A 45,077-nucleotide genomic window follows, 5' to 3' on the forward strand; every position below is an offset into this window, starting at 1 on the left:
GCCATCCCAGGGAGCAGCTCAGCTGTATTCCTCCAAGGTAATTGACGGCACAACAGGCAAGCTTCGTGAAATGTATTCGTCTGGTGCAAATCATACCGATGATCTGGTGGTTGATATTGCGGGTCATGAGTCGGAAGACGTTATGCAGCGGATGATCTCTCACGGGGTGCTCGTTCCTGATATTGAAGGTAAGATCGAGCCGGAGCGCAGCATTACGAAGGGCGACTGGTATACGTATTTGGCACGGGCTCTCGATCCGCATGTGCAGATGAGCAGTTATTATTCAAGCAATTCAGCGAAGCTGTTTGCTGATATTGATATGGACAGTCCATACTATTTCATTCTCAACCGACTGATCGAGCAGGGATGGGTTGAAGCAGACCCAGAGATAACCTTTGCCCCAAACCATTCGATCACAAGAGGTCAGTTGTCTGAAATGATTATCAGCATGCTTCAATACGACATGCTGGCTAAGTTCTATCAGCAGGGTACCGATTTGCCGAGTGTGGCAGATGCTGCACAGATTGATAATAAAGGTGCTGCTTCCTTGGCAATCAGACTAGGCATCCTTCCTCTTATTGAAGGCAGATTCCTTCCGGATCGTCCCGTGACCGTGTCCGAGGCAGCTGAGGTGATCAACCGGCTTGCTGAGCTCCAGGATAAACTGGATTATTTTACGAGTGATAAATGGGCGTATCGTTATTATTAAATTTTTTAATACGGCAAGGAACTAAATGGAGACAAAGTGAATATGTATAAGAATAGGCTTCCCTGATAAGGGAAGCTTTTTTCGAGTCTCATCGACAAAACTAGAACATGGAGCAGAAGCTTGTTTATGCTACAATATTTCTGCCGGACATGAGTTGATTACCGGAAGGGAGGCAGGATGATCAATGAGAAAACGCAGATTTGGATTATTTATTGTCATGTTGCTAGGTATCGTGCTAATAGGAGCCATTCCCCGGTCAGTTCATTTTCATACGCTATACGCCGCATCTAATGAAAACGCAATCACATCCGAAGAATTACATGAGGTACTCACGAGTGCCATGGTAAGCAGGACAGATCAATTTCAATTTACCTATAAGGGTAAAGTAAAAGTCTTAAAAGCTACATTACAGGAAGCCATAGAGAAGGCGATGCGAAGTGATTCTTACATTCAGTACACACTCAAGAGCTACGCCTATCATTACAAGGGCACGAACGCTTCAGCAGAAGTAAGCATCGAGTTTAAATATAGGGAATCCTTAGAGCAGACGGCTTATGTCAATTCCCGAGTGGATCAAATACTTACTGACATCATTAAGCCAGGCATGAACGATCATGAGAAGGTGGAGGCGATTCACAACTATGTCGTTTTGAATCTGGCTTATGATGAAGCCATGCAAAAATATACAGCTTACGATGGACTTGCGACGGGAAGCACGGTGTGTCAAGGCTACTCGCTTCTTACTTATCGGATGCTTACCGAAGCAGGCATTACGAATCGAATCATTGAAGGGCAGGCTGGTGGTCAGCTGCACGCTTGGAACCTGCTGCTCTTGGACGGAGTCTGGTATCACATGGACACGACCTGGGACGATCCAACGCCGGATCAACCGGGCAAAGTCAGTTATAACTACTATTTGCTGACGGATGAAGAGATGGGGCAGGATCATACGTGGGAGGCGCAGTATCCTACCGCTGTAACGCCTTATCGCGAAGCCATTCATGTACTGATGCTTCAGAATGACGATAAATATCCTGCTTATAAGCATCTCTATGAAACGCTGAATTACGGTCTGTACAATGAGGACGAGATCATTCAAACATCAGCAGAGCTGAGAGAACGGGTTCAATCCAAAATAGACGAGGGCGCCCATTCTGTTATATTCCGTTATGATGGGCAAGAGAATGAATTGTTTCGAGAACTTAAGGAGCTGTACAGCCTCGGAATTAAGTCCATCTCCTATTATGTATCTGATTTTGAGGATACCGGTGATCTAAAGGTCAAGGTAAACTGGAAGCAGTAAGAAGCGATTGCGAGCAAGATGATCATCCCTTTTTCCAACGGGAAAGCTTGATCTGACAATAATTGAACACCCAATAGAAAAAAGCCTAATCCTGCTGCAGCAGCAGGATTAGGCTTTCTTCGATAGATTAAGAGGTAATTAGGATGGATCTGTACTAAAATCGCACTCCTTCAGCGGGATCACCTTTGTTTTATGCTTCCACTTATACCCGAGCCAAATCGCGAGGAATAATGGAATCGTAAAGTATGTGGCTACGAAGTCGATCCAGGTTACATCGCTAAGATCAAGGGTAAGTGCCTGACCAAGAATAACGATCATACAGAGCACAAAGGCAAAGAGTGGACCAAACGGGAACCATTTTGCTCTGAAAGGCAAGTCCTTTAGATCTCTTCCTTGAGCGACATAGGCTTTTCTGAAACGATAATGGCTGATGGAAATACCGAGCCAAGTTATAAATCCGCACATTCCAGATGCGTTAAGCAGCCAGGTATATACCACACCATCGCCAAACATGGAAGCCAGGAAGGCCAGCATGCCGATGACTGCAGTGAGCAGCAGGGAATACACAGGAATTCCTCGTTTGTTCAGCTTTGCAAAAATACGCGGCGCTTTGCCGTCCTTCGCCAGTGCGTACAGCACACGGCTTGAAGCAAACATCCCTGAATTACCCGCAGATAGTACAGAAGTCAGGATAACCGCGTTCATCACAGAAGCGGCAAAGGCGAACCCTGCTTTTTCAAATACGAGCGTAAACGGGCTGACGCTGATCGTTTCCAGATCCGAGTTCAACAGGTTGGGATCGGAATAAGGAATGATGAGACCAATAACCAGAATCGTCAGGATATAGAAGATCAGAATCCGCCAGAAAATTTGCCGAATGGCACGCGGTACGCTCTTACGCGGATTTTCACTCTCACCGGCAGCGACCCCGACAAGCTCCGTTCCCTGGAAAGAGAATCCGGCTGCCATGAATACACCGAGTAGCGCAAAGAATCCGCCGTGCAGTGGGGCATCCCCTACGGTAAAGTTCTCAAAGCCGGTCGCTTCTCCGCCCAGGATACCGAAGATCATCATGACACCGACAATGAGGAATACGATGACAAGTACAATTTTGATAAGTGCAAACCAGTATTCGGATTCTCCGTAACCTTTAACGGACAAGACATTAAGTCCGATAAGCAAGAGCAGGAACACCAGGCTCCACAATGCTGAGTTGCTGTCCGGGAACCAATATTTCAAAATAATCGTTGCTGCTGACAGTTCAGCTGCAATTGTAATCGCCCAGTTGTACCAGAAATTCCACCCAAGGGCAAACCCAAGAGAAGGATCTACGAATCTTGTAGCATAAGTGCTGAATGAACCGGAGTCTGGCATGAAGGTAGCAAGCTCTCCAAGGCTGGTCATTAGGAAGTAAACCATGATGCCAACCGCAGCATAAGCGATGAGTGCGCCGCCTGGGCCAGAGTTCGCAATCGCGCCCCCGCTGGCGAGGAACAATCCTGTACCGATTGAGCCGCCGAGGGCGATCATTGTCATATGTCTTGTTTTAAGCCCTTTTTTCAAGCCAGGGCCTGTCGTTTCTTGATGCTGCATTTTTTTAATACACTCCTTCTATTTGGTCTTACGTATGCATCTATTCCATAAATCTCAAGGTATTATGAAATGGATTCGTATGCCGGGAAAGAATAAAAAAAGACCGCTGGTTTGTATACCCGCGGTCCCTATTTTTAACTTCCGCACCATACTTTAAACGTTAAGATAGCTCAACATAGCTGTACGCTATGACAGTTCTGCTCCTTTCGGATCTAGCAGCCCCAACCTGGAGTACGTTTCATAGAGCAGTACTCAAACAGATTTCGGCGGGTACGCCTTTCAACACGGAATCCAAACGGCAGCTCTTATGCCTCTTCCGGTTTACTGATCGTAACCGCGACCTCTACCTCACCTGTGTATGATGAGGTGTATCTTATATTCAATTTGCTGTAAAACAGACTTCAGTATAAAGCAAGAGCTGCTTAGAAGGCAATGGTATAATCTTCCTTATTATGTGAGGATTTGATGAAGATTAATCCCGCTTGCGTCCCGCCATTTGCTGCCAGACTGTGCCGGCTGCCTGCTCTCCGGATTCAATCCTTTCCAGCGCCATTTTTGCCTGGAGGCTGACCTCAAATTCCGGATCATCTGCTGCAATTTCAAGCACTTCTCTCGCATCCTCTGTACCTACTTCATATAAGAAGCGGGCTGCACGCCAGCGAACAAGCTTGCTGCTGTCCTTAAGCGCAGTCATCATGACTGGCGTGGCTGCCGGATCCCCGATATCGGACAATGTATCACCTGCAGTCCGTCGTACGGCAGGTGATTTATCCTGCATTGCTTCATATAATAGCTCCTGAGCCTCCGGTGTCTTCAGATCACCCAAGTAGACAACTGCCAGACGGCGTGTTTGCATCTTCTCATCCTTCAGGGCCGTATGAATCAGGTCTATACGCTCTGGCGTAGGCTCCATCTGATCAAGCGCGGCATAACGAACGCGCCAGTCGTCATTTTGCAGTGCTGTCCGAATCTCCTCGTCCGTTAAATCTCTGCGCTGCTCAACAAACTCCTCTTGCTTGGTGCCGTGAGCGATGGCTTGCTCAATTACTTTTTGAAGTCGTTCCGGAGGAAAGGCTGCTTCGAGCTCCTGCTCAACCTCGCGGGCAATATCAGCTAATTCGCCGTAACGAACACCATAGTCCGTCAGCTTGCGTTCCTTGATCAGCGTCGCGGAGGCAACCTCAGTCACCGCCTTTACAAACCGGTCAGACAGAGAGATACGTTCCTCTTGTGCGCCTGCTTTGACTCGGATTTGCATGGGGACTCCACGGAAGAATTGAACGAATACCTGAGCTTCGCCGAAGTGTTCCCCGTCGGCCGCATCTGCCTCAGCCCATTGCAGCTGCGCACCTTCCTGGCCCAGCTTCTCCTGGACTTCACCAAGGATGGCAGACCAGTCAGCATTGCCTTTGCGATCCAGTGCAACAAAGCCGGCAGTATGGAACACACTTTTGACCCCTGGAATATGAAGCATCTGGCGGATAAAGGCAGGAGCAGAACGCTCGTTATCTAATGTATAGGTTCGGCGAATGCCTGCTTCAAGCTGTTCGTCGAGATGCAGCATCATCGTATTTGGACTCGGTGTAGGTTCAATGGATGTAATTTTCATAATAGATCGTCGACCTCCGTTCATGTTCTTTGTTTATTGTAGCCAAATATTTCATTCCTATTTTGTATGAAATTTTAAGTGTACAATATTATTGTAACGGATTAAACCGCTGGGTTCATCATTTTGGCGGCTCTTTCTTTGTTTATTGGGAATTTCGGCGTTATTTATGCTATAATATGTTGCCATACGGGTAGAAAAAGGCTTTCACCCCAGTCCGTCATAGCTAGTTGTGCGAGGATGTAGTATCAAGGCTTGGAATAAACGGATGCAAGATGCTGATGCAGGCCAATGATGAACAATTTAATTTATATATAAAGGATGGTATGTTGAATGATCAGTACAAGCGGCATAACGCTCCGCTACGGTAAACGTGCATTGTTTGAAGATGTGAACATCAAGTTTACCCCAGGGAACTGCTACGGCCTTATCGGGGCTAACGGAGCAGGGAAATCAACGTTTTTGAAAATTTTGTCCGGTGAAATTGAAGCAAACCAAGGTGAAGTGCACATGACACCAGGCGAGCGGATGGCTGTTCTGAAGCAGAACCATTACGCTTACGATGAGTATCCGGTCCTTGAGACGGTTATTATGGGTCACACTCGTTTGTATGAAATTATGAAGGAAAAAGATGCGCTTTACGCCAAATCCGATTTTACCGAAGAGGATGGTCTGCGTGCAGGTGAGCTTGAAGGTGAGTTCGCGGAGCTGAACGGCTGGGACGCAGAACCGGATGCGGCAGCGCTATTGATTGGTCTCGGAATTTCTCGTGACATGCACGAGCAAAAAATGGCCGACCTGAGCGGTAATGAGAAGGTACGTGTTCTCTTGGCGCAAGCTTTGTTCGGTAACCCGAACAATTTGCTACTCGATGAGCCTACCAACTATCTGGATCTGGAATCCATCCAATGGCTGGAGAACTTCCTGATGGATTATGAAGGTACTGTTATCGTGGTATCCCATGACCGTCACTTCCTGAACAAAGTATGTACGCATATTGCGGACATTGATTTTGGCAAAATTCAGCTGTATGTAGGTAACTATGATTTCTGGTATGAGTCCAGTCAGCTTGCGCTTGCCCTGCAGCGTGATGCGAACAAGAAAAAAGAAGAGAAGATGAAAGAACTGCAAGCGTTCATTCAGCGTTTCTCTGCGAATGCATCGAAGTCCAAGCAGGCAACTTCCCGTAAGAAGCAGCTCGAAAAAATTCAGCTGGATGATATTCGTCCATCAAATCGTAAATATCCATTCATTAACTTCAAGCCTGAGCGTGAAGCAGGTAAGCAGCTTCTGACCATTGATCGTCTGAGCAAATCTGTTGAGGGCGAGCAAGTTCTTAACGATCTCAGCATCGTGGTGAACAAGGGTGACAAGATTGCCTTTGTTGGACCTAATGGATTGCCGAAATCAACCCTGTTTGAAGTGCTGATGGGTGAGACGGAAGCTGACGCCGGTGAATATACTTGGGGTGTAACGACATCACAGGCATATTTCCCGAAAGACAACTCCAAGTATTTTGAGGGTGTAGATATGAACCTGGTTGAGTGGCTGCGCCAATATTCCAAGGATCAGGAAGAAACCTTCCTGCGTGGATTCCTTGGACGCATGCTGTTCTCTGGAGAAGAAGCACTCAAGAAAGCAAGCGTGCTGTCCGGTGGAGAAAAAGTCCGCTGTATGCTTGCCAAAATGATGCTGAACGGTGCGAATGTGCTTATTCTGGATGAGCCTACGAACCACTTGGATCTCGAATCCATCACGGCACTGAACAATGGTCTGATTGATACGGATGCAACGATTCTGTTCACATCCCATGACCATCAGTTCATTCAAACGATCGCGAACCGTATCATTGAAATTACACCAACAGGTGTTATTGATCGTCAAATGAGCTATGATGAATACCTTGAGAATGATGAAGTGAAGCAGCTGCGTGCTAAAATGTATCCAGTAGAAGCTTAGGAACATATCCATATAAAAAGTCCGTATTCCATGGATTGAATGGTTTAACTCATTCATCCGGAATACGGACTTTTTACGTTTTGCCAGCGGCAGTTGAATAATTGGAGGATAGCCAATATTAGGACCCGCCAGTACGGCGACGTTGATTGTTCGGCTTTTTGTTGTTTTGGCTGACTAACTTTTTCGTTCCATTATTTTGGAAGCCGCCGCGATTCCCGTTGTTTTGCTCTTTTTTCTGGGCGAGCTTTTGCTTGACTGCATCCGCTAGACTGATTTTACGAGGCTCGTTATTTTCGCTCATGAGATACATACCTCCTCTTTAGTGATGACTACCCGGTTGAAATGTAGAGTATACATACTTAACAATTCACTACCCGGTTGAAATGTTGAGTATACATACTTAACAATTCACTACCCGGTTGAAATGTAGAGTATACATACTTAACAATTCACTACCCGGTTGAAATGTTGAGTATACATACTTAACATTTCAACCTAATTCTATCCGTTTTTAAATCTCCAAACAAGGGCAAGAATAGATTAGAGTGAAATGTGAAAAAGCAGAATGTTTTGCGCTTATGCAAAAAAGTTTGTTAGGACTCATAGCAATGCCGCCAAGCAACACTGTTTCGTCTTGTCTACAGCAATGTGACCCGGCAACATTGTTTCTATAGACCCACACGGTGCCCATTTGGTAACATGGTAAAACGATTGTTCAAGCTGCACGTGTATATGAAATATATTTGTGTGCTTCAAAAAAAGGAGTGTCGTTTCGGTTGAATGCTTATGAAGATATTAAAAAAGGGGAGCGCGGGGCATGGATCAGCATCGCTGCCTACCTCGTTCTGTCAGCCTTTAAGCTTATTTGTGGATTTGCGTTTAATTCAAGTGCTCTAAAAGCAGACGGCTTTAATAATCTCACAGACATCGTTGCTTCGATAGCTGTACTTATTGGGCTGAGGATTTCACGGAAGCCGCCGGATTCGGATCATGCGTACGGCCATTTCCGTGCGGAAACGGTGGCAGCACTGATGGCTTCATTTATTATGGCCATGGTCGGGATTCAGGTGCTCATTGATGCGGGAACTTCACTTTTTGAAGGAACGAAGGAGATCCCTGATATTTGGTCAGCTCTCGTTGCAGGAGTGGCTGCCGTAGTTATGATTGGAGTTTATTTGTATAATCGCAAATTAGCCCGCCAGATCAGAAGTCAGGCGTTAATGGCTGCAGCCAAAGATAATCTCTCTGATGCATTCGTCAGTGTGGGGGCTGCTATTGGTATCATTGGAGCCCAGTTCGGTTTGCCTTGGATGGATACCGTTGCTGCATTTATTGTAGGTCTTCTCATTTGTAAGACAGCCTGGGATATCTTTAGAGAATCGACGCATAGTCTAACAGACGGTTTTGATGAGGATCAGCTGCATGATTTGCGAACTACGGTCGCCAAAACGCCTGGGGTGCAGGGCATCAAGGATGTCAAAGCAAGGCTGTACGGCAGTCATGTTATGGTCGATGTGGTAGTTGAGGTGGCAAGGGATCTAAGTATTGTCGAAGGGCATCACATCAGTGATACGATTGAAGAAAATATGCGGAGACATCACAATATTATGCATGTGCATGTGCATGTGGAGCCGGAAGAAACGCGGATCTAGCTGAATAGCGACGAATCAAAAACATAAAAAAGGTGTCCCTCTCGTTAACAATTGTACGATAGAGACACCTTTTGTCATATCATTTATTTTACTGCGTTACATTCCTGTATTGACCCATGCAATACCTTTCCAAGTATAAATCTCCACCCAAGTTTCACCTGTAGTCTGGTTTACGACTTCATTACCGGTAACAGATACGAATTGAGGGCTGAGAGCACCTGTTGCTTTACCGTTAGGAGCATCATAGAAGTAAGTAATTTTTGTAATCTCCAGTGGCTTAAGCGGGATATCGATTCCATCTCCAGGCTCTACAATCGGTTCTCCATAAACGACGTCGGACACGGATCCGTCTGTTGTAGATGTTCCATCAACGCTTACAGAAATCGGAGTCGGGGACTCAGTTTCTGTAGTTGGGGTAACTTCCTGTGCGCTGGCTGCTGCCGCCATGGAAGCTGTTACAAGAAGTGCTGCGGTAATACTGATCATTTTTTTCATTTTGATCTCCTCCTAGTGTTGTTATGTAGTTCTTACATGCTTTATCAATAACCAAGCAAATAAGGATATGAAACACAAATTATAACAATTATTTCTTTATTTATCCAAGGTCTATGTGCCTGGTTTCTAAATTGATGGTTTTGGACTAATTTCCCCGGGAAAATAGCACAAAAAAACCTTACCTGACAAAAGTGTGTAATACGGTTTAAGCAATCCAACCATCCTACACTTTTGTCACCGTAAGGTTTTTTGTGTCAATCGTTCGATGCTGCTCTAGCAGCATAATATCATTTTACATTTAGGCTTCCTTGGCTGCGTTATCGCGATCGGCTTCTTCCTGTGAAGAGAGAGATAACGAACAATACCAAGAATACGAAGAACAATACTTTGGCAATGGATGCAGCTGCTTCAACAATACCGAAGAATCCGAAGATACCGGCTACAACTGCTACGATTAGAAAAATTAGTGACCATTTCAACATGGTAATCATCCTTTCCGTTTTGGTCGGAGGTGCGTTTCGCTTAGGGCTTGGCGTCACCTCGTTCGTAGTTGTCATTAACCCAGAAGAATTATGACGAAACAAAAAGGGGGACTAGAAGATATTGTCTCAAAATTCCCTACAAATAATACTCGGGAAAACGGAATTTTACCGCCTTGCTGTTTGTTTCGACAAAGGGGAGGCAGGGTAACTATGAAATAACAAAACAACAAAACAAATTTGCGAAAGCGAGGTCATTCAATATGATAGAAGTAAGTGTTCTCATTATAGCGATAGCATTTGCCGTGCTTGTCGTCTTCCTCATTAAAACATTAAAGACAGTTCAGGTGTCCCTTGATAATGTATCAAAAACGCTTCAAGAGGTTCGAGGAACAATCGACGAACTGGGATATGAAGTGAAACAGACTGTTAGACACGCCAACGATATTACAGCTGACGTTGAACATAAGATGAAGCAGATTGATCCGGTTGTGACATCGGTCAAAAACCTGGGAGAGATTTTGGCAGAGGTTACTGCTGCGGCGAAGCAAGTATCCACGACGCTCATGAACAAATTCCAGAAGAAAAAAGAAGGATCGGTGGATACATCGGTAAGCAGAGCAGGAGATTCCAGCTACACGAAGTCTCTGCCTGCGCCTGGCATGACAACACCGACTTTAGCACACCATGACAACAATTCTTCACCCAAGTGGATGAATTATGTAGATATTGCAGCAGACACATGGAGCAGATTCCGCAAATAAGAAGCCGATAGAAACATGGAGAAGTAGAAAGGGTGAGGCGAATGTTACGTATGCTCGTATTGATGCTTGCTTTAACAGCTCCTCTTTCCGTTCAACCCGTGGCAACGCAAGGGCAGTCCGTAGTAAGTGCTGCAGTACAGCCTGCAGCAGAGCGGACTACCTTGCAATCAGACCAGAAGGCTACTTTTGATACAGTGAATGACATCTCTTTATATGACACAGCTGAAGATCTCGTTGATCAATGCGGGCAGCCAGTGAATATTGAGCATAATCGACTGCTTGGCAGCAAGGAATATATTTACGATGATATGCTGGTGGGTATAAATAATGGCATTGTTCACTATGTTCAAGTGGACAACAAAGCCGGCTATTTAAAGGTGAACAATGAATATATGGAGATGACTCCAAGCAGTATCAGAGCTACTCTAGGAGAGCCTGATTTCGTAGCGCAAGATGGAGAGGTGTATGTTAGAGACCATCATGCTGTGAAAGTGTATATGGATCCCGATAGCGGCAAATTACAGCATGTGGAGTTTTTTGACGAATATTCTTTTTAAATGAATTAATTTCTGATATTAGCTGTTTCAATGTAGAGAATGAGGGTTAATATTCAATATGTGAAAATCTCAAAGGAGCGTGGATACCATGAGTACTACCAATGCAAAGAGCTATGCTAAAGTGGTTGAGAATGGAATTCAAGCGGTTGAGGCGGTAAGAGAGCTTCGTGAAGCTGGATATACTACAGATCAAATATTCGTCTTGGCGCATGACCCAGATCGAACGGATCGTATTGCGGATAAAGCCAATGCCAAAGAGATCGGAATTAAGGAGGAAGGGATGTTTGATTCCCTGGCCAATCTGTTCCGTTCACGAGGGGACGAGCTTCGAGCGAAGATCGTTACGATGGGTTATACCGAAGCAGAAGCTGATTACTATGAGAAAGAACTGGATAAAGGAAAAGTACTCGTTATTGCTAGACGGGGTGAATGATATTTTGAAATTGAATATATGGAAATAACATATTTCTATAGCCAAGGAATGGGACTAAAAAGTCCCATTCCTTCTGTGCGTTCAATAGGGAAATCTATGAAAAATTGGTGAAGAAGCTGAAAATAACAACCTTATAAGGAGTGCGTTATTTTATAATAAGAGGGATGCCATCAGGGGTGTAAGCCTATTAACTTTTATTGGGACTGCTCTGAGTTATGAATCGGTGTATAATCATTGTTAGTGGAATTTGCAGCACTAATAGTGCATTTGGCTTCTGATAGAAGGAGAGAGCTATGAAAATATTAATTGTTGATGATAATCCTACCAATGTCATTATTATTCGTGAAATCTTAAAGAAAGAAAATTATCGAGATATTATCACGGCAAGCTCCGCTTTTGAAATGTTTGATGTGCTTGGCATTAAGCTGGGCGCCGATGTCAGTGCAGATGAGCCTGAGGCGTCTGATATAGACCTTATTCTGCTGGATATGATGATGCCGGAGATGGATGGAATTGAGGCCTGTGGTGTCGTTCAGAACTATCCGCACCTCAAAGATATTCCTATTATTATGGTGACAGCTGTAGGGGATTCCAAGAAACTGGCAGAAGCGCTTGATGTCGGTGCAATGGACTATGTGACCAAGCCTATTAATAAAGTTGAGCTGATGGCTCGTATTCGTCTCGCCCTTCGGTTGAAGCAGGAGAAGGATTGGAGAAAAGAAAGAGATAAGCGTATTCAAGACGAGCTCAAACTGGCGGGCTTGGTACAAAATGCGGTGTTAAGCCCGGCTATAAAGGATCCTCATTTTCACGTTCATGCCTTATACCAGCCTTCTGCAGAACTGGCTGGGGATTTATACGCTTGGTATCCGCTTGGCAAAGGAAGATACGGCGTGATCCTGCTTGATATGATGGGGCATGGCATTTCTTCTTCTTTATTCTGCATGTTTATCGCATCCGTATTAAAGGATGCAGTTACTACTTATGTTCAGCCTGACCGGGTTGTCCAAGAGCTGAATCGTAGATTCAATCAGCTGTACCTGGAGGAACAGCTGGTTCAATACTATTTTACAGCCATTTATCTTGTGGTAGACACAAATGAAAAGCGTATTGATTATGTAAATGCCGGCCATCCGCCTGCCCTGCTGTTTGAGGATGATGGAACCGTGCATGCACTTGATGTGGTTACACATCCGGTAGGACTGTTTGAACAAATGGATGCGAAGATAGAAACGATATATTACAAAGGCGATAGTCATATCGCGATGTTTACAGACGGATTGCTGGAAGTATATGAAGGTGAGACAGAAGAGCAGCTCACTTATCTGATGCAGAATTTTTCTGGAGATCATACTTGGAATGAGACGGAAATGCGCCGGATTTTTCTGAATGGCAGCGCTCCGAAGGAACATGAAGATGATATTTGCTTGGTATGGATTACTTTAAAAGGAGAATGACAGTATGAAGATACGCACTCGACTGCTTATAGGCTTCAGTGCATTAATGGCAATATTACTTGTTCTAACCATTGTCAGTTTTAACACAACCAGCTCCATGCGAACGGAAATCGATGAACTGTACAATGACCGTTATATGAAGACCCGATATACTTCTGGAGTGCGTGCAGATGTAAATAATATGGCTACCCAGATTGCGACAGCCATAACGAATCCGAATTCGAACTCAACAGAAGTGCTCACTCAAAGGATCGAGGAACTTAAGTCAAATGCTGTGACACAGCTTGGAGAGGTTTCCGAGCGAGCCACTGAGGCTGAAGAACGCCGTCTGGTTGACCAGGTTGTCGTCAATCTAAGAGAATATACGAGCTATACGGATCGTCTTCTGGCTTTGCTGGAATCAGGAGAATATGCGGCGGCTACCAACCTTCGGACAAACACGGGAACGGTTGCCCAGCAAGAAGTATTGGATATATTAACCGAGCTCAACAATTACCAGGATCTATTAATTGATGATCAGATCCAGGAGGCTAATAACGAGATGAACCGGTCTATCCAGTGGCTTACTGTGCTGCTGGTTACCGGCTTGCTTGTCGCCTTAGGGGTTATATTATGGGTGATTCCAAGTATAACCAAGGGCCTGAATACAGTTTCAATGATGATCCAGAGCTTCGGCAAGGGAAGATTTCGGACAATCAAGCGGATCCAGGTCAAGTCCAAGGACGAAATTGGACAGATTGCGCATGTGTTTAAAGATATAGCCAAAGATTTAGAAGAGAAACAGCGGATTGAACAGGATTACCTGAGAGCTCAAGAGGATCAGAGCTGGTTAAATGCCAATATGGCCCGAATTACGGAAATGCTGCGCGGTATTAATTCAACTCATGAAGTGGCACAGCTGTTCATTAATGAATTTGCACCTATTTTGACGGCAAAATACGGAGCTGTATACCTTCATGACGAGAATAAGCATCCTGAGGAGCTCAGACGCTACGGAGCGTATGCTTTTGACGACAGCAATACAGAATGCAGCCGCTCTTTTAAGATAGGGGAAGGCTTAATTGGTCAGTGCGCGCTTGATAAAAAAGTGATTGAACTGACTGAAGCACCGGAGGGGTATTTGTCCATTGGATCGAGTCTTGGCTCTGCCAAGCCGGCCAGCATATTGATCCAGCCTGTACTATTCGAAGATGAAGTACTAGGTGTAGTCGAAATTGCTTCCTTTGAAGCTTTCTCAAGTCTGCAAAAGGCTTTGTTTGATCAGCTCGTTAACAATATGGGTATCATTATTAACAATATTAATAGACGTATGCGTGTGGAAGAGCTGCTTCGTGAGTCTCAGACATTGACAGAGGAACTTCAAGTGCAATCTGAAGAACTGCAGACCCAGCAGGAGGAGCTTCGTCGTTCGAATGAGAACCTCGGTGAGCAGGCAGAGGAGCTTAAGCGCTCTGAAGAGCTCCTTCAACGCCAGCAGGAAGAGCTGGAGCATTTCAACACCGAATTGCTTGCGAAGACGAGAGCTCTCGAAGAGCAAGTACAGCAGGTGGAAGAGAAAAATGAACAGATTGAAGAGACGAAGCGGCAGCTGGAGCAGCAAGCCATGCAGCTCTCGATCACTTCCAAATATAAATCCGAGTTCTTGGCGAATATGTCTCATGAGCTTCGGACTCCGCTGAACAGCTTGCTTATTCTGTCGCAGCTTCTCACGGAGAACAAAGAAGGGAATCTATCGGATAAACAGAAGGAATATGCACAAACCATCTATATGTCCGGTGCGGACCTCTTGAAGATGATCGATGAAATTCTGGACCTGTCAAAAGTCGAGTCTGGAAAGATGGATATTAATCATGAAAAAGTCAGCCTGCAGGATCTGCGCAATTTCGTTCAGCAGAACTTTGCACCGGTTGCACTTAGCAAGGATTTGAAGCTGGCATTTGAAGTCAAAGATGAGCTGCCAGAGAGCTTCATAACGGATGGACATCGGGTGAAGCAAGTACTGCGGAACCTCTTATCCAATGCGTTCAAATTTACTTCAGAGGGCTCGATTACGGTCAGCATGAGACAAGCGGACGATTCAGAGCTGCCTCATTATATTGATATGGATGTACCTTTCCTGGCTATTTCAGTGAATGATACAGGCATTGGCATCGCTCCGGACAAAAAAGATCTGATCTTTGAAGCCTTCCAGCAGGTGGATGGAACGACCAGCCGCAAATATGGAGGGACCGGTCTTGGACTGTCCATCAGTCGTGAGCTGGCTCGTCTCCTTGGCGGGGAGATTATGCTGGATTCTACAGAAGGCAAGGGCAGCACATTTACTCTGTATCTCCCTCTGCTTACAGATGCTAAGCTGGGAGAGCAGCGGGAGCTTCCGGTTGAACAAGGCGAGGCTGCAGCTGCACAAGAATCCAGAGGTCGTTACCTGCCGCAAGGAAGATCCGTGCTGAATGCTGTGCAGAGTGAGGCCATATCACAGATCGCATCCTCAACGACAGTAATTAATAACATCAAGGATGATCGGGATACGATTAAAGAAGGCGATCGGGTGATGCTGATCATTGAGGATGATCCGAAATTTGCGAATATTCTGATGGATATGACGCGTGCCCGCGGATTTAAGGCGTTGGTTGCTCTGCAGGGTGATGTAGGACTGGATACAGCGAAGGAGTATATCCCCGATGCAATTATTCTTGATATTCAGCTTCCGGTCATGGATGGATGGGCTGTGCTTAACGAACTCAAGGCGAACTTGTCGACCCGTCATATCCCGGTACATGTCATTTCGGTTATTGATGACATCAAGCAAGGCTTGATGATGGGGGCTATCGCTTATCTGAAGAAACCGTCTACTCGAGAAGCGCTGGATAACGCTTTTTCACACATTGAATCCTATATTGATAAATCATTGAAGCGACTACTCATTGTAGAAGATGATGCCATTCAGAGAAATGCCATTATAGAGCTTATAGATCATGATGATGTAGCAATAACTGCGGTGTCTACAGGTAGAGAAGCGCTGGATGAACTAAGGAATGTGAAGTATGACTGTATGGTTCTTGACCTAATGCTCACCGATATGACGGGATTTGAACTTCTTGATCAAGTAAGGGATAATGCAAGCCTGAATGATCTTCCGATTATTATTTATACAGGCAAGGAGCTCGACAGCAAAGAGGAACTGGAGCTTCGCAAGTATGCGGAATCCATCATTATTAAGGACGTCAAATCGCCAGAACGTTTGCTGGATGAGACAACCTTGTTCCTGCATCGGGTAGAAGCCAATCTTCCTGAAGATAAGAGACAGATTCTGCAAAATCTGTACAACAAGGAAACTTTATTTGAAGGTAAACGAATATTGCTCGTAGATGACGATATCCGAAATGTATTTGCTCTATCCAGCGTTCTTGAAGGGTATCGAATGGAAGTCACATTTGCCGAGAATGGCAGAGAAGCACTTGAAATTCTCGAGCGTGATCAAGGATATGATCTGGTGTTGATGGACATGATGATGCCGGAGATGGATGGTTACGAGGCAATGAGAAGAATTAGAGAAATGCCTGAATTTGATAAGCTGCCGATTATTGCCCTTACAGCCAAAGCGATGAAGGATGATCGCAGCAAATGTATAGAAGCGGGTGCTTCTGATTATGTGAAAAAACCGATTCAAACCGATCAATTATTATCTCTAATGAGGGTTTGGCTGTATTCATAATCTGTATTCGTGGGTAAGTATGTTAGAATACACCCAATTTGATCGAAATTTAGTAAGGAAGTGGGAAGGTAATGACATCCTGGGATGAAACACACAGAGAAGTTTCGGCGGACGACAAGCCGATCATTAAGGAACGCGAGCAAATTGAAATTGAATTGTTAATGGAAGGAATACACAGCTATTATGGATATGACTTCCGAAATTATGCACTCCCTTCCCTGACACGGAGAATTCTTCATCATGTGAATGCGGAGCGTTTGAAATCTATATCGGAGCTGCAGCATCAGGTGCTCCACAACCGGGAAGCATTCAAACGTTTAGTGCAAAGCTTGTCTATTCCTGTAACTGAAATGTTTCGTGATCCCAGTTTGTTCAAGACGTTCCGCGAGAAAGTAATACCCGTATTAAGGACGTATCCTTATATCCGAATATGGCACGCTGGCTGTTCGACGGAGGAGGAAGTCTATTCGATGGCTATCTTGCTGCATGAGGAGGGGTTATATGAGAAATCCCGTATTTATGCAACAGATATGAATGAGCGTTCTCTCCAGCAGGCTAAAGAAGGGGTGTACGGCATAGAGAAAATGAAGCTGTATACCAAAAATTATTTGGAGGCCGGCGGTACCGGTGTCTTTTCGGAATATTACACGGCACGCTACAATTCGGTCATGTTCCATCCTTTTTTGAGACGGAATATCATTTTTGCAGAGCATAACCTGGCGACGGATCGTTCTTTTAACGAATTTAACGTTATATTCTGTAGAAATGTCATGATCTATTTCAATGATGAGCTGCGTAATCATGTTCATGGCCTGTTCCATGAGAGTCTGAGCCATTTTGGAATTTTAGTATTAGGAGCGAAGGAATCTATCCACTTTTCAGGCTATAGTGATGATTATGAATCGATGGACCGGGTTGAAAAAATATATCGCAAGGTGAAATAAACGCGGGGGGTTAGGTTGTTATGGTCATGGGGGCTCAAGAACCGATTCATATTCTGCTTGTAGATGACCGCCCTGAGAATTTGCTTGCGCTTGAAGCGGTGCTTGAGAGTGAGCATTATGTTCTCGTAAAGGCGACTTCGGGGGAAGAAGCACTGAGGAGTCTTCTTAAGCATGAATTTGCCGTCATCGTTCTCGATGTCCAGATGCCTGGGCTTGACGGAATAGAGACCGCAAAGTTGATTAAAGCAAGAGACAAAACCAAGGATATTCCCATTATTTTTATATCGGCTAACAGCAAAGAGGCAGAGCATCTATTCGCCGGATATTCAGCGGGTGCGATCGATTATATGGTTAAACCGTTTATTCCACAGATTCTAAAGTCCAAGATTGAAGGATTTGTAGAGATGTATCTGTCGAACAAGCGGCTCAAGACCCAATCCATGCTGCTTCAGCAAAAGACGATGGAGCTGGAGCGGATTAATAAGGAATTGATTGAAGCGAAAGAGGCTGCTGAGATTGCTGCACATGCCAAGACCGAATTTCTGGCTATCATGAGTCATGAGATTCGAACGCCGATGAATGGGGTTATCGGTATGATTGATCTCCTGATGGAGACCGATCTCGCGGAAGAACAACAGGAATACACCCAAATTATTAGAAGCAGTGCAGATGCATTGGTAAGCATCATCAACGATATTTTGGACTTTACCAAAATGGAGTCTGGCAAAATGGAGCTGGAACGACAGCCATTTGACTTATCCAGCTGTATTCAGGAAGTGCTCAATTTGTTCCAGGTTGATGCGTCCAAGAAAAATCTCGAGCTTGTTTATTTCATCGATGAGAAGATACCGCCTGTTCTTTACGGAGATATGACCAGACTTCGCCAAGTTCTGATTAATTTAATCAGCAATGCAGTGAAGTTTACAGAACAAGGAGGAGTGTATATCATCTCTTCGCTTAAACAGGTCGAGAATGGGGTCTATACTCTGGAGTTCACCGTGAAGGATACGGGAATTGGAATTCCGGAGGAGAAGGTGCATCATTTGTTCCAGCCGTTCTCTCAATTGGATTCCTCTATGACTCGAAAATACGGAGGAACAGGCTTAGGCCTGGCTATATGCAAAAACCTGGTTGAGATGATGAATGGTCATATTTACATTGATACAACTGAGGAACGGGGAGCATCCTTTGTATTCACCGTGGAAATGACGCCTTATGATCATCATGGCAAAGAGGAAGAGTGCCGAGAACTTCAAGCGCGTAATCACGCAGAGAAGGATTCCTCGGCAAATGTGCTGGTCGTTGATGATCATCCGATCAATCAAAAGCTGATGGTAAGTATGCTCGGCAAGCTGGGCTTGTCCTCTGATATTGCTGAAGACGGTCAGCAGGCATTAGATATGATACAGAAGTATAAGTATGATCTGATATTTATGGATCTGCAGATGCCTGTGATGGATGGACTCGAAAGTACACGTCGCATTCGTAAAGAGTTGAATGGAATTCATTATCCAACGATTGTTGCGATGACTGCAAATGTGATGGATGGAGTTCAGCAGCGATGTCTTGCTGCCGGAATGGATGATTATATAAGCAAGCCTGTCAAAATGGGCAGTGTAAAACAGAAACTGGCTCAACTCCAAAGGGTCGGAAATGGCGTGTAAACTCTTTTACTTGAATCAATTTCACGATCCCTTTTTAATGATTCATGAGATTGATTCGCTTCTGAAATATTTTCCAAGCACAGATTTGTTTCACTAGATAAATAGGTGGTTAATCATTATAGAAATAATTTTTGGGAGAGAGATGTCTAATGAATACAAATAAAAATGACAAGTTTAAAGCAGAGACAGAAGTCAATAATAGCACTTGTACAGTTTATTTGAGCGGAGAGCTGGACCTCTCCGTTGCTCCAGACTTCAGAAGTACGATGGAGCCCCTTGTGGCAAATACAAATCAAAGCTTGATTGTGAATCTGAAAGATCTGAAATACATTGATAGTACGGGGATCGGAATTTTGTTGTCTATTCTAAAAGCAAGACATGCAAAAGATGCCTCATTCATGGTGGAAGAGGTTCCTGGAAATATACAAAAGCTGTTTGACATGACAGGCATAACTAAATTCTTTGTCCCTCAGGAGAACTCCCAATAGGAAAGGATCGAAGAAAAGAATGAAAGCAGAAGCACAGAGAGTAACTCTTAAGCTGCCAGCTACGGCAGACTTTGTTGATATTGTCAGATTGAATCTGTATGGAATTGCCTCAAAGATGGGGTTCTCCTATGAGGACATAGAGGATATGAAGGTTGCTGTTTCGGAAGCATGCAATAATTCAGTGCTCTATGCCTATGGAGAAGAGAACGGCATTGTTGATGTGTTTTTTGAATTTGATGACGAGGAATTGTCTATTACGGTCAAAGATGAAGGGGAGAGCTTTGAGCGTGTAGAACAAAGAGACGGAATCGCTGCACTTCATGACAAAGATCTAGACGAGGTTCAAATCGGTGGACTCGGATTCTATCTGATGCAGGCTCTGATGGATGATGTCAATGTCGTCACAGAAGAGGGCAAAGGAACAGAAGTCGTCTTGATCAAACGCCTCACTAAGAGTGAGGAAAGGGTATGACCGATCGCTTGACTCCCCAAGAGTCGATGGACGAAGCAGTGGGTTTGATTTGGGAGTATCAACAGACCAAAGATAATGAAATTGCTACCGTTCTGATTAAGAAATACGAGCCTATGGTCAAGATGGCTGCAGGCAAGATTTCTCGAAATAGACCTGACTTATATGAAGACCTGTATCAGACAGGCCAAATGGCTCTCGTTAGGCTGCTCAGTCAGTATGATATTAATCTGGGCATTCCTTTCGAGCCGTATGCGATGAAGAGCATGATTGGCCACATGAAGAATTATTTAAGGGATAAGTCTTGGTACATACAGGTGCCTCGCAGGATCAAGGAAAAAGGCGCGCTTGTGCAGCATGCCATTGATGATCTGACGATTAAACTCGAAAGATCACCGGATGTTAAAGAAATTGCGGAATATCTGGATCTAACGGTGGAAGAGACCGTTGAGGTATTGGCAGGACGTGAGTCCTACCATTACGTATCGCTGGATTCACCGCTGTCTCAAGATGAGAGCACGGCAACGCTTGGTGAACTTATCAGTTCAGAGGCTAATGATTATGATGCCGTTGAGAAACGAATGGATCTTCAGCAGGCACTGGGTCAATTGAAGGAGCAGGAGCAAAAGGTACTGCTGCTTGCATTCCAAGATGGTCAATCCCAGCGAGCCATAGCTCAGAAACTGGGCGTCTCTCAAATGAGTGTCTCCCGTATTCAGAAGCGGGCAACGGAAAAACTCAAACAAATTATGACGCAATCCTCATCATCATAGGATAAATTTTTAAGAGGCATGCCAGCATTTCCTACGGAATGCTGGCATGCCTCTTTGTCGATACAACCATGTATATTGTTAAGAGATGGAATACGGGGGGATATGGATGGATCAGCTGAACTTACAGGAGGTAAGGCTGTATGAGAAGTGGGTCTGGCAGGATTATGAGGTATCTGAATTTGATTGCGAAGAACTGGATAGGCTGAAAGAAGAAGTACCTTCTACAGCAGAATGGCTCAACAAGCTGCCTGAAATCCAGACGAATTACATATCTGTCCGTACCTTTGGCGGCAAGAATGTATTGTTCGGCTCACTGCTCTATTCTATTAAGAAGAACCTGGACGACGAGCAGCATAGCCATCAGTTTTATTTTTATGTGGATGCGACTCATCTAATTACGCTGAATATCGATAAGCATACCCGAGACGCCTTGCTTGCAGACGAGCGAAAGCGAATGTTTGAGGAAGCAGAGGATGCGGTATCGGGTATGTTTATCGTTGCCAGGGCGCTCCTGCATTATTTTCATATAGGTCTGGACAAATTCGAAATCAATTTGCGCAGCCTGGAGGAAAGTATGGAGAAGAGAAATGCCCGGACGCTGATGGATAAAATACTATCTGCCCGCTTTGAGCTTTTATTTTGGAGCAATCAATTTATCGCGTTCCAGGAGCTGCTGCATGCCTCCAATGAAGCTTTTCATTTCCTGAAGATCGAGGAACGAACAACCTATAAACAGCTGACTTACCGGATGAAACGTATGGACAGCTTGTTCCGTCATTATGAGGATGAGATAGATACTTTAATTTCAATTGATAATGCCGCTTCTTCCATTCGCGGCAACGATATAATGAAGACGCTGACGATTGTTACAGCGGTCTTTACTCCGGCGACGGCCGTTGGGGCAATATGGGGTATGAATTTTGAGAATTTGCCTTGGATTAAGACAGAGTGGGGATTTACGGTTGTCACTGCAGCAATATTGATAAGCATGGCAGGTATGTACATTTGGATGTTTATGAAGGGCTGGACAGGAGATATTCTAAAGATCAAGCCTCGTGGTGAGAAGCCTTCAAACACAAAGAACCCGGACTGACGGGCTTATGCAAAATATCATGACAAAAAAGCCTGAATTTTAGCTCCGTAAGCTAAAGTCAGGCTTTTCTACTCTCTCCATTTAACGGGGAACTTATTTTGAAGCATCGATATATCCTTGCAGCTCAGCAATATATTGACCGATGACAGGAAGATTCATATCGACAATCAGACTGAGAACCCAACCGAGGATCGCTAGGACAAGAACCGTACCAACGGACATTCCCAGACCTCTGGCAATACCTGCAGTCAGATTGGCCAAAATCCGCTTTTTGGGGCTGGTATAATTCTCAAGAATATCTTTGAACTCCGCGCTCTCCATTGCTTGAATAATTCCTTCCAGCCGTTGGTTCAAATTCTTCACCTCATGCCGGAGTTCAAAAGGATGTTCGTTAACCTCTTCATTGTTTGCATTGCGCTCAGAGTTGATATTCCGATTGGTTTTCAACTCAACAGAACTCATCAGAAACGCCTCCACTTCTGTAAGAAATTATTAATGCTCGAATGTCTATAAAAATAGCCAGCTGCAAGCAGCTGGCTATAACGAAAGCAACTTCAATGCTTAAGGCAGTTTGGTTGTCGTTGTTGATGAAGTTGAAGGTGTTGAGTAACTACCTTGGGATGTACTGCTACCGTTATTTGACGATGTAGTCGAATTCAGTTCATGTTCTGCTTCGTTCGCAGCCTTAGCTGTCGTTGCCGCAACTTCCTCGGAAGCTTTCATAGCTTCATTTGCCACTTCATCCTTTGCCTGCTTAATGCTTGCTACGACAGAAGTGGTGTTATCGCCTACGGTCTTCGCCAGCTCACTTGTTTTACCAGATACCGTTTTGGCAATTTCAGATGCTTTGCTTCCCACGACGCCTGCTACTTCTTTGGTCTTGTCAGAGACAACAAGCATTTTATCGGATAGATCACCTCTTAAATCACGGCCCGGCTTAGGGGCAAACAACAAGGCTGCTGCTGCGCCAAGAAGTCCACCGATGAATAGGCCTTTAGCGAAGTTATTACCATTGCCCGTATCTTCATTTCTGTAGTCCGTCATGTTTTTAGTATAATCTGTCGCGTTGTGAGTCATGATTGATCACTCCTTCAATTGTAATAATTAACTCTTTTTTACTAATAACCCGTTAAGCTGCTCTTCTAAACAGTTTACCAATAAGTCCTAATATAAAGACGAATATGGCTGTACCGATTATGGCGGGGACCACGGCAAAATCAGCGATGATCGGGCCGAAGTCACCAAACAGCAGCGAACCAATCCATGCGCCGACAAATCCCGCAATCATTGAACCTAGAATTCCGCCGGGCATGTTATGGCCAACGAGAGCATCACCAATGAGTCCAATGATTATCGCCATCACGATACTAATGATGATCCCCCACATAACAATCGCCTCCTATGCTGCTTTAGTGCCTTGCTTACTTCGTATATAAACTATCGACAGTAAGGTTGAAACAAAGGATGCAGGGGCAGACGATATGTACTGTCTTCTATTGAGAAGCTTCCTTCAGCAGGCAATGCATGCAGAAGGCCCATATACCTCCGCATAAGAGGCCTGTCACAACATCTGTCGGATAATGAACGCCGAGATAAATGCGGCTGTACCCGATCAATAGAACGAATAAAGCGCCAAGGACCGCTACAAGAGATCCAGATCCACCTCTATTTTTTATTGTCTGCACGAGCAGGACGAAGATAACGCCGTAGAACCCGGCAGCAATCATAGAATGACCGCTTGGAAAGCTGTATCCGTGGGCGGCCATCAGCTGTTCAAGCTCAGGCCGTTCTCGTCTGAGAAGAATTTTGAGCACATAATTAATGCTCCACATGCTAATGAAGCTGACCGCTACGATATATGTGTTTACATAAAGTTTACGAAAGATCCCATAATAGCTCACAAATGCAAGTGCAACAATGGCAGTGATATTAAAAGAACCAAACTCGGTAATTCCTTTAATAATCGGCAGCAAGGAATAGTACCAGTTGTCTGCGTGAGGAAAAAGATAAAACTGGATATTTTCATCAACCGTTTGAACCTTATCGACTCCAATCAGCATAAATAAGAGTACGATGATGAGAACAAACCCCAAACTGCCGGCTAGTCCAATAGTAGTCCAGTAAAAATTTTTTTTGCTGTTATTCGTCATAAATGTGTAGCTCCTGACTTTTGATTGGATTGGTTGTAAAATAGGCAGATTGATAATGGATACCCGATCGTATGAATTCAGCTGATTTTCTTCTAGTCTATCCATTATCTCTGTCAAAATGGTTTCTTTGTACTATACTGTACTATGGTGTTCGTCTTGGTACAAACCAAGCGGCTAGCAGTCCTTGAGAAGGAGAGAAAAACATGTTAGATGCATTATTATTAACCGAACTTCGGGGTGGTGTAATGGAAAGCGCACACCGCGGTCATATATCGATTGTTAATGAAAAAGGAGAAGTTGTATATTTCGCAGGCGACCCCCATTTTAAGACCTTTACCCGTTCTGCGGCCAAACCACTCCAGGCCATACCGGGCATTAGGGCGGGCATACAAGAGAAATATGGACTCACCTCTGAGGAAATTGCCTTGATGGTCTCCTCCCATCGGTCAGAGGATTTTCACCAGCGTGTATTGATGCAAATGAAAAATAAGATCGGAGTAGATGAGACCGGTTTAGTATGTGCTCCGAGTTATCCGCTCCATGAAGAGAGCAGAACAGAATATATTAAGAAAGAGGGACACAAACGAAAAATTCTTCATAACTGCTCAGGTAAACATATGGGTGTACTTGCCTATACGAAGCTGAAGGGGGCTGACCCCAGTACTTATGCGGATCCGGATCATCCTGTGCAGCAGGAAATCAAAGAAGTGATTTCACAACTTACAGATGTTTCACAGGAGGAGCTGTCTCCTGGAACCGATGGCTGTGGATTTCCGGTCTATGCGCTGCCTATTTCAGGAATGGCGAGAGCCTTTCTTAAGCTGGCTTGTCCGGATTTGATTGCTGATGAATCTACCCGGCAGGCTGCGCAGCTCATCACTGCAGCTATGAATACAGCACCAGAAATGGTGGGAGGAACAGGCAGAGTAGATACGGTTCTGCTTCAAGATTCCAATATTGTTGCCAAGGGCGGATTTCAAGGCGTATTTTGTTTTGCGCTCCGGGAGGAGCGGCTGGGAATCAGCTTTAAGGTTCTCGATGGCTCCGAAGAGGAGTGGGGACTGATTACCGCATCGATCCTTGAGCAAATCGGTTATCGTAATCAGGTAACATTGAACGCGTTAAGGAAACAATTCTCACAGGACATTCGTAATGATGCCGGGACCGTTGTGGGTACCGCACAGCCTGTATTTGTTCTTCAACACTGATTAGAATCATCATCTGTAGGCCAATAACAAATAGCCCCTATTCTGCCATTGGGCAGGTAGGGGCTGTTTGTTATGCGCGAAGCCGGCCCAATTCGGATACGAGCGCTTCTACTTCGGAAATACTGAGATTGCTTTTGGAATTAACGATTTCGTAAATATCCAGGATATCGTCGTACTGAGCTACTGTGAACGCAGATGACTGGAGCGCAGAGGCACTCGCCATTCTTAGTTTAGACTTGATGGCATCAATCATAAACTCGATGTTTTGCTGATTTTTTTGGGATAAATCCATGTTCCGTCCATTCCTTTCGACTTCATTAAAGTTTGTTCGTATTGTATCATGTAAGCATCTAGATAGAAAGATAAAGAGGAGGTTTCGCTAACCCTTGTCCAAATTTACACCGATGACATCCCGGACAACAGCCTCTGGTCACAAAAGAAGTGGAAAAGAAGCACTTGTTTCATTCTTCAAACAGATTGGAGCGCAGCATTCTATAGATAAAATAACCTTTATATGTATCGGAACAGATCGTTCGACAGGTGATGCATTGGGTCCGCTTACCGGAAGCTACTTAGTAGAGTACGGATTTCAGCACGTGATTGGTACGCTGCCAGAACCCTGTGATGCTTCGACATTGAAGCAGATGATTCGTGCCATTCCGGCTGACCATGCAGTTATTGCGATTGATGCTTGTCTGGGTTCTTCAACAGATATTGGCCAGTACCTATGCCTGGAGCGTCCGCTGGTACCTGCTGAATCCGTAAAAGGAGACCTGCCTGCTGTCGGCCATTACAGCATTGCCGGAATTGTTAACGTCAATGGCCCTAAGCCATATTCACTGCTTCAGATGACCTCTCTACATCGGGTGATGAATATGGCACGTGAGCTTGCGGAGGCTGCACATGAGGGATTTCAATTACTAACTGGTTCAGCAGAGTCTGAAATGCTTAATGTATGTAATACTGGATTTCATGATCCATGCTAACAGAAAGAGGGCGAATGTAATGGAAAAAGTACAATTAGGAAATCATGTTATCGCTTATAGAGATCATGGAGAAGGACAACCTGTCGTACTGCTGCACGGTTATTGCGGAAGCTCTGACTACTTTGAAGAGGTATTGCCTCAATTAGTGAAGCAATATCGCTGTATCGTACCGGATCTCAGAGGTCATGGGGAATCGGGAACGCCTAACAACAGCTGCAGCATTAGTGATATGGCAGATGATATCGTGGAGCTGCTCAATCATTTGGGTATTCAGCAGGCGAGCATCTTCGGCCATTCCTTAGGAGGATACCTCACACTATCTATTGCAGACAGATATCCTGATCGGCTTGAAGCCTTTGGCTTAATCCATTCAACGGCTTATCCAGACAGTGACGAGGCCAAAGAAAAGCGTCTCAGAGCGGTGTCTACCATTCAAACGGAAGGTATCCAACCCTTTGTGGATTCCTTGGTTCCTAATCTGTTTGCAGCAGAGCACCAGACGACGATGGTATCCAAGATAGATCGAGTCCGGGAGATTGGTTATCGGACTTCTCCTCAAGGAGCATCCAATACAGCAATCGCCATGAAGGAACGTCCTGACCTGCGGCATGTGCTGGATGAGGCGAGCGTTCCCGTGCTGTTAATAGCGGGAGAACAGGATACCGTTGTGCCGCCGGATCGAACCTTTACTTCAGACAGCCCGAGGGTAACCCAGTCGCTTATCACAGATGCCGGCCATATGAGTATGATTGAGCAGCCGGATGAATTCCTTCGTGCGCTTACCCGCTTTATGAATAATAAGGTAAAGTAAGTGTTGTATCTATATAAATGGTTAGACAGCAGGCTTGGGTAATGTCCAGGCCTGTTTTTTTATAGGTTTGCACAGTTTAGTGGATTCAAAGAGCTGTATATATTACTATCAGCTGGATACAACAAAGTCTGTTGTGTTTGGCTTTTTCCTTATATTCCGGGTACAATTTAAGTGGAGTGCTGGAACGCTCAGGATTCACGGATAAGCCGCTCCGTGCTTCGGACAGACGGCCAAAGGAGAAGAGACGCTGATGTTTAGAAGAGACTATCTCCTCCGCATGGTGGAGGAAATGACGGAAATGATCGGTAAAGTGTTTGAGTTGAAGCAGAAGAAAATGCACATTGATGCCTTATGGGAGCTGGATGAGTGGCTTAAACGCCAGTTCAGGCTTAATTCTCAGCTGCTGAACTCTCTTCCGGTTGAAGATATCATCGATTTGTTCCGTCTTGGTGACGGTGTGGAAGTAGACAAAGTCCAGCAAGTGGCACGAATCATGGAAGAGGAAGGCCGAGTGTACATGGATCAAGGCTTGACTGATCAAGCACTTGTCCGCTGGATGAAAGCTCTGCATTTATATTTATATAGCCTGCTTCATGGGGCAAACAGAGAGATCTTAAGTGCACCTGAACGCGTTGCGGCATTGCAGGAGGAAATTAAAGGGTATGAGCTGCCAGAGAAGACGGAAAGACTAATGGCGTTATATCACGAGAAAGCCGGACGATATGATGAGGCGGAGAACAGCTGGTATCGCTTGAGCAGGCAGGATCAATATGCACAGGAAGCGGCTGAGTTCTACAAGCGTCTGCTGCTGCATGAGGATGCACAGCTTGAACAGGGCGGTCTGCCTCGCACGGAAGTGGAGGAAGGGCTTCGGGAATTGCAGGGCAGATAGTGGGATAGAACGGCCGGCCGCTGGCTTTATAAGACAAGATGCGCTGGACAATGTGTTCTGATATGTTATTGTTACTCAAAGAACAACGTTAACCATAGAAAGTGAGATGTACCCTTTGGATTCATTACGAAAATTAATTGAAGGTATTTTTGAAGAGCAGGGACTGATTACGGCCACACTGAGTCAGCTTCGTAAGAAAGAAGGACAGACCTTCACTAAAGTGCAGGTTAAGCCGGTTCTGCTTAAAAACAAACTCCATTACCAATTTGCATACCACCAGAACAACAAAGTAACTCATGATAATTTGTTCCCGGATGAAGCTTCTGAGCGGATGAAGCAACTATTTGAGGAGACTTTTCGGCAAGGCATTATCTGTACTCCTGAAGCAGACTATCAGATCTTGATCAGCAAGAAGTACAAAGTGTCGATCTTGACCAAAACGCCCTCCAAGCAGGAAGCGGACCTGTCTCATAATCGGAAGAAACGTTATGTGCTAGAGGACGGCAAGCCAATTCCCTTCCTGATTGAGCTCGGCATTATGAGTGATGAAGGGAAGGTGCATGCCCGTAAATATGACAAGTTCAAGCAGATCAATCGCTTCCTTGAAATGGTGGAGGATGTGCTGCCTAATTTGCCGCAGGGACGGCCGATTACGATTGTTGATTTTGGCTGTGGCAAATCGTATCTTACCTTTGCATTATACCATTACTTGGCTGTGCAGCAGCGCAGGAAGCTTCAGGTCGTAGGTCTGGATTTAAAGGCAGACGTCATTGAACATTGCAGCCAAATCGGCAAGAATCTGGGCTATACTGGGCTGAAATTTCTTGTAGGGGACATTGCAGAATACAATGAGCTTGAACAGGTGGATATGGTCGTTACACTTCATGCCTGTGATACAGCAACAGATGCTGCTCTTGAGAAGGCGGTACGCTGGGGTGCATCCGTAATATTGTCTGTTCCATGCTGTCAGCATGAGCTGTTTGCTCAAATGGAGGCAAATGTCATGAATCCTTTATTATCGCACGGGATTCTCAAGGAACGATTTGCTGCCCTTGCAACGGATGCCATTCGTGCCAAGCTGCTTGATATTATGGGCTACCGCACACAGCTGCTGGAATTCATCGATATGGAGCATACACCCAAGAATATTCTGATTCGCGCTGTAAAGGGAAATGCTGGAGATACAGATCAGCTGTGGAATGAGTATACGGCTTATCGTGATTTCTTACATGTCAATCCTTACTTGGAAAGAGCATGCACAGATCTGTTACCGGTAGGAGCAGCAAAGTAAGGGGATCTTGTTTTCTCCAATTTTATCTCACAAACTACCTGCCATATGTTTCAGAAGTCCAGCCCGGAAGGGTTGGGCTTTTTTGGGTTAGGCAATAGTAATAGGAGAACATTTCAACGAATTCTAGTGGAAAAGGGAGCCTCCTTAAATGCAGCATGCTGATCAAATACGAAAGAGCAAATCGGATAATGGGTTAGCCTTTTATGCCTTAGAGTCAATCGGACTACTGGTTACGGCAGCGCTCGTATATGCTTGTCTGCATCAGGGGTTGTTCTTCCCTTCCACCTGGCAATGGATCAGTATCTGGTTCCCGGCCGTGCTGCTCGTGTTGTGGCTGATCACCACCAATAGGGCTTCAAATTCAGCAGAATTAATGTACAACCATACACCGATTGTTTTCATTCCGTTGTTCATCGCTTTGATCTATGTGTGGCACCTGCAGTTTGGGAATCCGGTAAGCGTCAACGGAACAAGAGACAGCCTCATGCCATTTTTTATTATTAGTGTGTTCGCCGCGGGCTGCTGTATTCTTGGACAATCTATAGGAGGAAAAAAGTGGCTTTCAGCAGGCTTTCAGCTGACGGGCTGGCTGATGACGCTAAGCGGATTACTGGCCGTATGCGGTCTGCTTGTCCTTCCTAATGCAGTCATGAGGACGGATGATCCTCTGCTGAGTGCCTATGGTGCCAGACTTGCGGGCTTGGTCGAATACCCTAACGCGTACGGCGTGCTGGTCGGGATGTTCTTCTTGGAGCGGCTGGCTTCAGCCGCTTCGGCATGCTCCAGCTCCCCGGCAGGCGAGCTGAGGAAGGTGGCAGGAACGGCCCTCGGCCTGTTCCCAGCTGCGACCGCGCTCCTCATCAGCGAGTCGCGCGGAGCATGGCTCGCGCTGCTGCTGAGCGCACTCGCGCTGCTCCTGCTTCAGCGGCAAGGCAGGCGCCTGCCGCTGCTCTGTGCGAGTGCGCCGCCGCTCTTATGCGCCGCGCTCGCACATCAAGCCCTTGCCGGCGCAGCACTCGCGCCGGCTCCACTCCCGGGCCTCATGCTGCTGGCCGGGGGTGAGATTGCAGCGCTCGCACTCGCGCTGCTGCTCCATGCACTGCTGGCACGCGGGCACCGCGTGGCTGCCGCGTGCATGGCCCTTGCTGCACTGACAGGTGCAGCAGGGCTGGTGTACCATACTGCCATCAGCAGAATCACCTCCGGCGCAACTTGGTTTGCGAGGGAGGCGATGTGGCGTGATGCAGTGCTATATGGTCTGCGCTCCCCTTGGCTTGGGCATGGCGGGGACGCATGGAAGCATGCGGTATATACGGTCCAATCCACACCGTATATCGGCACAGAAGTGCACAGCGGATATCTGGAGCTATTCCTCGATACCGGTGTGATGGGGCTTATGCTCATGCTGCTCCTATTCGCTTACATCCTGCGCCTGCTGTTACGACATAGTCGGGAGACCATTCCCGTGTGCTTGATTGTCATGCTTCATGGCGCAGTCGATTTCGACTTCAGCTATCCTTTATTTTGGATGCTGCTTGTGTTGATTGCAGCCTGGAAGCTGCCGGTGCAGCGCTTGTAGCCACCAGTAGAACTTCTTGAATCGTTATTTTGCTGCCGGGCGGGTATCTTGTTTATTGAACCTCATTCATACTCAGCAACTTCCGTTTAGCCTGAATTTCCAGTCAATCTGCTGATCACTAGCGGATTGACTGGGAATTGGCGTAGCTCTGCTCAGCCCTATATTATGTTCTACCCCCCGTAAGCGTCTCGGAATGCGCTGGACAGCTTCGCGGCAGGCACGTTCCACAGCTCGGACAGCTCAGGAAGCACCTCGGTGTCCCACCAGTCGCACTGGGCTTTGCGATTATCCTGATGCTCCGTAACCCAGAGCAGGTTTGCGATGACCTTGCGGTAATACAGGTCTTCACCCTGCGATACCAAATCCGGGGCAATATACAGCTTCATCCGTTTTACAGTCCGGTACAGCTCCTTGCTGCAGGCACGTCTTATCTTTCTTGCGGACGGAAGCTTGGGTGCCGGTCCCTTGGAGAACGGGGCTGTCTGCTTGCCGTAGCGGGAATGCTCTTTCATGCTGATCGACCTCCTCTTTAGGTACCATATGCGAAATGGGGAAGGGCGGATACACTTCAGACTATTCTCAGCACAGAGCGTAAGCTACGGATTCCGTAAGACTTTCTCCAAGCCGAAAAATCGGCTATTATTGAATATGGAGGCTGGAATAAGAGACAACGTTGTGATGCAGGATAACAGCTTGATCTGTTTTCCTATCATTCCCACGTTCACTTGTTTGGCAGTTTCTGTTTGTTACGAGCCGAATTAGTTTATATGTAATCAATAATTCAAATCATGCTAATACGGGAAAGGAAGTGCTTCTCATGGCTCCTAATTTATCACACAAGTTTGGTAAAGGATTGTCTCCTCAAGAATTTATAGAGGGTATGACACAGAATAAAGAAGCTTTTCTAGATTGGTATAACCGCTTTGAGTGGACGAATGAAGAAGATAAATCCTTCTTTGACAGCTTAAAATACCGTGATGACCTGCGGGCAGTCATTATCGCTGCAGATTGGTGCGGTGATGTCGTTCGAAATATTCCTGTCGTCCTCCGGGCTTTGGAAGCGACGGATATGCCAGTGGACATGCTGATCATGGAGCACCATCTGGAGATCATGGATCAATTCCTGACTATGGGCGGACGTTCGATTCCAGTCGTTATTTTTACAGACTCGGGCGGTGCTGTTCTGGGAACCTGGGGACCACGTCCTGAGCATGTCCAGGAGGCAATGGTTGCCTTCAAGGAGAATAATCCAGACCGCGAGGCTGCGGATTACCAGAATAATCTGGCAGAGACGCGTCAGGAGATTAAACGACGTTATGGGGAGGGAACGGAATATCAGGCAGTCATCATCAAGGAGCTGCATGAGTTGATATCCGGTTTTTAAAATGCTGAACATACGTACTTTCAGTCTAGGTCCCCTGCAAACCAATGCCTATTTGGTGCAGGGAGAAGACAGCGGCAAGGCTTTTATCATTGACCCGGGGATGAACCCGGCTTCTCTGATCCGCGCAATTGAAGATTTGGAGATTGAGGCTATTCTATTGACCCATGCTCATTTTGACCATATTGGCGGTGTCGAAGAGATTCGGAAGCTGAAAGGCTGCCCTGTATATGTGCATACCGCTGAGGCCGAATGGCTTACGTCGGCAAAGTGGAACGGTTCACTGCGCTGGCCGGAGCTTGGTGGAGAGATTACGGCGAGTCCGGCGGAATATGATCTTGCAGCGGGTATGAAGCTGGACCTTGTAGGACAGACCTTTCACGTGTATCATACACCTGGGCATTCACCAGGAAGCGTCAGTCTCTTATGCGGTAAGGATCTGTTTGCTGGTGATGTTCTGTTCAGAGCGGGCGTAGGAAGAACCGATCTGCCAGGTGGAAGTGAGCGAGAGCTGATCCACTCCATCCAGAATACACTTTATACATTGGAAGATGATGTTAAGGTATATCCAGGCCACGGTCCAAGGACGACGATTGGTTTTGAGAAACAAAATAATCCTTATGTTCGACCTGGGCGTTAATTTAAATATTATGTCGATAAATGCTTCGAAATATATAGACAAATTTTTTATAATTGGTTACAATTATTTTTATTGAAACACCCACTAACTTTGCAAAGCACGCAGACTGCGGACGAGTCCCGGTTTGCGTTCTTTTTATTTTGTGTGTAATAACAAGTGCTATAGGAGCCCATTCTTTCCATAGACAGCATTCTTTATTTTTAGTAGACTAGACAGACAATAACAATCAGGAGGTAGACGATGCTACAATTAGGGGAGAAAATTATCATCGTCGCGGACGCCTTTGAGCAGAATCTTCCTGTAGGGGAATATGGTTATGTGATTGCATATGACCGGAACCCGGATAACGCTTTTGACTATGTGATTCGTGTACCTCAGGTTAACCGCAATTATTTCGTACCTACCGGCGATGTCGAGCCGGAGGTTTTGATCTTGAGGCAGGAGGCGGAGCGAGTCGAGCGGGAAGCTCTGATTGACTACGCTCTGGCGACACATAACGAAAGCCTGTTTCGTCAGCTTATGAATGGCGACAAAGTGGAACTCGTGGAAGAAGAGGAAGAGGCCGCAAGCGAACCGATGTCAACAGCAGATTTTATTAAACAAGTCAATCTTCGTGCGTGGATTTAAATGATAGGGTCGGCATTTGCCGGCTCTTTTTTGTATTCTTGGATTTGATACGCGTATTGGGTATAATCGGGTAACACTTGGATTTTCATTTGATTCACCGCATGGACGTGTTAAAATGGACACAATATGAATAGTATAGGTATTTTTAGAAGGAGGATTTGAAGGCATGAGTATTACGAAGCAAGATGTGCAGCATGTGGCCAAGCTGGCCCGTCTTAATCTCAGCGAGACAGAAGAAGCGCAGATGACGGAGCAGCTGAATGCCATTTTACAATATGCAGAGAAGCTGAACGAGCTTGATACAGAAGGTGTGGAACCAACTACGCACGTGCTTCATGTATCGAATGTAATGCGTGAAGATGAGGTTCGGGAGAGCCTGCCGATTGAAAAAGTAATGCTGAACGCGCCTGATGAGGAAGATGGCCAGATCAGAGTGCCGGCTGTACTTGAATAAGCTATTTTTTAGGGAGGTTAATAATCTTGAGTTTGCTTAAACATACACTACCTGAGATACATAATAAGCTGCATGCCAAAGAGATCTCGGTTTCCGAGCTGACCGCAGCATCTTATGCAAGAATAGGACAAGTTGAGGAGCAGGTACGTGCGTATCTCACCCTTGATGAGGAAGGGGCAATGGAGGCCGCAAGAAGGCTGGATGACAAGCTTGTATCAGGCGAAGCCCGCGGACTCCTATTTGGCCTGCCTGCAGGAATTAAGGATAATATCTCGACAGAGGGGCTCCGCACAACCTGTGCAAGTCAGTTCCTATCGAACTTTACTCCAGTTTATGATGCGACTGTAGTTAAGAAGCTGAAGGCAGCGGATGTCGTAACACTTGGCAAGCTGAACATGGACGAGTTTGCGATGGGGGGCTCGAACGAGAATTCGAGCTTCTATCCGGTGCGTAATCCATGGGATCTGGATCGGGTGCCCGGAGGCTCCAGCGGGGGTTCAGCTGCGGCAGTGGCCGCAGGAGAAGCTTACTTCACACTCGGCTCCGACACGGGCGGTTCGATTCGCCAGCCTGCCTCTTATTGCGGCGTAGTCGGTTTGAAACCGACCTATGGTCGTGTTTCCCGTTTCGGACTAGTTGCATTTGCTTCTTCTCTTGATCAGATCGGCCCGGTCACGAAAAATGTCGAGGATTCTGCTTATGTACTTCAAGCGATTTCCGGATATGATTCTATGGATTCGACGTCAGCCAATGTTGAAGTTCCAGATTTTCTGAGCAGCCTGACCGGAGAAGTAAAAGGTCTGCGGATCGGAGTTCCTAAGGAATATATCGGCGAAGGCGTTGATTCATCCGTGAAGGAGACGGTAATGTCTGCGCTTAAAGTCCTCGAAGGACTCGGAGCAGCCTGGGAAGAGGTATCTCTTCCGCATACAGAGTATGCGGTAGCCAGCTATTATTTGCTAGCTTCCTCCGAAGCATCTTCTAATCTTGCCAGATTTGATGGCGTTCGTTATGGCGTTCGTGCGGACAACCCTGATAATCTGCTTGATCTGTATCATAAATCCCGCAGTGAGGGCTTCGGCAGTGAAGTGAAACGCCGGATTATGCTCGGAACCTACGCACTCAGCTCAGGCTACTATGATGCCTATTACTTGAAGGCTCAAAAAGTCCGCACGCTGATCAAGAATGATTTTGACGAAGTATTTAAGAACTATGATGTTATTATTGGACCAACAGCGCCTACGACAGCATTCAAGCTCGGTTCTCAAGTAGACAATCCGCTGACGATGTATCTGAATGATATCCTTACGATTCCTGTCAGCCTTGCAGGTGTGCCTGCGATCAGCATTCCTTGCGGTTTTGCTGATGGAATGCCTGTCGGAATGCAAATTATCGGCAAGGCTTTTGATGAAGCGACCGTTCTTCGTGTTGCCCATGCATTTGAGCAGCATACGGAATATCACAAACAGCAGCCACAGCTATAAGGCCTAAGGGAAAGAGAGGGAAAATGAATCATGTCAACATCCAAGTACGAGACAGTCATCGGGCTTGAAGTCCATGTTGAGCTGCATACGAAATCTAAAATTTTCTGCGGCTGCTCCACGGAGTTTGGTGCACCGCCGAATACACATACATGTCCGATCTGCCTGGGGCATCCCGGGGTTCTTCCGGTGCTGAACCGTCAGGCGGTCGAATACGCGATGAAAGCAGCCATGGCTCTAAACTGTACGATCGCAGATATTAGCAAATTTGACCGTAAGAACTATTTTTATCCCGATTCGCCTAAGGCCTATCAGATCTCTCAATATGATCAGCCTGTTGGAGAGAATGGCTGGATTGATATTGAAGTAAACGGAGAAACCAAGCGTATCGGAATCACACGTCTCCATCTGGAGGAGGATGCGGGTAAGCTGACTCATATGGATGGCGGTTATGGTACACTTGCGGACTATAATAGAGTAGGTACTCCGCTGGTTGAGATTGTATCAGAACCGGATATTTCTTCGCCGGAAGAAGCGCGTGCTTATTTGGAGAAGATCCGTTCCATCATGCAATACTGTGATGTATCCGATGTGAAGATGGAGGAAGGGTCCCTGCGCTGCGATGCCAATATCAGCTTGCGCCCATACGGACAGAAAGAGTTCGGTACCAAAGCCGAGCTGAAGAATATGAACTCCTTCCGTGGCGTACAGCGCGGTCTTGAATATGAGGAATACCGCCAGGCTGAGCTGCTGAATGACGGAGACGAGGTCGTTCAGGAAACTCGCCGCTGGGATGAGTCGCAGGGCAAGACACTGTCCATGCGCAGCAAGGAAGAGGCTCATGATTATCGCTACTTCCCAGACCCTGACCTTGTCACACTTCATATTGATCAGGAATGGAAGGATCGGGTAAAGGCTACTATTCCAGAGCTTCCTGATGAGCGTAAAGCGCGTTACACGGCAGAGTACGGCCTGCCTTCCTATGATGCCGATGTCATTACAGCTTCCAAAGCGGTAGCTGATCTGTTTGAAGAGAGTCTTAAGCACACTTCGGACGCCAAAGCCGTATCCAACTGGATTATGGGAGATCTCCTTGGCTATCTGAACAGTGAGAATCTGGAGCTGTCAGCGGTTCCGATCACGGGAGAAGGTCTTGGCGAAATGATTGGATTGATTGAGAAAGGTACGATCAGCTCGAAGATTGCGAAGACCGTATTCAAGGAAATGCTTGTGAGCGGCAAGAAGCCGCAGCAGATTGTTGAGGAGAAAGGTCTCGTCCAGATCAGTGATGAGGGAGCCATTCTTGGCATAGTTGAGCAAGTCGTTGCTGCGAACCCGCAATCGGTTGAGGACTACAAAGCAGGTAAGCAAAAAGCAATCGGCTTCCTTGTGGGGCAGGTAATGAAGGAAAGTAAAGGCAAGGCGAATCCGGGCATGGTAAACAAGCTGCTTGCTGATGTCTTGAACCGGTAGTATGCTGGTAAGTACAGTTATAAAATCGTTGAACACGGAAGCTCGTCCATTGCGGCGGGCTTCTTTTTGAATTAGGGGGCTGGTTAGGGAAATGATACTAAATATTTCTTTGCAAGACAGGGACCTGATGCTGGAAGTATGGAGACTGCAGCAGATGGCATATCGCTTGGAGGCCGAGCTGATCGGCTTTCACGACATTCCACCGCTGCTTGATACCATTGACAGTCTTCAGGAATGCGGAGAGACGTTTTATGGGTATATAAATGAAGATATGGAGCTTATTGGGGCGATTTCGGTGGAGCAGGAATGGGAAGACAGCCTGACGATCTCAAGAATGATGGTTCATCCGAATCATTTTCGAAGAGGTGTTGCCGGTCAGCTTATTCAGCATGTACTGGATCAATATTTCGAAGTGCGAAAGTTTATTGTGTCGACAGGCATGAAGAATACACCTGCTGTAATGCTGTATCAAAAGTACGGCTTCGAGCCTGTACAGACCTGTGAGATTGCACCAAATGTGGAATTAACGACGTTCCATTTGAATAGGATGTACGATCGTTCTTAATTCAGACACGAATGACGGAAGGAGATATGCAAATGAACGATCCTTGGTATATCAGTGAATGGAGTATACTTCTTAGATTGCTCCTTGCCATGCTTATGGGAGGGCTTATCGGACTTGAACGCGAGCGCTCCAACCATGCGGCAGGCTTCAGAACTCATATTTTGGTATGTTTGGGTTCATCATTAATTATGATCTTATCGGTCTATGGCTTTGGTGATTTTGTAAATGAGGTTAATGTTCGTATGGACCCTGCACGTTTGGCGGCAGCCGTTATTACCGGCGTGGGCTTTCTGGGAGCGGGAACGATCCTGTTCACGGGTAAATCCATCACTGGGCTTACGACGGCAGCTTCAATATGGGTAGTCGCAGCCATAGGTCTTGCTGTAGGGGCAGGCTTCTATTTTGCCGCTGTAATATCAACGCTGCTGGTACTTCTGAACTTGTGGGTATTTAATAAAGTTGAACGTCGTTACCTTAAAGCCAACAAACAGCACTTGATAACACTAAGCGGAGACTCATCTCCCAATCTGATTGAGAAGATTTCCGCCTTTATGGAGGCTGAGAAGATTATTATACGGAAAATGACGGTGAGTGATCTGGAAGTGGGTCCTCCCGGCTATCGATCTGAATTGAATCTTCATGTGGAAGTATCCCTGCACGTACTGGTTCCTAACAATTTCAGCACCGTGGATTTGGTTACCAAGCTGCAGAGCTGTCATCAGTTCAGGTCTATATCAGTGGAATAAACAAATTTTAGACACTTTACTTTTCGTTATTTGAGAAGTAAGGTGTTTTTTTGTAGACAAAATATATTCGGGATTTGGAAGTTTGTGCTGCAAACAACATAAGCTTTCCAGTTACTATAGAAGAAGAATAGGGTAGTATCAAAAGAAAAGCAGATTATGCAATTGTTCTTATTGGAGGTGAGCACCTTAAATGCAGATGAATACCGATCCGAACCCGAAGCGTCCAAAAAGACGGCTCCAGCGTAACTGGCACAAGTTTATTGCAGGTTTATTGTCTGCGTTGTTCCCTGGCTTGGGTCATATTTATTTGGGTTTGTACATTAAAGGCCTCACTTTTGTTTTCTTGTTATTGCTTGATTTAACGGCCTTATTATACTTCTCGTCGATTGGGATTCAGATCAATGTTCCGTTAATTATTTTATTGTCGCTTGTCATCCCCGTCATTTACTTCATCAATATTTATGATGTTCTGCAATTAGCGGATTGGGTGCTTATGAAAAAACGACGTATACAAACAGAGGGAGAGCCAAGTAAGGACTCGTCTATATTGCGCCCAGGCATCGGTTTTATGGGTTGGGAGCGAGGGTTATCCTTCGGCATGCTGCTGATCTTTGGCGGTGGACTGATGGTGCTGTTTGTACAGAAACCCCGCTGGCTCGAATGGTATTTGGCTCAGTATGGGTTATATGCTGTAGGCGCTGCCCTTGTTATCGCAGGGTTATTATTATTAAATCGAGAACTGATATTGTCCTTCACTTTTAAGAAACGTCGTTTGAATAAGAGTACAGGCTCTTACTTAAAAATTAGAATTGGGAGATATACAGCATCGACTCTTCTCATTATCGTTGGCATTCTGCTCATTATAGACAAGGTCGATCAGACCGAGTATGTTTTCAGTCTAGTTAACTATTGGCCGTTTATCCTGGTCATTTGGGGGATTGAATTTATTATCGCCTTTCTGCTCAATCAAGTATTAATACCTGCGGCAAAAAGGAAATCACGCTACAGATTCAGACCCGATTTTAAAGGCATATTATCTGCCACTATTTTGATCTGCTGTATTTTTATTGTGACACAGCAGGATCATTACGCGCATCTGTGGAACCGAGTGAGCCTGAATTTAAGTGCCGCTTCGCTGGATTACAGTGAGGCAGCCGACAACCAAATCGAAAAAGAAACGATTTCTATTCCGGTTGAAATGGAAACAGGTGCCGTTGTCGTCGAAAATGTGAATGGTGACATTCGGATTAACCGAGGGGACGTAGAGTCGGTCGTCGTCAAGACGGTTGCTTGGGTGGATCAAGTAGAACCTGTTGAAGCTCAGGCCGTTGCAGATGCATCCGAGGTTAATGTCCAGGAAGGGAAAACGATCCAAATTGCTGCCAAGCCTCAAGGATACGGGAGTGAATCTAAACGCCAGCCTAGAATGAATCTGACCATCACGATCCCGGATGACCGGCGCTTTGATCTGCAAGTGAGAACCTCTAATGGCTCTGTATATCTTGATCGGCCAGAGGCAATCAGCAGCATTCATGTCGAAAGCGGGAATGGAAAGATCTATATCCATAATGCCATTGGAGATGTCCATGCCAAGACCCTTAACGGGAATATATCGGTAGCTGATGTAATCGGAAGTGCTGTGCTGAGCACCAATCGCGGTGATCTTCGAGCAGAGGAAGTGACAGGCAGCGTAGATCTTACGACGCTTGTTGGACGCATACAGGCTTCAGACAACGTGGGGGATATTACAGGCAGTACACGAAACGGGAATATTTCCGTAAATGAACCGGTTGCCAAATTAAAATTAGAGACATTGAACGGTGCTGTCCAGGTCCAAACGAAACAGATCGGCGGAGACTGGGACATATACAGTGCTGTCGGCGATATTTTATTAGCCATTCCTGAGACAGGAGATTATGAGGTATCGGGCTCAAGCACCTACGGTAATCTTAACGTCGAACCTCCCTACACGATTGAGAATAGGATGATTACAGGTGTCTCCGGAACAGGAGAGTATAAGGTTCAAGTAGAGGGTAATAGTGATATAACCATTCAGCGCTCTTTAATGGAGGATGAGACCAGCGGGGGAAATACGCAGACGAATCGGACGAATCAAATGCTGCAGTGATCACTTGTTTTTTTGACAATACCTTAAAAGTTCCCTGATTTGCATGCCTCACATGCGTTGACAACAATTAGAATTAAACTTTACAATATATTTGTGTGATAAAGGTTACTGTAATTGTTGTTTTTTTATGAGACTATCTATTTCTTTTTAGGCGCATGAATAAAGGTAAGGCGGTGGGCCATATGTCAACACGTGTCCAACATGCATTAGAACAATTGAAAACGACCGGTGTTCGTATAACGCCTCAGCGCCATGCGATACTCAATTATCTTATGGAATCCATGGGACATCCAACAGCAGATGAGATTTATCGAGCTCTCGAGCCTCAGTTTCCAAGCATGAGCGTGGCGACCGTATATAATAATCTGAAGATGTTTACAAATGCCGGTATGGTGCGGGAGCTGGCGTATGGCGATAATGCAAGCAGGTTTGATGCCAACGTCACAGATCATTATCATATTATTTGTGAAGCGTGCGGAACCATTCGGGATTTTAATTATCCTTCACTTTCTGATGTGGAAGAACGAGCCGGGCTGGATACAGGCTTTCAGGTGAACGGATTACGGTTGGAATTGTACGGTGTATGTGAGAGTTGCAGGCCATCGTAAAAGGTGTATACAATAGCGTGAGAAATTCCTTTCACAGGAGTATCTCACGCTTTTTAGATTTTGGGTATTCGCAGCGAGCGTCTATGGATTAGGAAGAAGCTATTGCTATAGGATGGGGGAGCATCAATTGGCAAAAGGTTATCGCAAAAAGAGAAGGCGAAAGTCCGGTTTTACTAAGAAGATTGCAGCGATTGGGTTTATTGGAGTAGGTATCTATTTGCTGATCACGACATTTAATCTGCAAAATATATATGAAGACGCAGACTGGAGAGGCTTTACGAAACCGATCTTTGTACAAGGAGAGCTGATGGATTACGAAGCTGTAGGCTCGGGTGAGAGCTTGCAGCTCCCGCTTCCTGTTTTACAGGAGGCCGTCGATCCGGCGATGCGATTTGAAGACGGAGATCGTGCGATTATATTAACCTCACCGGATAAAGTAATGAGACTGCATGTCGGTAAAGAGGAAGCAGAGCTGAATACGAAGGAGTATGAGCTTCATACGGCTCCTTTTGAAGAACAGGGAGTACCTTATGTACCATTGCAGGCAGTAAAAGAAGTTTACGGTGTTACCGTTCATGAAGACATGGATACTGGTGCAGTGCTTCTAATGAACGCAGGCGAAGTCATTCAATACGGCTCAGCAGCCGGTAAAGATCCTGAACAGGAAATTCCACTCTATAAAGAGCCGGATAAAGGCTCTGCAATCATCGCGCAGATGAATCCAGGGGATCGGGTGAGGATTTGGTCCACGAATGAAGACTGGAATTATGTTCAAATGGATGATGGTTATGCGGGGTATACATCTGCTGGCAAAATAAAGCCCACAGAAAAGGTGACAGTTCCAGTACCAGAATCATTACCCACAGCAGCCGAACAGCGCTGGAAGGGGAAGACGATTAATCTGGCATGGGAAGCCGTATACAATAGAGCAGCTGATCCAGCCAACCTGCAGACAATGGAGGGCGTCAACGTGGTGAGTCCGACATGGTTTGATATTACAGATGGCAATGGTTCGGTAGAGAGCAAGGGTGATCTGGAATACGTACACAGGGCCAAGTCGCTGGGTATGGAGGTGTGGGGACTGCTCAGCAATAGCTTTGATCCGGATATGACTGCAGAAGCACTCTCTACTTATGATCGACGAACGGCTATTATCCAGAAGATGATCGAATATGCTGATGCTTACGAGCTGGACGGTATCAATATAGATTTCGAGAATGTGTACACAGAGGACGGGCCGATGGTTACTCAGTTCATGAGAGAGCTTCGTCCTTACGCCAAGCAGAATGACCTCGTGTTGTCGATTGCAGTTACACCGAAGTCAAACAGTGAGATGTGGTCCTTATTTTTAGATCGCAGGGCACTAGGTGAAATTGCAGATTACATGATGGTCATGACTTATGATGAACACTGGGCATCAAGTCCAACGGCAGGATCCGTTGCATCCTTGCCATGGGTGACTGCGGGGATGAACAAGATCATGGTAGAAGATGAAGTGCCTGCGGACAAGCTGCTGCTTGGAATTCCATCCTATACTAGAGTATGGTCTATCAAGGAATCCGGAGAGGACAGCGGGATTACTTCCAAAGCGATTGGTATGGACTCAGCGCAGGATCTGATTAAGCAGCACAAGCTGACTCCGACATTCTCAGAGGATACAGGACAGAACTATGTAGAATTCACAGAGGGGGAAGTGCGGAATCAGATCTGGCTTGAGGATCAAACCTCACTTCGGGCAAGAGTTGATCTTGCGAGTGAGCTGAAGCTCGCTGGAATCGCCACCTGGAACAGAAGCTTTGCCAATGAAGGTGCATGGGCAGTGCTTAATCGAATTCATCAACGTTGAAGAACTAATACATTATAATTATAAAAAAACAGGGACAGTTCAAAAATGAGAGCTGTCCCTGTTTTGCTATTCTTGCACCTGCTTATGATCTGGATACGGGTTCCGATTTCTTCATGTTTAATTCTTCAATAGTGGTATTTGCCTGTGCTGGGTCGTGCGTTAATATCGTCTTGCAGAACATACAGCGGTCCGTCTTGCCCAGCATTTTGGTGAGCTTGCTGCATTCAGGACATTCAATTTGAACTGCGCTCACAGACATCATTCCAGCCCAGAAATAGATGGCAAGACTGCCCATCATCGCGATCAAGCCAATGACAAGTCCAATGCCGGCAAATACCTTGCCTGCGCTGCCCCAGAATACAATTCCGGCTGTGCCGAGAACCATGAGCCCCATGCCCAGCATTGTAAGCAACAGTCCCCACGTACGAAAGGCTTCAATTTTTGCAGTTTTAAAAATCATAGCTATGCTCCTTATGCATGAGTGTCGTCTTCTCAGTGAAGCAGGAAACCTATGTTCTTATGTAGAACTATATTATAACTTAACTGGAATAAAATCACCATTTTTTGTCTGGAGGGAGACCGTGGAACTTAAGAATTATTCTTTTTTATCGGAGGAATCATCTAAACACGGAGCAGTTGGAGCAATTGTCTATCCCCATTCAGGGGAACAATTTTATGGATCACTTATGCAGGATTTCGAGGTTCTTGTACTGATACTGCATGAAGAAGGCCCAACTGAGAATAGATACAGGCATTCAGCCATTGGTGAATTGCGATATCAGATTCTATATATGGACTGGATGCGTCTGACTCGTTGTTTGATTACGGGAGAAGATCGAGGTGTGGTTGAAGCTTTTTTACATGGCGATATATTATGGGACAAGGGTGACAAGATTAAGGTTCACAGAAATTATATTCAACAATTCGGTCCAAAGCTCCGCAAGCAAAAAATATTTTATGAGTTCTCTCAGTTTTTGCGCACTTATTTGGATGCCAAGAGATGGATCAAAGACGGAGAAGTGATCGATGCTTATCAAGGCGTTCTGGAATCATTAAATCATTGGGCAAGAATTGTAGTGATGGAGAAAGGAATCTCACCCGAAAGAGCAGTCTGGACTCAGATACGAGATATGGATCGCTCTGTATATAAGTTGTATGAGGAGCTTACAATGAGCAAAGAGACCCTTGAACAGCGCGTAGAGCTTATACTATTAGCTTGTGAATTCTCTGTGTTGTCCAAGATGGAGAGCAGCTGTAGTCTTCTACTGGACATTCTTCGCAGTGGAAATAAGCCGTGGAGCCTGCATGATCTGATGAAGCATCCTGACCTTTGCTTTATGCAAGATGAGATTCCGTTACTGCTTCGAAAATTGGTTCACCGTTCTATTATTAGAGAAATAGAGAGCCTTGTTCCATTTGTAACCGAAGGAGGCAAAGAGATTAAATATTGTGCGAAGTGAATAATACCGACTTATGTTATCGCTCCGATCTGTTGTTTTCCATTGTTATCTGTACTGAAGTAGAATAGACGCAGAAAAGATCGAATTTAATTGAAAAAAGTTAGCTAAATAGCTTGACTCCTATATTCAAATCGTGATAAATTATAACTCGCCCGTTAAAAAGGCGCTAAGCATTCTCGAATAACTTAAATGCGTGGTTATCCATTGCAGATAAGAGGTTGAAAACTTTTTAAAAAAAGTGCTTGACTAAAGAATGCAGAGTATGATACATTATAAAAGTCGCCGCTGAAATTAAATGAAGCGATGACAACGAAGTTGATCTTTGAAAACTGAACAACGAGTGAGCAGAATTTTGCAACTGCAAAATTCTAAACGCGAGGTTATGGTACAAGTCGTCAGACGGTATGATAACCGAGCAAAATAAAGAGAACATTACGTTCTCGTCAGTTTTTCTAATTGAGCTTAATCGCTCTTTTCAATATTTTGAAGGTTGGATGTTTTCTCGAAGCAATTCGAAGGGTGTTCAGCTTGATAAATCCTTATTGGAGAGTTTGATCCTGGCTCAGGACGAACGCTGGCGGCGTGCCTAATACATGCA

At 45.6% G+C, this 45,077-nt stretch carries 44 protein-coding genes, 1 rRNA gene, 1 pseudogene and 1 riboswitch (1 of these 47 cut by a window edge); of the genes and pseudogenes, 34 read left to right on the forward strand and 12 right to left on the reverse strand.

What is annotated here, in order from left to right; all coding sequences use genetic code 11:
• Together ACFSVM_RS19890 and ACFSVM_RS19895 are read left to right on the forward strand one after the other, a co-directional pair.
• Window positions 1–709, forward strand: partial view of a YcdB/YcdC domain-containing protein gene (locus ACFSVM_RS19890; RefSeq protein WP_379264080.1) — the end only. The gene continues 1,604 nt to the left of window position 1, outside the view; the window shows 709 of its 2,313 coding nt (coding positions 1,605–2,313); the start codon falls outside the window, past its left edge; its stop codon occupies window positions 707–709.
• 184 nt (window positions 710–893) lie between these two features.
• Window positions 894–2,012 carry a transglutaminase domain-containing protein gene (locus ACFSVM_RS19895; protein ID WP_379264082.1) on the forward strand — a complete coding sequence of 373 codons (1,119 nt, stop codon included), beginning with the start codon at window positions 894–896 and terminating at the stop codon, window positions 2,010–2,012.
• Window positions 2,013–2,150: 138 nt separating this feature from the next.
• On the opposite strand, the gene ACFSVM_RS19900 is transcribed toward ACFSVM_RS19895, so the two are convergent.
• Together ACFSVM_RS19900 and ACFSVM_RS19905 are read right to left on the reverse strand one after the other, a co-directional pair.
• Window positions 2,151–3,605 (reverse strand): amino acid permease, encoded by a 1,455-nt coding sequence (locus ACFSVM_RS19900; protein WP_076315375.1) that lies wholly within the window; start codon window positions 3,603–3,605, stop codon window positions 2,151–2,153.
• A gap of 158 nt (window positions 3,606–3,763) precedes the next feature.
• A riboswitch (Lysine riboswitch) is annotated at window positions 3,764–3,959 on the reverse strand.
• A gap of 118 nt (window positions 3,960–4,077) precedes the next feature.
• Window positions 4,078–5,214, reverse strand: a complete 1,137-nt coding sequence (locus tag ACFSVM_RS19905; RefSeq protein ID WP_379264085.1) for a virulence factor — start codon at window positions 5,212–5,214, stop codon at window positions 4,078–4,080.
• Window positions 5,215–5,544: 330 nt separating this feature from the next.
• Here ACFSVM_RS19905 and ACFSVM_RS19910 point away from each other — a divergent pair, with 330 nt between their 5' ends.
• Window positions 5,545–7,170 (forward strand): ABC-F family ATP-binding cassette domain-containing protein, encoded by a 1,626-nt coding sequence (locus ACFSVM_RS19910; RefSeq protein WP_379264087.1) that lies wholly within the window; start codon window positions 5,545–5,547, stop codon window positions 7,168–7,170.
• Window positions 7,171–7,288: 118 nt separating this feature from the next.
• Here ACFSVM_RS19910 and ACFSVM_RS19915 read toward each other — a convergent pair whose 3' ends face one another.
• Window positions 7,289–7,471: a hypothetical protein gene (locus ACFSVM_RS19915; protein ID WP_076315378.1), complete on the reverse strand. Its 183-nt coding sequence runs from the start codon at window positions 7,469–7,471 to the stop codon at window positions 7,289–7,291.
• Window positions 7,472–7,946: 475 nt separating this feature from the next.
• On the opposite strand from ACFSVM_RS19915, the gene ACFSVM_RS19920 reads away from it, so the two are divergent.
• A complete protein-coding gene (locus ACFSVM_RS19920) occupies window positions 7,947–8,822 on the forward strand; it encodes a cation diffusion facilitator family transporter (RefSeq protein WP_379264089.1) in 876 nt (291 codons plus the stop codon).
• A 96-nt stretch (window positions 8,823–8,918) separates the two neighbouring features.
• Here ACFSVM_RS19920 and ACFSVM_RS19925 read toward each other — a convergent pair whose 3' ends face one another.
• Complete coding sequence (locus ACFSVM_RS19925; protein WP_076315380.1) at window positions 8,919–9,317, reverse strand: hypothetical protein; 399 nt, start codon at window positions 9,315–9,317, stop codon at window positions 8,919–8,921.
• Window positions 9,318–9,634: 317 nt separating this feature from the next.
• Window positions 9,635–9,799, reverse strand: coding sequence for a DUF1328 domain-containing protein (locus ACFSVM_RS19930; protein ID WP_047913737.1), 165 nt, complete (start codon window positions 9,797–9,799; stop codon window positions 9,635–9,637).
• A 260-nt stretch (window positions 9,800–10,059) separates the two neighbouring features.
• On the opposite strand from ACFSVM_RS19930, the gene ACFSVM_RS19935 reads away from it, so the two are divergent.
• The 11 genes from ACFSVM_RS19935 to ACFSVM_RS19985 all read left to right on the forward strand — a co-directional run bounded on the left by ACFSVM_RS19935 (window position 10,060) and on the right by ACFSVM_RS19985 (window position 22,153).
• The gene (locus ACFSVM_RS19935) at window positions 10,060–10,560 is read left to right on the forward strand and encodes a DUF948 domain-containing protein (protein ID WP_379264092.1); all 501 of its coding nucleotides are present in this window, start codon (window positions 10,060–10,062) and stop codon (window positions 10,558–10,560) included.
• Between the two features lie 32 nt (window positions 10,561–10,592).
• On the forward strand, window positions 10,593–11,117 hold the full coding sequence (locus ACFSVM_RS19940) for a hypothetical protein (RefSeq protein ID WP_379264094.1): 525 nt from the start codon (window positions 10,593–10,595) through the stop codon (window positions 11,115–11,117).
• Window positions 11,118–11,205: 88 nt separating this feature from the next.
• A complete protein-coding gene (locus tag ACFSVM_RS19945; RefSeq protein WP_076315383.1) occupies window positions 11,206–11,550 on the forward strand; it encodes a general stress protein in 345 nt (114 codons plus the stop codon).
• A 293-nt stretch (window positions 11,551–11,843) separates the two neighbouring features.
• Complete coding sequence (locus tag ACFSVM_RS19950) at window positions 11,844–13,007, forward strand: PP2C family protein-serine/threonine phosphatase (RefSeq protein WP_379264096.1); 1,164 nt, start codon at window positions 11,844–11,846, stop codon at window positions 13,005–13,007.
• Window positions 13,008–13,011: 4 nt separating this feature from the next.
• Window positions 13,012–16,722 carry a response regulator gene (locus ACFSVM_RS19955; protein ID WP_379264098.1) on the forward strand — a complete coding sequence of 1,237 codons (3,711 nt, stop codon included), beginning with the start codon at window positions 13,012–13,014 and terminating at the stop codon, window positions 16,720–16,722.
• Between the two features lie 71 nt (window positions 16,723–16,793).
• Window positions 16,794–17,666 (forward strand): CheR family methyltransferase, encoded by an 873-nt coding sequence (locus ACFSVM_RS19960; protein WP_379264100.1) that lies wholly within the window; start codon window positions 16,794–16,796, stop codon window positions 17,664–17,666.
• 26 nt (window positions 17,667–17,692) lie between these two features.
• Window positions 17,693–19,330 carry a response regulator gene (locus ACFSVM_RS19965; RefSeq protein ID WP_076315415.1) on the forward strand — a complete coding sequence of 546 codons (1,638 nt, stop codon included), beginning with the start codon at window positions 17,693–17,695 and terminating at the stop codon, window positions 19,328–19,330.
• A 149-nt stretch (window positions 19,331–19,479) separates the two neighbouring features.
• Window positions 19,480–19,818 carry an STAS domain-containing protein gene (locus ACFSVM_RS19970; RefSeq protein WP_076315387.1) on the forward strand — a complete coding sequence of 113 codons (339 nt, stop codon included), beginning with the start codon at window positions 19,480–19,482 and terminating at the stop codon, window positions 19,816–19,818.
• Between the two features lie 19 nt (window positions 19,819–19,837).
• On the forward strand, window positions 19,838–20,290 hold the full coding sequence (gene rsbW / locus ACFSVM_RS19975) for an anti-sigma B factor RsbW (RefSeq protein WP_076315388.1): 453 nt from the start codon (window positions 19,838–19,840) through the stop codon (window positions 20,288–20,290).
• Window positions 20,287–21,060 carry a sigma-70 family RNA polymerase sigma factor gene (locus ACFSVM_RS19980; protein WP_090727394.1) on the forward strand — a complete coding sequence of 258 codons (774 nt, stop codon included), beginning with the start codon at window positions 20,287–20,289 and terminating at the stop codon, window positions 21,058–21,060. Before rsbW ends, ACFSVM_RS19980 begins: the two co-directional genes overlap by 4 nt.
• A 106-nt stretch (window positions 21,061–21,166) precedes the next feature.
• Window positions 21,167–22,153, forward strand: coding sequence for a magnesium transporter CorA family protein (locus ACFSVM_RS19985; RefSeq protein ID WP_076315389.1), 987 nt, complete (start codon window positions 21,167–21,169; stop codon window positions 22,151–22,153).
• A gap of 93 nt (window positions 22,154–22,246) precedes the next feature.
• On the opposite strand, the gene ACFSVM_RS19990 is transcribed toward ACFSVM_RS19985, so the two are convergent.
• The 4 genes and pseudogenes from ACFSVM_RS19990 to ACFSVM_RS20005 form a co-directional block, all read right to left on the reverse strand.
• Complete coding sequence (locus ACFSVM_RS19990; RefSeq protein ID WP_256209933.1) at window positions 22,247–22,615, reverse strand: DUF5665 domain-containing protein; 369 nt, start codon at window positions 22,613–22,615, stop codon at window positions 22,247–22,249.
• Between the two features lie 183 nt (window positions 22,616–22,798).
• Window positions 22,799–23,197: pseudogene (locus ACFSVM_RS19995) on the reverse strand (YtxH domain-containing protein); the annotation flags it as partial.
• 85 nt (window positions 23,198–23,282) lie between these two features.
• Window positions 23,283–23,540 (reverse strand): GlsB/YeaQ/YmgE family stress response membrane protein, encoded by a 258-nt coding sequence (locus tag ACFSVM_RS20000; protein WP_047913748.1) that lies wholly within the window; start codon window positions 23,538–23,540, stop codon window positions 23,283–23,285.
• Window positions 23,541–23,646: 106 nt separating this feature from the next.
• Window positions 23,647–24,303: a phosphatase PAP2 family protein gene (locus tag ACFSVM_RS20005; RefSeq protein WP_076315392.1), complete on the reverse strand. Its 657-nt coding sequence runs from the start codon at window positions 24,301–24,303 to the stop codon at window positions 23,647–23,649.
• A gap of 203 nt (window positions 24,304–24,506) precedes the next feature.
• Here ACFSVM_RS20005 and ACFSVM_RS20010 point away from each other — a divergent pair, with 203 nt between their 5' ends.
• The gene (locus tag ACFSVM_RS20010) at window positions 24,507–25,511 is read left to right on the forward strand and encodes an asparaginase (protein ID WP_076315393.1); all 1,005 of its coding nucleotides are present in this window, start codon (window positions 24,507–24,509) and stop codon (window positions 25,509–25,511) included.
• A 70-nt stretch (window positions 25,512–25,581) separates the two neighbouring features.
• Here the strand turns inward: ACFSVM_RS20010 and ACFSVM_RS20015 are convergent, their stop codons facing one another.
• On the reverse strand, window positions 25,582–25,803 hold the full coding sequence (locus ACFSVM_RS20015) for a DUF1128 domain-containing protein (RefSeq protein WP_076315394.1): 222 nt from the start codon (window positions 25,801–25,803) through the stop codon (window positions 25,582–25,584).
• 94 nt (window positions 25,804–25,897) lie between these two features.
• Here ACFSVM_RS20015 and yyaC point away from each other — a divergent pair, with 94 nt between their 5' ends.
• The 5 genes from yyaC (at window position 25,898) to ACFSVM_RS20040 (ending at window position 31,070) form a co-directional block, all read left to right on the forward strand.
• A complete protein-coding gene (gene yyaC, locus ACFSVM_RS20020; protein WP_256209932.1) occupies window positions 25,898–26,497 on the forward strand; it encodes a spore protease YyaC in 600 nt (199 codons plus the stop codon).
• Window positions 26,498–26,516: 19 nt separating this feature from the next.
• Entirely contained in the window at window positions 26,517–27,308 is a 792-nt protein-coding gene (locus ACFSVM_RS20025; protein WP_076315395.1) for an alpha/beta fold hydrolase, read from the forward strand.
• 250 nt (window positions 27,309–27,558) lie between these two features.
• Window positions 27,559–28,200, forward strand: coding sequence for a DUF6483 family protein (locus ACFSVM_RS20030; protein WP_090727389.1), 642 nt, complete (start codon window positions 27,559–27,561; stop codon window positions 28,198–28,200).
• A gap of 106 nt (window positions 28,201–28,306) precedes the next feature.
• Window positions 28,307–29,491: a class I SAM-dependent methyltransferase gene (locus tag ACFSVM_RS20035; protein WP_379264107.1), complete on the forward strand. Its 1,185-nt coding sequence runs from the start codon at window positions 28,307–28,309 to the stop codon at window positions 29,489–29,491.
• A 148-nt stretch (window positions 29,492–29,639) separates the two neighbouring features.
• A complete protein-coding gene (locus ACFSVM_RS20040; RefSeq protein ID WP_090727386.1) occupies window positions 29,640–31,070 on the forward strand; it encodes an O-antigen ligase family protein in 1,431 nt (476 codons plus the stop codon).
• A 170-nt stretch (window positions 31,071–31,240) separates the two neighbouring features.
• Here the strand turns inward: ACFSVM_RS20040 and ACFSVM_RS20045 are convergent, their stop codons facing one another.
• Complete coding sequence (locus tag ACFSVM_RS20045) at window positions 31,241–31,582, reverse strand: hypothetical protein (RefSeq protein WP_047913756.1); 342 nt, start codon at window positions 31,580–31,582, stop codon at window positions 31,241–31,243.
• Between the two features lie 305 nt (window positions 31,583–31,887).
• On the opposite strand from ACFSVM_RS20045, the gene ACFSVM_RS20050 reads away from it, so the two are divergent.
• From ACFSVM_RS20050 to ACFSVM_RS20100, 11 genes are all read left to right on the forward strand, one after another.
• Window positions 31,888–32,454, forward strand: a complete 567-nt coding sequence (locus ACFSVM_RS20050) for a thioredoxin family protein (protein ID WP_076315399.1) — start codon at window positions 31,888–31,890, stop codon at window positions 32,452–32,454.
• 1 nt (window position 32,455) lies between these two features.
• Window positions 32,456–33,091 (forward strand): MBL fold metallo-hydrolase, encoded by a 636-nt coding sequence (locus ACFSVM_RS20055; RefSeq protein ID WP_090727384.1) that lies wholly within the window; start codon window positions 32,456–32,458, stop codon window positions 33,089–33,091.
• Between the two features lie 240 nt (window positions 33,092–33,331).
• Window positions 33,332–33,718, forward strand: coding sequence for an ATPase (locus ACFSVM_RS20060; RefSeq protein WP_076315401.1), 387 nt, complete (start codon window positions 33,332–33,334; stop codon window positions 33,716–33,718).
• 166 nt (window positions 33,719–33,884) lie between these two features.
• A complete protein-coding gene (gatC, locus tag ACFSVM_RS20065; RefSeq protein ID WP_076315402.1) occupies window positions 33,885–34,172 on the forward strand; it encodes an Asp-tRNA(Asn)/Glu-tRNA(Gln) amidotransferase subunit GatC in 288 nt (95 codons plus the stop codon).
• A 26-nt stretch (window positions 34,173–34,198) separates the two neighbouring features.
• Window positions 34,199–35,656 (forward strand): Asp-tRNA(Asn)/Glu-tRNA(Gln) amidotransferase subunit GatA, encoded by a 1,458-nt coding sequence (gene gatA / locus ACFSVM_RS20070; protein ID WP_379264111.1) that lies wholly within the window; start codon window positions 34,199–34,201, stop codon window positions 35,654–35,656.
• Between the two features lie 30 nt (window positions 35,657–35,686).
• Window positions 35,687–37,126 carry an Asp-tRNA(Asn)/Glu-tRNA(Gln) amidotransferase subunit GatB gene (gatB, locus tag ACFSVM_RS20075; RefSeq protein ID WP_090727382.1) on the forward strand — a complete coding sequence of 480 codons (1,440 nt, stop codon included), beginning with the start codon at window positions 35,687–35,689 and terminating at the stop codon, window positions 37,124–37,126.
• A gap of 91 nt (window positions 37,127–37,217) precedes the next feature.
• A complete protein-coding gene (locus ACFSVM_RS20080) occupies window positions 37,218–37,691 on the forward strand; it encodes a GNAT family N-acetyltransferase (RefSeq protein WP_090727381.1) in 474 nt (157 codons plus the stop codon).
• A 32-nt stretch (window positions 37,692–37,723) separates the two neighbouring features.
• A complete protein-coding gene (locus ACFSVM_RS20085; protein WP_076315406.1) occupies window positions 37,724–38,437 on the forward strand; it encodes an MgtC/SapB family protein in 714 nt (237 codons plus the stop codon).
• 190 nt (window positions 38,438–38,627) lie between these two features.
• Entirely contained in the window at window positions 38,628–40,565 is a 1,938-nt protein-coding gene (locus ACFSVM_RS20090; protein ID WP_379264114.1) for a DUF4097 family beta strand repeat-containing protein, read from the forward strand.
• A 182-nt stretch (window positions 40,566–40,747) separates the two neighbouring features.
• Window positions 40,748–41,173 carry a Fur family transcriptional regulator gene (locus tag ACFSVM_RS20095; RefSeq protein ID WP_379264116.1) on the forward strand — a complete coding sequence of 142 codons (426 nt, stop codon included), beginning with the start codon at window positions 40,748–40,750 and terminating at the stop codon, window positions 41,171–41,173.
• 127 nt (window positions 41,174–41,300) lie between these two features.
• Entirely contained in the window at window positions 41,301–43,019 is a 1,719-nt protein-coding gene (locus ACFSVM_RS20100; RefSeq protein WP_379264118.1) for a glycosyl hydrolase family 18 protein, read from the forward strand.
• 82 nt (window positions 43,020–43,101) lie between these two features.
• On the opposite strand, the gene ACFSVM_RS20105 is transcribed toward ACFSVM_RS20100, so the two are convergent.
• Window positions 43,102–43,479, reverse strand: a complete 378-nt coding sequence (locus tag ACFSVM_RS20105; protein ID WP_076315407.1) for a DUF2614 family zinc ribbon-containing protein — start codon at window positions 43,477–43,479, stop codon at window positions 43,102–43,104.
• Window positions 43,480–43,600: 121 nt separating this feature from the next.
• Between ACFSVM_RS20105 and ACFSVM_RS20110 the strand changes: the two genes are divergently transcribed.
• Together ACFSVM_RS20110 and ACFSVM_RS20115 are read left to right on the forward strand one after the other, a co-directional pair.
• On the forward strand, window positions 43,601–44,479 hold the full coding sequence (locus ACFSVM_RS20110; RefSeq protein WP_076315408.1) for a nucleotidyltransferase-like protein: 879 nt from the start codon (window positions 43,601–43,603) through the stop codon (window positions 44,477–44,479).
• Between the two features lie 539 nt (window positions 44,480–45,018).
• Window positions 45,019–45,077: ribosomal RNA gene (locus tag ACFSVM_RS20115) — 16S ribosomal RNA — on the forward strand; the annotation flags it as partial.

It is taken from the genome of Paenibacillus shunpengii (assembly GCF_042684905.1).
GTDB lineage: Bacteria > Bacillota > Bacilli > Paenibacillales > Paenibacillaceae > Paenibacillus > Paenibacillus shunpengii.

Coding starts and splice junctions, on each gene's coding strand:
- gatC (WP_076315402.1), top strand. CDS start 33,885: ATGAGTATTACGAAGCAAGATGTGCAGCATGTGGCCAAGCTGGCCCGT.
- ACFSVM_RS20030 (WP_090727389.1), top strand. CDS start 27,559: ATGTTTAGAAGAGACTATCTCCTCCGCATGGTGGAGGAAATGACGGAA.
- ACFSVM_RS19925 (WP_076315380.1), bottom strand. CDS start 9,317: ATGAAAAAAATGATCAGTATTACCGCAGCACTTCTTGTAACAGCTTCC.
- ACFSVM_RS19985 (WP_076315389.1), top strand. CDS start 21,167: ATGGATCAGCTGAACTTACAGGAGGTAAGGCTGTATGAGAAGTGGGTC.
- ACFSVM_RS20005 (WP_076315392.1), bottom strand. CDS start 24,303: ATGACGAATAACAGCAAAAAAAATTTTTACTGGACTACTATTGGACTA.
- ACFSVM_RS20050 (WP_076315399.1), top strand. CDS start 31,888: ATGGCTCCTAATTTATCACACAAGTTTGGTAAAGGATTGTCTCCTCAA.
- ACFSVM_RS19935 (WP_379264092.1), top strand. CDS start 10,060: ATGATAGAAGTAAGTGTTCTCATTATAGCGATAGCATTTGCCGTGCTT.
- gatB (WP_090727382.1), top strand. CDS start 35,687: ATGTCAACATCCAAGTACGAGACAGTCATCGGGCTTGAAGTCCATGTT.
- ACFSVM_RS19960 (WP_379264100.1), top strand. CDS start 16,794: ATGACATCCTGGGATGAAACACACAGAGAAGTTTCGGCGGACGACAAG.
- ACFSVM_RS19905 (WP_379264085.1), bottom strand. CDS start 5,214: ATGAAAATTACATCCATTGAACCTACACCGAGTCCAAATACGATGATG.
- ACFSVM_RS19895 (WP_379264082.1), top strand. CDS start 894: ATGAGAAAACGCAGATTTGGATTATTTATTGTCATGTTGCTAGGTATC.
- ACFSVM_RS20035 (WP_379264107.1), top strand. CDS start 28,307: ATGTACCCTTTGGATTCATTACGAAAATTAATTGAAGGTATTTTTGAA.
- ACFSVM_RS19900 (WP_076315375.1), bottom strand. CDS start 3,605: ATGCAGCATCAAGAAACGACAGGCCCTGGCTTGAAAAAAGGGCTTAAA.
- ACFSVM_RS20105 (WP_076315407.1), bottom strand. CDS start 43,479: ATGATTTTTAAAACTGCAAAAATTGAAGCCTTTCGTACGTGGGGACTG.
- ACFSVM_RS19955 (WP_379264098.1), top strand. CDS start 13,012: ATGAAGATACGCACTCGACTGCTTATAGGCTTCAGTGCATTAATGGCA.
- ACFSVM_RS19915 (WP_076315378.1), bottom strand. CDS start 7,471: ATGAGCGAAAATAACGAGCCTCGTAAAATCAGTCTAGCGGATGCAGTC.
- ACFSVM_RS20085 (WP_076315406.1), top strand. CDS start 37,724: ATGAACGATCCTTGGTATATCAGTGAATGGAGTATACTTCTTAGATTG.
- ACFSVM_RS20000 (WP_047913748.1), bottom strand. CDS start 23,540: ATGTGGGGGATCATCATTAGTATCGTGATGGCGATAATCATTGGACTC.
- ACFSVM_RS20045 (WP_047913756.1), bottom strand. CDS start 31,582: ATGAAAGAGCATTCCCGCTACGGCAAGCAGACAGCCCCGTTCTCCAAG.
- ACFSVM_RS20090 (WP_379264114.1), top strand. CDS start 38,628: ATGCAGATGAATACCGATCCGAACCCGAAGCGTCCAAAAAGACGGCTC.
- rsbW (WP_076315388.1), top strand. CDS start 19,838: ATGAAAGCAGAAGCACAGAGAGTAACTCTTAAGCTGCCAGCTACGGCA.
- ACFSVM_RS19970 (WP_076315387.1), top strand. CDS start 19,480: ATGAATACAAATAAAAATGACAAGTTTAAAGCAGAGACAGAAGTCAAT.
- ACFSVM_RS20055 (WP_090727384.1), top strand. CDS start 32,456: ATGCTGAACATACGTACTTTCAGTCTAGGTCCCCTGCAAACCAATGCC.
- ACFSVM_RS19990 (WP_256209933.1), bottom strand. CDS start 22,615: ATGAGTTCTGTTGAGTTGAAAACCAATCGGAATATCAACTCTGAGCGC.
- ACFSVM_RS19950 (WP_379264096.1), top strand. CDS start 11,844: ATGAAAATATTAATTGTTGATGATAATCCTACCAATGTCATTATTATT.
- ACFSVM_RS20025 (WP_076315395.1), top strand. CDS start 26,517: ATGGAAAAAGTACAATTAGGAAATCATGTTATCGCTTATAGAGATCAT.
- ACFSVM_RS20095 (WP_379264116.1), top strand. CDS start 40,748: ATGTCAACACGTGTCCAACATGCATTAGAACAATTGAAAACGACCGGT.
- ACFSVM_RS20010 (WP_076315393.1), top strand. CDS start 24,507: ATGTTAGATGCATTATTATTAACCGAACTTCGGGGTGGTGTAATGGAA.
- ACFSVM_RS20060 (WP_076315401.1), top strand. CDS start 33,332: ATGCTACAATTAGGGGAGAAAATTATCATCGTCGCGGACGCCTTTGAG.
- ACFSVM_RS19980 (WP_090727394.1), top strand. CDS start 20,287: ATGACCGATCGCTTGACTCCCCAAGAGTCGATGGACGAAGCAGTGGGT.
- ACFSVM_RS20015 (WP_076315394.1), bottom strand. CDS start 25,803: ATGGATTTATCCCAAAAAAATCAGCAAAACATCGAGTTTATGATTGAT.
- ACFSVM_RS20040 (WP_090727386.1), top strand. CDS start 29,640: ATGCAGCATGCTGATCAAATACGAAAGAGCAAATCGGATAATGGGTTA.
- ACFSVM_RS20080 (WP_090727381.1), top strand. CDS start 37,218: ATGATACTAAATATTTCTTTGCAAGACAGGGACCTGATGCTGGAAGTA.
- ACFSVM_RS19945 (WP_076315383.1), top strand. CDS start 11,206: ATGAGTACTACCAATGCAAAGAGCTATGCTAAAGTGGTTGAGAATGGA.
- ACFSVM_RS19965 (WP_076315415.1), top strand. CDS start 17,693: ATGGGGGCTCAAGAACCGATTCATATTCTGCTTGTAGATGACCGCCCT.
- ACFSVM_RS19910 (WP_379264087.1), top strand. CDS start 5,545: ATGATCAGTACAAGCGGCATAACGCTCCGCTACGGTAAACGTGCATTG.
- ACFSVM_RS19930 (WP_047913737.1), bottom strand. CDS start 9,799: ATGTTGAAATGGTCACTAATTTTTCTAATCGTAGCAGTTGTAGCCGGT.